Source organism: Streptomyces sp. SAS_281 (genome assembly GCF_052542855.1).
On record NZ_JBMNDO010000024.1, the window covers coordinates 1 to 56,343 of the forward strand.

At 72.2% G+C, this 56,343-nt stretch carries 51 protein-coding genes, 1 tRNA gene and 1 riboswitch (1 of these 53 only partly in view); of the genes, 20 read left to right on the forward strand and 32 right to left on the reverse strand.

What is annotated here, in order from left to right; translation table 11 throughout:
* Window positions 1-245: DoxX family membrane protein (locus ACN6LM_RS11700; protein ID WP_445065259.1), on the reverse strand; the 245-nt coding region annotated here is incomplete at its 3' end.
* Window positions 246-479: 234 nt separating this feature from the next.
* Here ACN6LM_RS11700 and ACN6LM_RS11705 point away from each other — a divergent pair.
* Window positions 480-2,495 (forward strand): FAD-dependent oxidoreductase, encoded by a 2,016-nt coding sequence (locus ACN6LM_RS11705; protein ID WP_445065260.1) that lies wholly within the window; start codon window positions 480-482, stop codon window positions 2,493-2,495.
* Between the two features lie 43 nt (window positions 2,496-2,538).
* The gene (locus ACN6LM_RS11710) at window positions 2,539-3,069 is read left to right on the forward strand and encodes a PadR family transcriptional regulator (RefSeq protein ID WP_445065261.1); all 531 of its coding nucleotides are present in this window, start codon (window positions 2,539-2,541) and stop codon (window positions 3,067-3,069) included.
* A 10-nt stretch (window positions 3,070-3,079) separates the two neighbouring features.
* On the opposite strand, the gene ACN6LM_RS11715 is transcribed toward ACN6LM_RS11710, so the two are convergent.
* Complete coding sequence (locus ACN6LM_RS11715) at window positions 3,080-4,015, reverse strand: hypothetical protein (protein WP_445065262.1); 936 nt, start codon at window positions 4,013-4,015, stop codon at window positions 3,080-3,082.
* Entirely contained in the window at window positions 4,012-4,827 is an 816-nt protein-coding gene (locus tag ACN6LM_RS11720) for a phosphatase PAP2 family protein (RefSeq protein ID WP_445065263.1), read from the reverse strand. Before ACN6LM_RS11720 ends, ACN6LM_RS11715 begins: the two co-directional genes overlap by 4 nt.
* A gap of 148 nt (window positions 4,828-4,975) precedes the next feature.
* On the opposite strand from ACN6LM_RS11720, the gene ACN6LM_RS11725 reads away from it, so the two are divergent.
* The 6 genes from ACN6LM_RS11725 to ACN6LM_RS11750 all read left to right on the forward strand — a co-directional run bounded on the left by ACN6LM_RS11725 (window position 4,976) and on the right by ACN6LM_RS11750 (window position 10,364).
* Window positions 4,976-5,605, forward strand: coding sequence for a TetR/AcrR family transcriptional regulator (locus tag ACN6LM_RS11725; protein WP_445065264.1), 630 nt, complete (start codon window positions 4,976-4,978; stop codon window positions 5,603-5,605).
* Window positions 5,606-5,813: 208 nt separating this feature from the next.
* Window positions 5,814-6,821: an SPFH domain-containing protein gene (locus tag ACN6LM_RS11730; RefSeq protein WP_445065265.1), complete on the forward strand. Its 1,008-nt coding sequence runs from the start codon at window positions 5,814-5,816 to the stop codon at window positions 6,819-6,821.
* On the forward strand, window positions 6,818-7,717 hold the full coding sequence (locus ACN6LM_RS11735) for a hypothetical protein (protein ID WP_445065266.1): 900 nt from the start codon (window positions 6,818-6,820) through the stop codon (window positions 7,715-7,717). The genes ACN6LM_RS11730 and ACN6LM_RS11735 overlap by 4 nt, the downstream gene beginning before the upstream one ends.
* Window positions 7,718-7,781: 64 nt before the next feature.
* Complete coding sequence (locus tag ACN6LM_RS11740) at window positions 7,782-8,288, forward strand: nucleotide triphosphate diphosphatase NUDT15 (protein ID WP_445065267.1); 507 nt, start codon at window positions 7,782-7,784, stop codon at window positions 8,286-8,288.
* A 50-nt stretch (window positions 8,289-8,338) separates the two neighbouring features.
* The gene (locus tag ACN6LM_RS11745; RefSeq protein WP_445065268.1) at window positions 8,339-8,833 is read left to right on the forward strand and encodes an FBP domain-containing protein; all 495 of its coding nucleotides are present in this window, start codon (window positions 8,339-8,341) and stop codon (window positions 8,831-8,833) included.
* Between the two features lie 63 nt (window positions 8,834-8,896).
* A riboswitch (TPP riboswitch) is annotated at window positions 8,897-8,991 on the forward strand.
* Window positions 8,982-10,364 (forward strand): purine-cytosine permease family protein, encoded by a 1,383-nt coding sequence (locus ACN6LM_RS11750; RefSeq protein ID WP_445065269.1) that lies wholly within the window; start codon window positions 8,982-8,984, stop codon window positions 10,362-10,364. It overlaps the preceding riboswitch by 10 nt.
* Window positions 10,365-10,511: 147 nt before the next feature.
* Here the strand turns inward: ACN6LM_RS11750 and ACN6LM_RS11755 are convergent, their stop codons facing one another.
* From ACN6LM_RS11755 to ACN6LM_RS11795, 9 genes are all read right to left on the reverse strand, one after another.
* Window positions 10,512-11,444, reverse strand: coding sequence for a helix-turn-helix domain-containing protein (locus ACN6LM_RS11755; protein ID WP_445065270.1), 933 nt, complete (start codon window positions 11,442-11,444; stop codon window positions 10,512-10,514).
* Window positions 11,445-11,830: 386 nt separating this feature from the next.
* The gene (locus ACN6LM_RS11760; protein WP_275408390.1) at window positions 11,831-11,959 is read right to left on the reverse strand and encodes an LPFR motif small protein; all 129 of its coding nucleotides are present in this window, start codon (window positions 11,957-11,959) and stop codon (window positions 11,831-11,833) included.
* Window positions 11,960-12,420: 461 nt separating this feature from the next.
* Complete coding sequence (locus ACN6LM_RS11765) at window positions 12,421-13,794, reverse strand: tryptophanase (protein ID WP_445065271.1); 1,374 nt, start codon at window positions 13,792-13,794, stop codon at window positions 12,421-12,423.
* The gene (locus ACN6LM_RS11770) at window positions 13,767-15,023 is read right to left on the reverse strand and encodes a tryptophan dimethylallyltransferase family protein (RefSeq protein WP_445065272.1); all 1,257 of its coding nucleotides are present in this window, start codon (window positions 15,021-15,023) and stop codon (window positions 13,767-13,769) included. Before ACN6LM_RS11770 ends, ACN6LM_RS11765 begins: the two co-directional genes overlap by 28 nt.
* A 352-nt stretch (window positions 15,024-15,375) precedes the next feature.
* Entirely contained in the window at window positions 15,376-16,722 is a 1,347-nt protein-coding gene (locus tag ACN6LM_RS11775; RefSeq protein ID WP_445065273.1) for a cytochrome P450, read from the reverse strand.
* Window positions 16,719-17,324, reverse strand: a complete 606-nt coding sequence (locus tag ACN6LM_RS11780; RefSeq protein ID WP_445065274.1) for a GTP-binding protein — start codon at window positions 17,322-17,324, stop codon at window positions 16,719-16,721. Before ACN6LM_RS11780 ends, ACN6LM_RS11775 begins: the two co-directional genes overlap by 4 nt.
* Complete coding sequence (locus tag ACN6LM_RS11785; protein WP_445065275.1) at window positions 17,299-17,688, reverse strand: DUF742 domain-containing protein; 390 nt, start codon at window positions 17,686-17,688, stop codon at window positions 17,299-17,301. Before ACN6LM_RS11785 ends, ACN6LM_RS11780 begins: the two co-directional genes overlap by 26 nt.
* Entirely contained in the window at window positions 17,685-18,083 is a 399-nt protein-coding gene (locus tag ACN6LM_RS11790; protein ID WP_445065276.1) for a roadblock/LC7 domain-containing protein, read from the reverse strand. The genes ACN6LM_RS11785 and ACN6LM_RS11790 overlap by 4 nt, the downstream gene beginning before the upstream one ends.
* Entirely contained in the window at window positions 18,080-19,279 is a 1,200-nt protein-coding gene (locus ACN6LM_RS11795; protein ID WP_445065277.1) for an ATP-binding protein, read from the reverse strand. Before ACN6LM_RS11795 ends, ACN6LM_RS11790 begins: the two co-directional genes overlap by 4 nt.
* Window positions 19,280-19,948: 669 nt before the next feature.
* On the opposite strand from ACN6LM_RS11795, the gene ACN6LM_RS11800 reads away from it, so the two are divergent.
* Complete coding sequence (locus ACN6LM_RS11800) at window positions 19,949-20,581, forward strand: hypothetical protein (RefSeq protein ID WP_445065278.1); 633 nt, start codon at window positions 19,949-19,951, stop codon at window positions 20,579-20,581.
* 56 nt (window positions 20,582-20,637) lie between these two features.
* Here the strand turns inward: ACN6LM_RS11800 and ACN6LM_RS11805 are convergent.
* Together ACN6LM_RS11805 and ACN6LM_RS11810 are read right to left on the reverse strand one after the other, a co-directional pair.
* A tRNA-Pro gene (locus tag ACN6LM_RS11805) sits at window positions 20,638-20,711 on the reverse strand.
* Between the two features lie 50 nt (window positions 20,712-20,761).
* Window positions 20,762-23,395, reverse strand: coding sequence for an ATP-binding protein (locus ACN6LM_RS11810; protein ID WP_445065279.1), 2,634 nt, complete (start codon window positions 23,393-23,395; stop codon window positions 20,762-20,764).
* A gap of 109 nt (window positions 23,396-23,504) precedes the next feature.
* Here ACN6LM_RS11810 and ACN6LM_RS11815 point away from each other — a divergent pair, with 109 nt between their 5' ends.
* Window positions 23,505-23,999: a DUF309 domain-containing protein gene (locus ACN6LM_RS11815; RefSeq protein WP_445065280.1), complete on the forward strand. Its 495-nt coding sequence runs from the start codon at window positions 23,505-23,507 to the stop codon at window positions 23,997-23,999.
* A gap of 79 nt (window positions 24,000-24,078) precedes the next feature.
* On the forward strand, window positions 24,079-24,489 hold the full coding sequence (locus tag ACN6LM_RS11820; protein WP_445065281.1) for a hypothetical protein: 411 nt from the start codon (window positions 24,079-24,081) through the stop codon (window positions 24,487-24,489).
* 15 nt (window positions 24,490-24,504) lie between these two features.
* On the opposite strand, the gene ACN6LM_RS11825 is transcribed toward ACN6LM_RS11820, so the two are convergent.
* Genes ACN6LM_RS11825 through ACN6LM_RS11835 form a run of 3 tightly spaced genes read right to left on the reverse strand, consistent with a single transcriptional unit; the run spans window position 24,505 to window position 28,611 of the window.
* Window positions 24,505-25,716, reverse strand: a complete 1,212-nt coding sequence (locus tag ACN6LM_RS11825) for an FAD-dependent oxidoreductase (RefSeq protein ID WP_445065282.1) — start codon at window positions 25,714-25,716, stop codon at window positions 24,505-24,507.
* A complete protein-coding gene (locus ACN6LM_RS11830) occupies window positions 25,713-27,137 on the reverse strand; it encodes an NAD(P)/FAD-dependent oxidoreductase (protein ID WP_445065320.1) in 1,425 nt (474 codons plus the stop codon). Before ACN6LM_RS11830 ends, ACN6LM_RS11825 begins: the two co-directional genes overlap by 4 nt.
* 40 nt (window positions 27,138-27,177) lie before the next feature.
* Entirely contained in the window at window positions 27,178-28,611 is a 1,434-nt protein-coding gene (locus ACN6LM_RS11835; protein WP_445065283.1) for an FGGY family carbohydrate kinase, read from the reverse strand.
* Window positions 28,612-28,942: 331 nt separating this feature from the next.
* Here ACN6LM_RS11835 and ACN6LM_RS11840 point away from each other — a divergent pair, with 331 nt between their 5' ends.
* Window positions 28,943-29,929, forward strand: a complete 987-nt coding sequence (locus ACN6LM_RS11840; RefSeq protein ID WP_445065284.1) for a hypothetical protein — start codon at window positions 28,943-28,945, stop codon at window positions 29,927-29,929.
* A gap of 50 nt (window positions 29,930-29,979) precedes the next feature.
* A complete protein-coding gene (locus ACN6LM_RS11845) occupies window positions 29,980-31,509 on the forward strand; it encodes an amino acid permease (RefSeq protein ID WP_445065285.1) in 1,530 nt (509 codons plus the stop codon).
* Between the two features lie 70 nt (window positions 31,510-31,579).
* Here ACN6LM_RS11845 and ACN6LM_RS11850 read toward each other — a convergent pair whose 3' ends face one another.
* The 4 genes from ACN6LM_RS11850 to ACN6LM_RS11865 are packed head-to-tail and all read right to left on the reverse strand — an operon-like array spanning window position 31,580 to window position 35,316.
* Entirely contained in the window at window positions 31,580-32,347 is a 768-nt protein-coding gene (locus tag ACN6LM_RS11850) for a sulfite exporter TauE/SafE family protein (protein ID WP_445065286.1), read from the reverse strand.
* 37 nt (window positions 32,348-32,384) lie between these two features.
* Complete coding sequence (locus tag ACN6LM_RS11855; protein WP_445065287.1) at window positions 32,385-33,017, reverse strand: LutC/YkgG family protein; 633 nt, start codon at window positions 33,015-33,017, stop codon at window positions 32,385-32,387.
* On the reverse strand, window positions 33,014-34,552 hold the full coding sequence (locus ACN6LM_RS11860) for a LutB/LldF family L-lactate oxidation iron-sulfur protein (protein ID WP_445065288.1): 1,539 nt from the start codon (window positions 34,550-34,552) through the stop codon (window positions 33,014-33,016). Before ACN6LM_RS11860 ends, ACN6LM_RS11855 begins: the two co-directional genes overlap by 4 nt.
* A complete protein-coding gene (locus tag ACN6LM_RS11865) occupies window positions 34,549-35,316 on the reverse strand; it encodes a (Fe-S)-binding protein (protein ID WP_445065289.1) in 768 nt (255 codons plus the stop codon). The genes ACN6LM_RS11860 and ACN6LM_RS11865 overlap by 4 nt, the downstream gene beginning before the upstream one ends.
* A gap of 198 nt (window positions 35,317-35,514) precedes the next feature.
* On the opposite strand from ACN6LM_RS11865, the gene ACN6LM_RS11870 reads away from it, so the two are divergent.
* Entirely contained in the window at window positions 35,515-37,191 is a 1,677-nt protein-coding gene (locus ACN6LM_RS11870) for an L-lactate permease (protein WP_445065290.1), read from the forward strand.
* Between the two features lie 18 nt (window positions 37,192-37,209).
* Here the strand turns inward: ACN6LM_RS11870 and ACN6LM_RS11875 are convergent, their stop codons facing one another.
* From ACN6LM_RS11875 to ACN6LM_RS11890, 4 genes are all read right to left on the reverse strand, one after another.
* Window positions 37,210-37,956, reverse strand: a complete 747-nt coding sequence (locus ACN6LM_RS11875) for a FadR/GntR family transcriptional regulator (protein ID WP_445065291.1) — start codon at window positions 37,954-37,956, stop codon at window positions 37,210-37,212.
* Window positions 37,957-38,047: 91 nt separating this feature from the next.
* Window positions 38,048-39,091 carry a S66 family peptidase gene (locus ACN6LM_RS11880; protein ID WP_445065292.1) on the reverse strand — a complete coding sequence of 348 codons (1,044 nt, stop codon included), beginning with the start codon at window positions 39,089-39,091 and terminating at the stop codon, window positions 38,048-38,050.
* Between the two features lie 9 nt (window positions 39,092-39,100).
* A complete protein-coding gene (locus tag ACN6LM_RS11885; protein ID WP_445065293.1) occupies window positions 39,101-39,520 on the reverse strand; it encodes a nuclear transport factor 2 family protein in 420 nt (139 codons plus the stop codon).
* 34 nt (window positions 39,521-39,554) lie between these two features.
* Window positions 39,555-40,295 carry a class I SAM-dependent methyltransferase gene (locus ACN6LM_RS11890; protein ID WP_445065294.1) on the reverse strand — a complete coding sequence of 247 codons (741 nt, stop codon included), beginning with the start codon at window positions 40,293-40,295 and terminating at the stop codon, window positions 39,555-39,557.
* 175 nt (window positions 40,296-40,470) lie between these two features.
* On the opposite strand from ACN6LM_RS11890, the gene ACN6LM_RS11895 reads away from it, so the two are divergent.
* The 3 genes from ACN6LM_RS11895 to fusA all read left to right on the forward strand — a co-directional run bounded on the left by ACN6LM_RS11895 (window position 40,471) and on the right by fusA (window position 44,180).
* Window positions 40,471-41,388 carry a DUF2510 domain-containing protein gene (locus tag ACN6LM_RS11895; RefSeq protein WP_445065295.1) on the forward strand — a complete coding sequence of 306 codons (918 nt, stop codon included), beginning with the start codon at window positions 40,471-40,473 and terminating at the stop codon, window positions 41,386-41,388.
* A 103-nt stretch (window positions 41,389-41,491) separates the two neighbouring features.
* Window positions 41,492-41,791 (forward strand): hypothetical protein, encoded by a 300-nt coding sequence (locus ACN6LM_RS11900; protein WP_445065296.1) that lies wholly within the window; start codon window positions 41,492-41,494, stop codon window positions 41,789-41,791.
* Between the two features lie 304 nt (window positions 41,792-42,095).
* A complete protein-coding gene (fusA, locus tag ACN6LM_RS11905; protein ID WP_445065297.1) occupies window positions 42,096-44,180 on the forward strand; it encodes an elongation factor G in 2,085 nt (694 codons plus the stop codon).
* 58 nt (window positions 44,181-44,238) lie between these two features.
* Here fusA and ACN6LM_RS11910 read toward each other — a convergent pair whose 3' ends face one another.
* Window positions 44,239-45,684, reverse strand: coding sequence for a glyceraldehyde-3-phosphate dehydrogenase (locus ACN6LM_RS11910; RefSeq protein ID WP_445065298.1), 1,446 nt, complete (start codon window positions 45,682-45,684; stop codon window positions 44,239-44,241).
* 82 nt (window positions 45,685-45,766) lie between these two features.
* On the reverse strand, window positions 45,767-46,756 hold the full coding sequence (locus ACN6LM_RS11915; RefSeq protein WP_445065299.1) for a Gfo/Idh/MocA family protein: 990 nt from the start codon (window positions 46,754-46,756) through the stop codon (window positions 45,767-45,769).
* Window positions 46,757-47,049: 293 nt separating this feature from the next.
* On the opposite strand from ACN6LM_RS11915, the gene ACN6LM_RS11920 reads away from it, so the two are divergent.
* Window positions 47,050-48,756 (forward strand): RICIN domain-containing protein, encoded by a 1,707-nt coding sequence (locus tag ACN6LM_RS11920; protein WP_445065300.1) that lies wholly within the window; start codon window positions 47,050-47,052, stop codon window positions 48,754-48,756.
* Between the two features lie 53 nt (window positions 48,757-48,809).
* On the opposite strand, the gene ACN6LM_RS11925 is transcribed toward ACN6LM_RS11920, so the two are convergent.
* The 4 genes from ACN6LM_RS11925 to ACN6LM_RS11940 form a co-directional block, all read right to left on the reverse strand.
* Window positions 48,810-50,633, reverse strand: coding sequence for a glycoside hydrolase family 2 protein (locus ACN6LM_RS11925; protein WP_445065301.1), 1,824 nt, complete (start codon window positions 50,631-50,633; stop codon window positions 48,810-48,812).
* Between the two features lie 70 nt (window positions 50,634-50,703).
* The gene (locus ACN6LM_RS11930) at window positions 50,704-51,600 is read right to left on the reverse strand and encodes a carbohydrate ABC transporter permease (RefSeq protein WP_445065302.1); all 897 of its coding nucleotides are present in this window, start codon (window positions 51,598-51,600) and stop codon (window positions 50,704-50,706) included.
* A gap of 2 nt (window positions 51,601-51,602) precedes the next feature.
* Window positions 51,603-52,538 (reverse strand): carbohydrate ABC transporter permease, encoded by a 936-nt coding sequence (locus ACN6LM_RS11935; RefSeq protein ID WP_445065303.1) that lies wholly within the window; start codon window positions 52,536-52,538, stop codon window positions 51,603-51,605.
* A gap of 22 nt (window positions 52,539-52,560) precedes the next feature.
* Complete coding sequence (locus ACN6LM_RS11940) at window positions 52,561-53,934, reverse strand: extracellular solute-binding protein (protein ID WP_445065304.1); 1,374 nt, start codon at window positions 53,932-53,934, stop codon at window positions 52,561-52,563.
* Window positions 53,935-54,182: 248 nt separating this feature from the next.
* Between ACN6LM_RS11940 and ACN6LM_RS11945 the strand changes: the two genes are divergently transcribed.
* A complete protein-coding gene (locus ACN6LM_RS11945) occupies window positions 54,183-55,244 on the forward strand; it encodes a LacI family DNA-binding transcriptional regulator (RefSeq protein ID WP_445065305.1) in 1,062 nt (353 codons plus the stop codon).
* Window positions 55,245-55,272: 28 nt separating this feature from the next.
* Here the strand turns inward: ACN6LM_RS11945 and ACN6LM_RS11950 are convergent, their stop codons facing one another.
* Window positions 55,273-55,878 carry an HAD family hydrolase gene (locus tag ACN6LM_RS11950; protein WP_445065306.1) on the reverse strand — a complete coding sequence of 202 codons (606 nt, stop codon included), beginning with the start codon at window positions 55,876-55,878 and terminating at the stop codon, window positions 55,273-55,275.
* Window positions 55,879-55,984: 106 nt separating this feature from the next.
* Between ACN6LM_RS11950 and ACN6LM_RS11955 the strand changes: the two genes are divergently transcribed.
* Window positions 55,985-56,343: the beginning of an AraC-like ligand-binding domain-containing protein gene (locus ACN6LM_RS11955; RefSeq protein ID WP_445065307.1), read on the forward strand. Its footprint extends 652 nt past the window's final position; 359 of the gene's 1,011 nt are visible here — the first part of the coding sequence; it begins with the start codon at window positions 55,985-55,987; its stop codon lies beyond the right edge, outside the window.

The following is a 56,343-nucleotide window of genomic DNA, read 5'->3' on the forward strand; positions in this document are numbered from 1 at the left end:
CCGGCGGCCGGCGTGGCCAGGCCCAGGGCGAGCAGTGCGCCGCCGCCCGCCTCGCCGAGCCCGGCGGCGAGCGCGCTGTGCTTCGGCGGATGGAAGCCCATCGCCTCCATCGCGGCGGTGGTCCCCTCGATTCCCCCGCCGCCGAACCAGCCGAAGAGTTTCTGGGCGCCGTGCGCGACGAGCACCGCGCCGGTGCCGGCGCGCAGGACGAGCAGACCTAGGTCGTGACGGTTGACGCAGCCCATGGGGGTCTCCGGTGGGTTCCGGGGCCCCGCCCTGACGACGCGGGCCCCTCGATTCGGTACGACTCCACTCTCCGCGCCGCGCGGAGCACGCAAACCGCGGTGTTACTCCATCCGGGCGACTCACCCCGGGCCGTGAGCCGTGACACAGTGCGACGAACGCCATTGTGCAACATGTTGCACAATGGCGCGGCGGTGGTCTAGAACTGGGGCGACGCCACACCGAGGAGCCGCCGCATGAGCCCGTACCCGCACCTTCTGAGCCCGCTCGACCTCGGGTTCACCACCCTGCCGAACAGGGTCCTGATGGGGTCGATGCACGTCGGCCTCGAAGAGGTCGAGAACGGTTTCGAGCGCATGGCGGCCTTCTACGCCGAGCGCGCCCGGGGCGGCGTCGGCCTCATGGTCACGGGCGGCATCGCGCCGAACGAACGGGGCTGCTCGTTCCCCGGCGGGGCGAAGATGACCACCGAGGCGGAGGCGGCCGAGCACGCCCGGGTGACCTCGGCGGTGCACGAGGCGGGCGGCCGGATCGCCCTGCAGATCCTGCATTTCGGCCGGTACGCGCACCACCCGGACCTGGTGGCGCCGAGCGCGCTCAAGGCGCCGATCAGCGCGTTCACGCCGCACGCCCTGACCGACGACGAGGTCGAGGCGACGATCGAGGACTTCGCGACGGCGGCGGCGCTGGCCCGGAGCGCGGGGTACGACGGCGTCGAGATCATGGGCTCCGAGGGTTATCTGATCAACGAGTTCATCGCCTCGGCGACCAACCACCGCGAGGACCGCTGGGGCGGCTCGTACGAGAACCGCATCCGCTTCCCCGTCGAGACCGTGCGCCGGGTCCGCGAGCGGGTCGGCGACGACTTCATCATCATCTACCGGCTGTCGATGCTGGACCTGGTGCCAGGCGGCTCGTCCCTGGAGGAGGTCGTGCACCTGGCCCGGGAGATCGAGGCGGCCGGCGCGACGATCATCAACACCGGCATCGGCTGGCACGAGGCCCGTATCCCCACCATCGCGACCTCGGTGCCCCGGGCCGCGTTCACCTGGGTCACCGAGAAGGTGCGCGGGGCCGTCTCCGTACCGCTGGTGACGAGCAACCGGATCAACACCCCCGAGGTGGCCGAGCAGGTCCTCGCGTCGGGCCGTGCGGACATGGTGTCGATGGCCCGCCCGTTCCTCGCCGACCCCGACTTCGTCGCGAAGGCGGCGGCGGGCCGCGCGGACGCGATCAACACCTGCATCGGCTGCAACCAGGCGTGCCTGGACCACATCTTCAGCGGCAAGGTCACCTCCTGCCTGGTCAATCCGCGCGCCTGCCACGAGACCGAACTCGTCCTGTCGCCGACCCGCACCCGCAAACGCGTCGCCGTCGTCGGCGCCGGGCCCGCCGGTCTTGCCTGCGCGGTCACGGCCTCCGAGCGCGGCCACGAGGTGACGCTCTTCGACGCGGCCGAGGAGATCGGCGGTCAGCTGAACGTGGCCCGACGGGTCCCCGGCAAGGAGGAGTTCGACGAGACGCTCCGCTACTTCCGCACCCGGCTCGCGGAGGAGAAGGTCGTACTGCGGCTGGGCGCCCCGGCCGGTGCCGGGGACCTCGACGGCTACGACGAGGTCGTGCTGGCCACCGGGGTCACGCCCCGCACCCCCGCGATCCCCGGCATCGACCACCCGAGCGTCGTCAGCTACCTCGACGTGCTGCGCCACGGCGCGCCGGTCGGCGACCGCGTCGCGCTCGTCGGGGCGGGCGGGATCGGTTTCGACGTGGCGGAGTTCCTGACGGACGGCGGCGAGGAGGCGAGCCTCGACCCGGAGGTGTTCTTCCGGCAGTGGGGCGTCGACACGGAGTACCGCGAGCGCGGCGGCCTCGCGGCCCCGGAGCGCCCGAGGACCACGCGCACCGTCCATCTCCTCCAGCGCAAGGCGAGCAAGGTCGGCGCGGGCCTCGGGAAGACGACCGGCTGGATCCACCGCACCGAGCTGCGCCACCGCGGCGTCACGATGACCGCGGGCGTCACGTACGACCGGATCGACGACGAGGGCCTGCACATCACGGTGGGCGGGGAGCGGCACGTACTGCCGGTCGACACGATCGTGCTCTGCGCCGGCCAGGACCCCCGCCGGGACCTGTACGAGGAGCTGCTCGCCGCCGGCCGCGGCGTCCACCTGATCGGGGGCGCCGACGTCGCGGCCGAGCTGGACGCCAAGCGCGCGATCCGGCAGGGCACGGAGCTCGCCGCCGCCCTCTGAACCGGACGGCCGGGCCCGCCCGGCCGTCCCTAGGATGCACCCCATGTCACTGCCGCACGCGATCCTCACCGCCCTGCTGGAGAAACCCTCGTCGGGGCTCGAACTGACCCGCAGGTTCGACCGGTCGATCGGCTACTTCTGGTCGGCGACGCACCAGCAGATCTACCGCGAGCTGGGCAAGCTGGAGCAGGCCGGGCAGATCAGGGCTCTGGAGCCCGCGCAGCCCGCCCGCGGGCAGAAGAAGGAGTACGAGGTGCTGCCGGCGGGCCGCGAGGCGCTGTCCGCGTGGGTCGCACGGCAGGAGGATCCCAAGCAGGTCCGCGATCCGCTGCTGCTGCGGATGCGGGCGGCGGCGGTCGTCGGGGCTCCCGGCCTCGACGCGGAGCTGCGCCGCCATCTGGAACTGCACCGGCGCCAGCTGGCGGAGTACGAGGCGATCGAGATCCGGGACTTCCCGCCGGAGCGCGACACCCCCGGGGACCGGCTGCGGCACCTGGTGCTGCGGGGCGGGATCGACCTGGAGAACTTCTGGATCGGGTGGATCACCCGGGCGCTCGCGGATTACCCCGCGTAACGGCTGCGCCTCAGTGGCGCCCCGCGCCCACCCGGCGGCGCTGCTCGCGGCGCGCGACGCGGGGGCCGCTGATCACCACCCGCGACGGGGTGGCCGGCGCGGCACCGGCCACCGCGGGGGCGGTCTGCGCCGGGGCGCGGGTGAGCAGGACCACGCCCCGGACCGCCGCCACCGTGCCGAGCAGCGCCGGGACCAGACCGGCCGGTCCGCCCTGGAACCTCTCCCCCAGCAGCGCCAGGCCGATGGCCGCCGCGGCGACCGGGTTGGCCAGGGTGACGACGGCGAGCGGGGCCCCGAGGCCGCCCCGGTAGGCGGTCTGGGAGAGCAGCAGCCCGCCCATCGCGAAGGCGGAGACCAGCACGGCGACGATCACCAGGCGTGCGTCGAGCAGTGGCCCGGTGTGGTCGGTCACCGCGACGGTGAGGGTCTGGGTGAGCGCGGAGGCGACACCCGACGTGATGCCCGAGGCCGCCGCGTGCCGCAGCCCGGGGCGGGCGCCGGGGCGGCTGAGCCCGGCGACGAGCGCCATGGTCCCGGCGCCCACGGCCAGCGCCTCGGTCATGGTCAGGGTCTCGTGCGGGGCGGCGCCGCCCGCCGTCAGGAGCAGGGCGCCGAGGCCGAGCAGGGTGAGGAGGGTGCCGCGCCACTCGGTCATCGTGACCCGGCGGCCCGCGGCCCGGGCGCCGAGCGGGACGGCCGCCACCAGGGTCAGCGCGCCGAGCGGCTGGACCAGGGTGAGCGGGCCGTACTTCAGGGCGGCCACGTGCAGCAGCGCGCCGCCCGCGTTCAGGCCGACCGCGCACCACCAGGCGCCGCGCCCGAGGAGCCGGAGCGTGCCGGTGCCGGGCGCGGTGCGGCCGGCCAGCCGGGCCTGGGCGACCGCGGCGGCGGCGTAGGCGGCGGCGGAGACGAGGGAGAGCGCGACGGCGGCGAGGGTGGCGTTCACCGGTGCGCCCCGGAGGCGGCGTACGCGGCGGCGTGCTCCCGCTGCCGTACGACGGACGGCCACGGCTGCGGCGGGCGGACCGGTTCGGCGCGCGGGAGGCGGAGCGCGGCGAGCGCCACGGAGAGCAGCGCGGCCACCACGATCGAGTCGAGCCAGTAGTGGTTGGCGGTTCCGACGATGACGAACAGGGTGATCGCCGGGTGCAGCAGCCACAGCCAGCGCCACCGGGACCGGGTGGCCACGACCAGGCCGACGCCGACCATGACAGCCCAGCCGAAGTGCAGTGAGGGCATCGCGGCGAACTGGTTGGCCATGGAGTCGGTGGCCGGCTGGGCGCCGTACACCGAAGGCCCGTACACCCGGCCGGTGTCCACGAGGTGGGTGGCTGCGAGCAGGCGCGGCGGGGCGAGCGGGAAGAGCAGGTGCAGGGCGAGCGCGGCGCCGGTGAGCGCGGCGAGGACGCGGCGCGCCCAGACGTAGTGGCGGGGGCTGCGCCAGTACAGCCAGATCAGGAAGAGCAGCGTGGCCGGGAAGTGCACGGTCGCGTAGTAGGTGTTCGCGAGGTGGATCAGCGTCTCGTCGTGCAGCAGCAGACCCTGGACGGCGCCCTCGCCGGGCAGGTGCACGGCGCGCTCGACGTCCCAGACCCGGCCCGCGTTGTGGAACGCCTCGTCCACATGGCCGTTGGCCGCCTGGCGGCCGAGCTTGTAGACCAGGAAGAGCCCGACGACGAGAAGAAGCTCGCGGACCAGGGGCGGGCGGGCGAAGCTGTCCGGCTTCCGATGGGCGGGCGTGGTGCCGGTGTACTTCACCCGGTGCCCCTTTGCTGATGCGCTTCGGCGGACGTCCGCCCTTATCGATACGCCAGTGTACCGATACGGCGGCGTATCGGTACACACGCGTATCGGTACACTGGCGTATCGATGGACCTCGTCGCAGAGTCGCAGAGAGGGAAGGCACATGTCGCCGCAGCAGACCGAGCAGGAGCAGCCCCCCGCGCAGCGCCGGTCGAAGATCACGCCGGAGCGGGCCCAGGAGCTCTACACCGCCGTGCTCGACATGCTGAGGGAGAACGGCTACGAGTCGCTGACCATGGAGGGGGTCGCCGCACGGTCCCGCTGCGGCAAGTCCACGCTCTACCGCCAGTGGGGCTCGAAGCCCGAGCTGGTGGTGGCCGCCCTGCACGGCACCCGGCGGGGCGCCCTGCGGAAGATCGACACCGGTTCACTGGCGGGTGACCTGATGGAGGCGGCCCGGGCGATCGGTGAAGGTGCGGGCCGCGACACGCCGCTGATGCTCGCTCTGAGCCATGCGGCACTCCAGAGCCCGGAGCTGCTGTGCGCCCTGCGCGAGTCGCTCATCCTGCCGGAGCTGGCCGCGATCGACGCGCTCGTACGACGGGGAGTGGAGCGCGGCGAGGTGGCGCCGGACAACCCGGCGGCGGAGTTCGTCGCCGCGCAGCTGCTCGGTGTGATGCGGGCCCGCCCGATGCTCATGGGGGCCCACGCGGACGAGACGTACCTCGTCCGCTTCGTGGCGGGCGCGGTCCTGCCCGCACTCGGCCTGGACGCCCCGGCGTCCGGGTCCTGACAGACGTGGGCCGTCGTCCGAGCGGATGGCGGCGGCCCGCCCGCGCCGCACCGTGGGGACGGGGGCGGCGCGCACCCGGCCGGCCGGTGACTTCTCCGAAGTCACCGGCCGTTCGCGTACCCGGCAACCGCCCTATTCGTCCTCTTGACGATAAGAGGGGACCCGCTTTATCGTCGTCATGACGAGAAAGAGATCAGGGGGGTCCCCAATGGCCGACATCACCCGCCGCTTCGGCTGGCGCCATCTCCGCTCCGCGCCCACCGCGCACATCCGCCACCACAAGCGCGGCGAGCTGGTCCACGACGGGGCAGGACTGAGCTTCTGGTACCGGTCGCTGAGCGCCGCGCTCTCCGAGGTGCCGGTCAACGACCGCGAGCTGGCCATGGCGTTCCACGCGCGCACCTCCGACTTCCAGGACGTCACCGTCCAGGCCACCGTCACCTACCGCATCAGCGATCCGGCCGAGGCAGCCGCCCGCCTCGACTTCTCCGTCGATCCGGACACCGGAGCCTGGCGCGGCGCACCCCTCGAACAGATCGCCACCCTCCTCACCGAGACCGCCCAGCAGCACACCCTGGACGTGCTGGCCCGCACCCCGCTGGCCGGCGCCCTGGTGGACGGCGTCGCCGCCGTCCGCGAGCGGGTGGCGGCCGGTCTCGCCGCCGAGCCGAGGCTCCCCGCCACCGGCATCGACGTGGTGGCCGTGCGCGTCGTCGCCATCCGCCCCGAGGCCGAGGTGGAGCGCGCCCTGCGCACGCCCGCCCGCGAGCTGATCCAGCAGGAGGCCGACCGGGCCACGTACGAACGGCGGGCCGTGGCCGTCGAGCGCGAGCGGACCATCGCGGAGAACGAGCTCGCCAGCCAGATCGAGCTGGCCCGGCGCGAGGAACAGCTCGTCGAGCAGCGCGGCACCAACGCCCGCCGGGAGGCCGAGGAGAGCGCCGCCGCCGACGGGGTGCGCGCCGAGGCGGAGGCCGCCCGCACGGTGCGGCTCGCGGGCGCCGAGGCGGAGGCGGCCCGGCAGGTGGGCGCGGCGCGCGCCGAGGCCCAGGCGGCCTGGCTGCGGGCGCACGGCGAGGTGGAGGCCGCGACGCTGCACGCGCTGGCGGCCACCCGGCTCGCCGAGAACCTGCCGCACATCGACAGCCTCACCCTGTCGCCGGACGTGCTCACGGGCCTGCTCAGCAAGCTGGGCCGGCCGGAGGCCGGGGCGTGAGCCTGGCCCCGCGGGCGGTCCTGGTCCACCGCACCACGGAGTACGAGGAACTGCTCGCCCGCCACGGCACGCGCGGCCAGGCCGCGTTCGTGCTGGGCGCGCGGGGCCGGTCCATCGAGGAGGTGGCCCGCCGTCACGAGCGGACCCGGCAGGCCCTGGCGGACGCGGCGGCGGCCGTTCCGCTCACCTGGCGGCACTGCCGGGTGGAGCGGAGCGACCTGGACCGGTTCCTGTTCGCGCCCGAGGACGTGGTGGTGGTCGTCGGGCAGGACGGCCTGGTCGCCAACGCCGCGAAGTACCTGTCCGGTCAGCCGGTCATCGGCATCGACACCGATCCGGGCCGCAACCCCGGCGTCCTGGTCCGCCACCGCCCGGCCGACGCGGGGGCGCTGATGCGGGCGGCGGTGGCGCCCGGCGGGCGGGCCGACGCGCTGACGATGGTGGAGGCGGTGGCGGACGACACGCAGCGGCTGCTCGCCCTGAACGAGGTCTACCTCGGCCCGCCCGGCCACCAGACGGCCCGCTACCGGCTCGGGCCCGACACGGCGGACTCCCCGGCCGAGCCGCAGGCGTCCTCCGGCGTCCTCGTCGGCACCGGCACCGGGGCGACCGGCTGGCTGCGCTCGCTCTGGCAGGAGCGCCGCAGCACCCTCCCGCTGCCCGGGCCCGCCGACCCCCGGCTGCTCTGGTTCGTCCGGGAGGCGTGGCCCTCGCCGTCGACCGGTACGTCGTTCGTCTCGGGCGAGCTGGGGCCCGGGCAGGGGCTGCGGCTGACCGTGGAGTCGGACCGTGTGGTGGTGTTCGGCGACGGCATGGAGGCGGACGCGCTGGAGCTGACGTGGGGGCAGAGCGTACGGCTCGGCGTCTCGGAGACCTCGCTGCGGCTGGCGGTATGAGGGCGGGGCGGACGGGGCACGCCCCCGTAGGCTCGACGCCCACCGCCCCCTCCGAAGGAGCACCATGGCCACCGGGAACCCCCTCGCCCCGTCCCGCAACACCCAGCCACCCAAGGCTCAGGCGGCGCTGGGCGTCGGCGTCGTCGTGCAGGACGCGCGGGGCCGGATCCTGCTCGGCCGGCACCACAGCGGCACCTGGGAGCTGCCCGGCGGCAAGGTCGACCCGGTGCCGGAGTCGGTCGCGGCGGCGGCCGTGCGGGAACTGCGCGAGGAGACCGGGCTGACCGTCCCCGAGGACGAGGTCACCGTCTTCGCGATGCTGCACGACGCCCTCGGCGGGATCAACCGCGTGACGATGGCCGCCCTGGTGCGCGTGGACACCGGCACGGCGCGCGTGACGGAGCCGCATCTGATCAGCACCTGGGAGTGGACGCCGCTCGACGCGCTCCCGTCGCCGCTCTTCGATCCGTCGGCGCAGATCCTCGCGGCCTGGCGCCCGGACCTCGGCATCCCGCACCCGCCCGTGCACTGCCTTCCCGTCGCACCCGAAGATGCCCAGGTGAAGCCCTAACCGCATTAATCGTTTGCCTAGGGGTCATAGGCAGAGTTAGCTTCGTGTCCATGAAGGCCCTGACCGAGCAGGACATCCGCTCATCGTTCGTGAATTGCTCCAAGGGGGAGGCCAAGCGTCTGCCGCTCCCCCGCGACTTCGAGGAGCTGCCGTGGGACGACCTCGACTTCCTCGGCTGGCGCGACCTGTCCGCGCCGGGGCGCAGCTACATCGTCACCGAGCACGAGGGCGAGCCCGCCGGGATCTCGCTGCGCTTCCCGTCCCAGCAGCGCGGCTTCCTGCACCGGAGCATGTGCTCGCTCTGCCTGACCACCCACCCCGGCGGCGGGGTCTCCCTGATGACCGCCCGCAAGACCGGGCCCGCCGGGCGCGACGGCAATTCGGTCGGCCTGTACATGTGCACCGACCTGGCCTGCTCGCTGTACGTGCGCGGGAAGAAGGCGGTGGCCTCGGGGGCCCGGTTCAAGGAGAGCCTGAGCACGGAGGAGCAGATCGCCCGCACGGCCGACAACCTCCGCGCGTTCGTGACGAAGCTCTTCGGCTGAGCTCGACCGGGACCGGCCGACCCCCGCGACGACGTCGCGCAGGCCGGCGCTATTCTGGCCGCCACACCGGACACGGGGTGCCCCGTACGAGGGCTGAGATCACACCCGTCGAACCTGAACCAGTTAGCACTGGCGGAGGGATGTCTTCATGTCGTTGCCGCATGCCCAGGACGAGCGCGTCGCTTTCGGCGGGCGCATGCCCACCGCCCCCGGCGATCTGCGCATCGAGGCGCACGGGATAGCCCCGGTCCCCGAGGACCGCCGCTACGGCCGGGCGGGCCGGCTGTTCACCGTCTGGTTCGCGCCCAACCTGACCATGACCGGCGTCTTCACCGGCACCGTCGGCATCGCGCTCGGCCTGGACTTCGCGACGGCTCTCGCCGCCGTCGTGCTCGGCACCCTCGCCGGCGCCGCGCCGACCGCGTATCTGGGCACCTGGGGCAGCCGCACCGGATCCGGGCAACTACCGCTCGCCAGGCTGGCGTTCGGGCCGGGCGTGGTACTGCCGGGCGCGCTGCAATGGCTGTCGTCCATCGCCTGGGACGCCCTGATCGGCCTGTTCGGCGGGGACGCGCTGGCACAGCTGTGCGGCTGGCCGTTCTGGCTGGGGGTCCTGGTGATGATGGCCGCGCAGGGCGCGCTCGGGGTGCTGGGTTACGAGGTGATCCACCGGCTCCAGACCGTGATGACCTTCGCCCTGGCCGCGGCCTTCGCGGTGCTCGCCACCAAGCTCCTGCGCGGGGTGGACCCGGTGACCGCCTCGACCGTGCACGGCGCGGACCGGGCCGGGGCGTTCGTCCTGACCTGCACCATCGCCCTGAGCCTGGCACTGTCCTGGGCGCCGTACGCGAGCGACTTCAGCCGCTACCTGCCGCGCGACACGTCCCGGGCGCGCATGTTCTGGTGCACGCTGGGCGGGATCAGCGTCTCCTTCGTGGCGGTCCAGACGATCGGGCTGTGGGGGGCCTCGGTCCTCACGGACCAGACCGCGCGCGGCGTGGACTCGCTGCTCGGCGGGGGCGCGCTCGGGGCGTTCGGGCTGCTCGCGGTGGCGCTGGCCGCGCTGTGCAGCAACGCGATGAACGACTACAGCGGTTCGCTCGCGCTGCAGACCATGGGGGTACGCCTGCCGCGCCCGGTGGCCGCGGCGCTCGCCGCCGTCCTGGGGTTCCCACTGGTGCTGTGGATGCACGCGGCGGACACGACGGCCCGCTTCCAGAACGTGCTGCTCCTCGTCGGCTACTGGATCCCCGGCTTCGTGGCGATCGTCTCCGTGGACTGGCTGGTGCGCGCCCGGGCCCGGCGGGGCGCCTCCGTCGACCTCGCGGCCGAGCACGCCCGGCCGCGCCCGTGGTGGCCGGCGCTCGCCGCGTTCGCCGCGGCCTTCGCGGCGGCGGTGCCGTTCATGAGCACCGGCCTGTACGTGGGCCCGGTGGCCGAGGCGCTGCACGGGGCGGACCTGGCGTACGGGGTGGCGTTCCTCGCGGCGCTCGTGGTCTACACCCCGCTGCGGATACGCGGGGCGCGCTGACCCTCCCGACTGTCCGCACCGGGTCTCAACCGCCTGCTACCGTCACTTTCACCACGCGCGCCCCAGCGACCGGGACAATGGGCGTGAAGGAAGCGGTTTGACGGTGCGTCGCCCGAACCGCTCTACGGTCCGGGCGCGCTTCGGCCGTCAGGGCATCCTGGCCGTTCCCTTCGGCGCGCACTGCATCTGCTTCTCCGAGGGGATCTCGCCGCACACGCTCATGGAGTCGAGCGGCGCATCCTTGGAGACCCCGAGCATCTTGGTGTACGAGTCGTGCTCGAAACGGATGAAGGCGTCCAGCTCCATCCCCCGGACGTCCTTGATGATCACCTTGTCGCCGACGGCCCCGCCCTCGATCCGCCCCCAGACCGCCTGGCAGGCGGCGCTGTAGCGCAGTTCGATCTGCATGCCGCGCAGGTAGGTGCTCTTGACGGTCTTCGCGTCCCACTGGCACTCCATGGCCTGGGGATCGTTGCGCCAGCAGGTGTCCGACGTGCACTTGACCTGGATGTCCCCGGCGCCCGGGACGAGGTCCGCGCCCTGTCCGCCCGCCTTCTTGTCCTCGGCACGGGTCTTCGTGGCGTTCGAGCCCTGGTCCGCTCCCGCGAGGTACGGGGAGAGCAGCCCGGTCGCCACCGAGCCCATCAGGGCGCCCGCCGCGATGTAACCGATCACCGCGCAGCGCCGCCGCCACGACACCGCGGGCCGCTCGCCCGGCGTCCGCGCCTCGGCGGCGGGGTCACCGGCGGCGGTGCGCGTGGCCGGGGGCCGGTCCCGGCCACCCGTGACCGGCGCCGGGTCCTCGACCGGCGCGCCCGCCCTGGCCAGCAGGTCGAGCAGGGGTTCCGGCGGGGTGCCCGCCACGGCGGCCAACTGCTCGACCGCCACGGGGGTCGGCAGCTGCTTGCCGTTGAGAAACCTCTCCCACGAGGAGCGGCTGTAGTGCGTACGGCCGGCCAGCCCGCCGAAGCTGAGCTGGGCGCCCTCCTTGATCCTCCGCATCTCCGCGCCCAGTTGTGCGCGGACCGCTGCCGTGGCATCCAGTGCCGGGTTCTTCGGATCCGACTTCGCGTTCGACATGCAAGAGCCCCCCTCGTCATGTGCGCCCCACGCGTCGTCTCCTCCCCCGGACCGACGCGGCGCGAGGGACAGAATAGATCGGGCGTACGACAGCTCCGCAGCAGTTCAAGCGCGTGGCGCGGCGCGAATACGGGCCTGCCTGTCCTGCCGGCCGTCGAGCCCTTCCGGGCATCCACGAAGGTCTGCGCGGGTTGCCAGGAAACCGTGCACGCGATGCCAACTTCCGGCACGGGGGCGTCGGCGCATCGCTGTCGCCGGCCCCGCACAGCGCACCTGTCCGGCAGGCCGGCCGGGGCGAAGCACGGGCCCCCCGAAACGCCGAAAGGCGGCTCCGGACCTCTCCGGAACCGCCCCTCGAAGACCCGTGGCGACGAGTCGGCGCGCGCTCAGTGGTGACCGTGGGCGGTGCTCGACGCACCGCTGAACAGCCGGGCGACGGCCCGGAACGGCAGCGTGACCACCGTGGCGATGGCGCCCCCGATGGAACGGAACACATCCGCGATCGCCTTCAGCATGGCTACTCCTCTGTTCGGTCGCACCCCTCCGCCGGAGTGCCGCGGTCCTCTGTCCGCGACCGCGTACCCGGGCTCCCGGCGGAAAAACTTCAGGGTCCGGCGCCGGACGAGCCGGAACGTGCCACACAAGGCCGCCGTACGTACGGATGATGGGCTGTGGCCCGGCTCCGGGACGTCGAGCTCGAGTCGAAGACCTGCTGCGGAACCACAGCGCGGGCCGGCACCCATCAGCCGTCGGGGTGCAGCATCGACGTCGCGCGGCTGGGGCGTCGCCCCCGGCGCCGCGGGGCGGGTGGTCGGGGGTCCTGCGAGTGCGCAGGAACGGAGGACGGCCCCACCCCTCACCGGGGTGGGGCCGTCCCTTGGCTGCCACGCTGTCGCTGGACCGGTACGGCCGGTCGATCCGCACCGCTTCAGGATCTGATGGCCGGGCTCGCGTCGTAAGGAGCGAAGAGTGCTGATCAGTCGCCGGACTTCACGGGCTCCAGCTTGATGCTGAAGTGTCGGAGGATCGGGGACTGGCCCGTGACCCGGTATCCACGGACCGATTCAGGATTCTTTGCGACATCTGCCAGAGTGGCGGCAACGTGGTCGTAGTGGCTGCGGGTGTAGACCCGTCGGGGGAGAGCCAGCCGTACAAGTTCGTATGGCGCCGTCCTGACAGGGTTGCCCTGCTCGTCCTCCTCGCCGAGATACAGCGACCCCAGCTCCGCCGAGCGGATGCCTCCGCGCAGGTAGAGCTCGCAGACGAGTGCGGTGCCGGGGTACTGGTGCGGAGGGATGTGGGGCAGGAGGCGCCCGGCGTTGACGTAGAGGGCGTGCAGACCGGAGGGTTCCACGATGTCGACGCCGGCCTCGCGGATGCGGGCGGCGAGATAGGCGGCTATGTCGGCACGCTCGGCGAGGTAGGCCGGCTCGGTCACTTCGAGGAGGCCGCGGGCCATCATGTCGAGGTCACGTCCGGACAGACCGCCGTAGGTGGTGAAACCTTCGGTGGCGATGAGCAGACCCCCGCACCGCTCGGCGAGTTCGGCGTCCTTCAGGCCGATGAAGCCGCCGATGTGGACGATCCCGTCCTTCTTCGCGCTCATGACGCAGGCGTCTGCGAGGCGGAAGGCTTCCTCGGCGACCTGGCGCGGGGTGCGGTCGGCGTAGCCGGGTTCGCGCTGGGTCACCAGCCAGGCATTCTCCGCGAACCGGGCCGCGTCGAGGACCATCGGCACGTTGTGGCGGCGGCACAGTTCGGCGGTGCGGCGCAGGTTGTCCATGCTGACCGGCTGGCCGCCGCCGCCGTTGTTGGTGATGGTCATCAGCACGGCCGCGACGGGCGTCCGGTCCGCATTCTCCAGGGCCTGTTCGAGGGCGATCAGGTCGATGTTGCCCTTGAACGGAAAGTCGCTGTCGAGGTCCTTCGCCTCGGCGCAGGGCAGGTCGTACGCCGTGCAGCCGGTCAGTTCGACGTTGGCGCGGGTGGTGTCGAAGTGCGTGTTGGACAGCACGCTCGTGCCGGGCCGCAGCAGAGAGGAGAAGAGGATGCGCTCGGCCGCGCGGCCTTGGTGGGCCGGCAGGATGTGGGGGTAGCCGGTGAGTTCGGAGACGACCTCGTGCCACCGGTAGAAGGAGCGGCTGCCGGCGTAGGACTCGTCGCCCTGCATCCCTGCGGCCAGCTGGTCTGCGGAGATGGCACCTGTCCCGGAGTCGCTCAACAGGTCGATGGTGACTTCGTCGGCCCGCAGGTCGAAGGGGTTGTAGGCGACCCGCTTCAGCGCGGCCTCGCGCTCCTCCCGGGTGGTGAAGGCAAGAGGTTCTACGACCTTGATGCGGTAGGGCTCCACGTGACTTCCTTCTGTGTGCTGTGCGGGCTGACGTGGCCGACGGCCCGGTGCCCGAGGTTCATGACGCTCTGAGTGCGTTGCGCAGGCATCCAGGGGTGCCGCTGGTACTGCTCCTGCGGCGGCCGGACACGGTAGGCCTCGGCACTCAGGTAGGAGGTGAGCCGGGGCGGGCGGTTGCGCTCGTACACCAGGGCCAGGTAGGCGATCAGTCCCACGCCGTCCGCGAGGGTTCGCTGTGTGAGCGCTCCCAGACTTCGGTTCAGGACGCTGGGGTCCGTACCGGCCCGGGTCAGCAGGGCTGTGGCGCGGGCGAGGGCCTCTTCGTCATCGCGCACGTAGTCGCGAACGGGGATGTGGAGCGTGAAGCCGCTCGGGTTGCTGTCGCCCGCGGTGAAGGAGTGGCACGTGAGCGCCGGCCGCCGCACCAGTCGCAGGGTCTCGTTCTCGCCACGTCCGGACGGCGCGAGGGAGCCCGCGGCCGCGTGGAAGAAGTAGCGGATGTCCGCCGCTGTGGCGCCGGAGGTACGGCTGAGCGCGCAGGCGTCGTCGGCTGACATGCGCGGGTGTCTCACGTAGACCTTGACGCGGGGGGACGCCCAGGCGCCCAGGTCCAGAGCGAGAAACGGGTAGCCCGCCGCCGGGGGCAGGTGCTCGAAGGCCCGGTCGTAGCCGAGCCGCAGCAGTGCCTCGCGCACGGTGCGGGCCGCGTTGTCCGGGCCGGAGGCGGAGGGGTTCAGGTAGACCTTGACCCCTGGGACCCCTCCGGCGCGCAGGTCGAGCGCATACCACAGGGCCAGGGGGCCCTGCGCTGCAGCGGGGAAGAAAAGGTCGGCCAGGGCGTCGAGCCGGTCGGTGGAGAAGCCCCAGCGGGCGCCCATGGCGCGGATGGCCGCAAGCCCGGCGCGGCCGCTGTCGACCATGTCGCTGTGGGCCCATCCGGGCTCCACGAGCACGCGCAGGGCCGGGGCGGCATCCGGAGCGGCGGCGAGCGAGAACTCGACGGGCGTGTGGTCATCGGAGAGGAAGGTGGGCGAGGCCGGCGGCAGGGAGAGCGGCCGGTCAGCGGCGCCGGTGAGGGAGTCGATCAGGACCTGTCCGTACAGCTCGGTGTCCGCCTTGCTCAGGCCCACCGTGGTGCCCAGGCGGCGAAGTTGGCCGAGTACGTGCTCGCCGAGCGTCGTCTCACCGGGACCGGTTGCCGGCATGCCGGGGCCGGGTCGGGAGGTCATCGTGTGCCTCGCACGTCGTGGCGCGTGTCGCTTCCGGACGGTGCGGGAGTACGGGGGCGTGCTTGGCCGACGAGGGAGGAGACAGGGGCCGGCGCACTGCCGGGGGCAGTGGGTATTCGGTCCTGCGGCTGGTCGGGGTCGCCGCCCCCGCACGGGTTCCGTCTGCGAGGGGTGGTGCGCCGTGGGGCCGGTAGGGCGCTCGCGGATGGGGGCGCGGAGATGCTTGCGAGGTCCAATGTCTCTCCTTCATCTTGTGTCACTCCAGACACTCCGCGCCGTACTACCCAGGAAGTTGATCTCTTATGCGGTCCGCGTCAACTGCCTGTGTCACATGCATCACAGGGGGTGTGGGCTACTGGTTCGTCAGCCACTTCATGAAGCTGCTCCAGCGCCCCGTTTTGCCGCTGGACTGCGGCACCGCGGGCGCGGGTGAGGCCGCGGCAGGGGGTGCCTGGTGGCGGGGCACGGATGTCGGCTCCGGTGCGGCCGCGGCGCGGGGGGTGACCGCGTCGAACCGCACGGGCAGAGAGGCCAGGGCCCGGTTGAAGGGACCGGGCCGCCAGGCCAGGCTCTCCGCGGGGACGGCCAGTTCCACGTCGGGCAGGGCGTTGAACAGCGTCTCCAGGCCCGTCAGGGCGATCAGCCTGGCCGGATCCTTCGACGGGCAGGCGTGCGGGCCCGCGCTCCAGGCGAGGTGGCCGCGGGTGTCGGCACCGCGGTCCGCGAGTGCCGTGTTGGCGGCGCCGAAGGACACCAGCACCAGGTCACCGGCGCGCACCTTGTCCCCGGCCACGTCGGTGTCGACCACCGGGTAATGGGGCGCGTAGTTGGACATCGGCGCATTGCGCCACAGAGTGTCGTCCAATGCCTTGTCGAACTGCCCCAGGCGCGCGAACTCCTCGTTGGTCAGCATCGTGTAGAAGGCGTTGCCGATGAGGTTGCCCTCCGGCTCGCCGCCCGCGCCGAGGAGCAACACCAGCGTGTGGGCCAGTTCCTCGTCGTTCAGCTGCGCCGGATGCTGCATCAGGTAGGACGTGATGTCCTCCCCGGGCCGGGAGCGCTTGAGCGCCACCAGTTCGCCGACCGCTCCGAGCAGGACCTGGCTGGCCGCCTCGGCGTTGACTCCGTCGAACATGCCCGAGATGCCGAACAGCACCCGGTCACCGATCTCTGCCGGGCAGCCGAACAGCTCGTTGAACACGTACAGCGGGAGCTGCTGGGCGTAGTCGCGGAGCAGGTCGGCGCTGCCGCGGGCGCTGAACTGGTTGATGAGGAACTGGGCTGCCTGGGTGACGATCCGGCTCAGCCGCTTGTCGCTGACGCGGGAGAAGGAGTCGGTGATGGCCTGCCGCAGCCGCACGTGCTCGGCGCCGTCGGTGAACATCGCGTTCGGCCGGTAGCCCAGCAGCGGCAGGACCGGGCTGTCGGGGCGGATGCAGCCCTCAGCCAGTGCTCGCCAGCGGCGTGAGTCCTTGCGAAAGGTCGTCGAATCCTGCAGCAGTTCCAGAGCCGCGTTGTAGTCGGTCACCAGCGTGGCCTCGACACCGGGGGCGATGGTGACCGGAGCTGTGGGGCCGAGCTCCCGCATGTAACGGTAGTACGCGTGCGGATTGGCGGCGAACTCCGCGCTGTCCAGGGGTATGCGCTGCCCGCTGCCGTGTGCGGGGCAGCCGGGCGGAGGTACAGAGGGGGTTGTCATGCGTGCTCCAGGTCGGCGCGCTCGTACAGATAGCGGACCAAGGTGATCAGGGCGTCGACGGACGACTTCTCGTCGCGTGCGTCGATGGTGACGACGGGGGTGTCGGGCAGCAGGTCGAGTGCCTCCCGGACTTCCTCCGGGGAGTGGACCGTACTGCCGTCGAAATGATTGATGGCCACGGCGAAATTGAGGCCGTAGCTCTCGACCAGATCCATGACGTCGAAGGAGTCGGCCAGGCGCTCGGGGTCCACCAGGACCAAGGCGCCCAGCGCTCCGCGGGCCGTGTCGTCCCACAGACTCACGAACCGCTGCTGTCCGGGGGAGCCGAACAGGTACAGAACGATGCGTTCGCTCAGCGTCAGCCGGCCGAAGTCCAGGGCGACGGTGGTGGTGGTCTTCCCCTGAACCCCTTTGAGGTCGTCGACGCGCTCCGAAAGCGTCGTCATCTGCTCCTCGGTGGACAACGGCGTGATCTCGGAGAGCGAACCGATCAGGGTGGTCTTGCCGACGGCGAAGTGCCCGACGACCAGGATTTTCACTGCAGTCTGTTGTGCGCCGCTGGGCACGTAGGCGTCCTCAGACAGTGAGAGCCTTGAGGCCATCGAGCACCTCCTTGAGCAAGGCCTTGTTGGTGGGACGGGCCGCGGGAACCGGCGCCCGGGTCACGAGATAGCCGCCCTCGGCGAGGGAACTGAGCAGCACCCGGACCACCCCGAGCGGCAGCTGGGAGTGCGCGGATACCTCAGCGACCGAGAGGTAGCCGCTGGAGCACATCTCGAGGAGCTGCTGCTCCTCGGGCGAGAGCCGCTGGGGGCGCTGTTGCTCGTCGTTGGCCTTCGTGACGAGTGTGATGAGGGCGAACTCACCCTCATCGGGGAGGTCACGGCCCCGGGTGATGACGTAGGGACGTACTAATTCCTGGGCCTCGGTCACGAACTCGGTCTCGGGACCGACCGGTTCCGTCATGAGGTGACCGTGTCGCCGCGGAGGCCGGTCGACATCGCCTTGCCCAGCCGGCTGACCAGCTGCTGCATCCGGTAGGTGATGTCCTGCATGTCGACCTCGGCCGATGCCGCCACGGCAAGGTAGCTGCCGCCGCCCGCAGCGTTCAGGAACACCCAGCCACCGTCGAACTCGATGAGCGTCTGGCGCCAGTTCGCTCCGTGTTCACCGCAGAAGAAGCTGACGGCCCGACTGAGCGACTGCAGGCCGGAGACGGCGGCAGCGACCTTGTCGGCATCGCCCCTGTCGATCTCCGCGGTACGGGACATCTGGAGGCCGTCGGCGGAGATCAGGACCGCGTGGAGAGCATGCGGGATCTGCAGAGCGTCCTCAAGCATCCAGGACAGTTGGTCGCTCACGGGGCATCGAATCCTTCGTGTGAATCGGCAGTGCTGTCACCTTCGGCGGCCGGTACCCCCGCACCTCGACCGCTGAGAGTGCCGCGCTGAAACGCGCCCATGGCCGCCACCCGTGCCTCTGCTGACAGGGCCGGCCGCGCTTCATCAGGCGTGCGGCCGGCGTCAGGCACGACCGCCATGCCGCGCTTGTTCCGTCGCCGCGGCAACCCGCCCTCTGTCACCGCAGGAGCGGAAGCCCGGCCGGTCGCAGCGGCTTTGACTTCTTGTGTGGTACTGGGCGTCCTGGGCTCGGGCATCTCGGTCAACAGCTCCTTCGGCACCATCACCACTGCGCGTACGCCGCCGTAGGGAGAGGTGCTGTCGATGGCGACCGTGAACCCGAACCGCGCACACAGGGCACCGATCACCGCGAAACCGAACGCGGGAGGGTTGCCCAGCTCCGAAACGCTCACCGCCGACCCGCTGGACAGCAGAGCGGTGGCGTTGGTCCGTTCTTCCTCACTCATACCGACACCAGCGTCGTCGATCACGATGCAGATGCCCCGGGGCACCGTCCGCACCTCGACCTCGACCATGGTGGACGGCTCGGAATAGCTGGTCGCGTTGTCGAGCAGCTCGGCCACCGTCAGCGCGATCGGTTCGACGGCACGACTTGTCACCGCGAAATCGACCCGTGAGGCGATCTCGATGCGCTGGTAATGCCGAATACGGCCCTGCGCTCCGCGGATCACGTCATAGACCGACGCAGCCTCCCGCTGCCGGCCGAGCCACCCGCCGCACAGCACGGCAATGGACTGCGCACGCCGGTTGAATTGCGAGTTCATGTGGTCGATGTCCAACATATCCCGCAACATGGCCGAGTCGCCGTACTTCTGCTGCAGCCCGGAGATGACCCGCTGCTGCTCCGCGGCGAGGCCTTGAAGGGTCCGCATGGCCGACTTCAGTACGGTGTTCGTGGCCTCCTCCGCCTCTTCCTTGGCCTGGCGGACCACCTCGTCGTAGCCGCTGCGCAGCTCGGTGACGGTGGACTCGAGGGCGGCGGCACTCCCCTGCCATGCGGTCAGCTCATTCTGCAAGCCGAGCTGTCGCCGACGCAGCGCCTTGATCGTTTTTCGCTGGCGAGTAATTACCGTGGCGGCGACAGCGACGCCGACGGCAAGCGCCCAGACTGTCGGATCCTGCCAAAAATTCGTCATCTGACTCTCTATTGAGGGGCTGTGGTCCAGCTCTCGGAATCTGTCCAGGCGGACCCTCCGTTGTGGGCAGACGTCACCGCCCGGAGAGCCCCCCTGGCTGTAGCCAAGCCAAGGCGAAAACGCACGTGGCATGTGCACGCGAGCGTATCACCGGACGATCATGAGACTCTGTCAAGCCCGCCACGCCGTCGCCCCGTTGGCGAGAAACGCATGCTCATGTCAGCGAGAAGCAGCCCGCAACGCGCAAAGGAATTCACCCGGACTGCTACCACCGGGTCACCGAGCGTTGTCGGAGCGGCCACCGGTCGGATGACGAGGACGAGGCCCCAACGCACAAGCCTTCCAGTCCGATTGCGTCAAGTGACGCGCTGAGCCACACTCCAGCAGTTGCGGGTGCGCTTGCCGTGCAGCGGATTCGCCGGCCATGCCGGCCGGACTGCCGACCACAACTGCGGCAACGTCGCCCCACAGGGCTCGTGATTTTCCGTCAGCAAGGTGCGGCGCACCCGCGATCCCATCGCGGCCGCACCGGCCGGTTGAGCGTCACCGCCGTGGACTGCGGGTTCACAGAAACCGTGCACGGTATGCGTAGACTGTCGCGCCCATCCGGCCCCGCCGGGCCCTGCCGGAGGACCACGGGCAGAGCCCGCACCCACCCGAAGGGCCCGCGTGAGTCGCGCCGTCATCTCCGTCGCGTGCATGGGAACCGGCTTCTTCCCCGTCGCCAAGTCGGTCAACACGTGCATGCTGCCGGTACTCGGCCAACCCGTCCTCGTCCACGCGGTCGCCGACTGCCCGGCTGCGGGCGTGCGCGAGATCGCGATCGTCACCTCGCAGGGCGAGGGTGGACGGCAGGTCCGCCACTACTTCACCGAAGACCACGGCATGCGGTACTTCGCCGCCCGCGGCCGGCAGACGAAGGACGAACCGATCGCGCACCTCCACGACCGGGCGGACTTCCACTTCATCGAGCAGCCCCGCGACGGCGAGCGGTACGGAACGGCCCTGCCCGCCGCCCGCGACGCCCACCGGTACGGAACCCTGAAGCCCCGAAACACGAAGGGCGCCCAGCAGCCAACGGACGACGGCGAGTACCAGGCCCCCGACGCCCTGCCCGACCGACCCCGCTTGCGCTGGGCGCAGGACCAGATCACGACACGCCCCGGCAGAACCGGCACGTTCCGCCGGCTCCACCTCATCCATCTTCTGGCCTCCCGCTCGCACAGCGCGCCGACCTGGTTCACCGAGGCCGGGGTCCCGGACCACGTCCTCCGCAGGCCCCCAACTGGTCCCCGAAAATGATCAAGGGCCGGTTTCGGATCTCTCCGAAACCGGCCCTGACCTGCGACTGTCTCCAGTCGGGACGACAGGATTTGAACCTGCGACCCCTTGACCCCCAGTCAAGTGCGCTACCAAGCTGCGCCACGTCCCGCTGCCCCTCACCCGGTCCGGCCGGGTGGCGGCTGCAGGGAAAACATTACCTCACTCGGTGGACCGGATCGACGCGCGTGCCTGCTGGGCGCGGGCGGCCAGTCCTTCCGCACCGCAGGCGGTGGCCAGTTTGTGGCCGCGGGCCAGTTCGCGGGGCGAGCGGATGGCGATGCCGTAGTCGACGAGCGCCTGGGCGAACTCGTAGCCGGAGGGCGACGCCTCCAGGTGGCGGACCGCCTCGCCGAGGAGGTGTACGGACTCCTCCGGGCGTGCGAAGAGGGCCACGCAGCGCAGGGCCTCGCCGATGGCGGTCTCCGTGCCGAACCGCTCCGCGTGGACCCGGGCGGAATTGGCCAGCTGGGCGGCGCGGCCCGGGTCCTCGTCGGCGAGGGCGCGGGCCAGGTCGCCGGCCCAGGGGCCCCAGATGCCGTTGAACCTGCCGCGCGGCTCCAGTGAGCGCCCGGCCGCCTCCAGCTCGGTCACCGCTTCCTTCGTACGGCCTTCGGCCAGCAGCAGGCGGCCCCGGACGCAGGGGGCGTCCGGCAGCACCATGGCGCTCGGGTACGGCAGGCCGAAGTCGTACTGGTCGGCGATCTTGCGGGCCTCGGGGACCTTGCCCCGGGCGAGCAGGGTGTCGATGAGCAGGCAGGCCGCGTCCCAGTGGACGGGGAGCCCGCTGCCGACGCGGTCCGCGAGGCGCAGTCCCTCGCGCAGGAAGCCCTCCGCCTCGGCAAGGCGGCCCCGGCGGCGGTGGACCAGGCCGAGCAGCGTGTGCGCGAAGGCCAGGTGGGCACCGCTCCAGCCGGAGATCTCGAAGGCCCGGACCGCCTCGCCGAACAGCTCCTCGGCGCGGTCGAGCCGGTCCGTGAAGGCGTAGGTGATCCCGACCATGGCGGGGAGCTCGAAGCCCCACTCGGAATCGGTCCAGCCGAGTCCGCGTGCGGGGTGGCCGTCCACCAGGGCGCGCTCGCAGAAGTCGACGATGATCTCGGCGTTCTCGCCACGCAGCATGGCGTCGAAGGCGCGGAGGGTGAGCAGGGCGCGTTCGGCGTTGTCCCGGCCGGTGAGGTGGTCGGCGTTGGCGGCGAGCCGGCGCGAGCGGCCGGGGCCGTCCTCCTCGGTGGCCTGCATGCCCTCCCAGAGGAAGTGGGCGGCCTGGAGCCGCATCAGGCCGGGCCCGGGTGCCGTGCGCTCGGCCTCGGCGGCCAGGGCCAGGGCCGCCTCCTTGAGCTGGTTGTTGTGGGACAGCGCGGCGGCGAGCCGGAACGTGGCGTCCACCCGCAGCTCGTCCACGAGGCCGGGCATGTCCAGGGCGGCCCGCAGGTGCTGCACGGTGGTGGCCGGGGAGCTGAGCAGCGTCGCGCAGCCCAGCTCGTACAGCAGGGTGGCGCGTACATCGTGGCGCGGCGGCTCTTCGAGCGCGCGCTCCAGGCAGCGCCGGGCGGCCTCGGGGGCGCCGACGGCGAGGTGCTGCTTGGCGGCGGCCCGCAGTTGCGCGACGAGTTCCTGGTCGTCGTCCGGGTGGACCTCCAGCAGGTGGCGGGAGGCCGCGGCGGGGCCGAGACCGGCGTCGGTGATCGCCCAGGCGGCCCGTCCGTGCATGGCGGTGCGGGTGGCCGGCGGGATCGAGCGGTAGATGGCGGAGGCGATCAGCGGGTGCACGAACTCCAGCGGGTCGAAGCCGCTGACGATACGGGCCTCGCGCAGCCGGGCGGTGCAGTCCGCGGCCTCGGCGGAGCTCATCCCCGCCAGGGTCGCGGCGAGGTCCTGGGAGATGTCGGTGCCGAGGACGGCGGCCGCCCAGGCGAACCGGTTCGCGTTGGTGCCGAGCCGTTCGAGGCGGGCGACGAGGCCGCTGCCCCGGGCGGATGCCCCGAGCTCACGCAGGAGCCCGGCGGACTCCTCCAGCGGGGCCAGCTCCTTGTCCTGGACCTTGGCGACGAGCTCGACCGCCTCGTACGGGTTGCCGCCGGTGACCGCCCAGACCTCGCGGCAGAACGGGTCGTCGGCGTGCTCGCCCAGGGTGGCGCGGACCAGTTCCGCGGTGGCGTCCGGGGTGAGGGCGCGCAGGGCGACCCGGATCTGCGCGGGGTGGCCGTCGGCCGCGTTGCGCGCGGCCTCGCGGGCGGCCAGTTCCTCGGGCCGGTGGGCCTGGACGACCAGCACGCGCAGGTCGCCGAGTCGGGCGGTGAACGAGGAGAGCCAGGCGAGGGATTCGCCGTCCGCCCAGTGGGCGTCGTCGATGACGAGGAGCAGCGGGCGGTGGCTGAGCCGGGACGCGAGCCGCTTCACGACGTAGTCGAGGCCGTCGCGCACACCCTGCGGATCGGGCTGCGGGCCGGAGGGCTCGGCCAGGCCCAGGGCCGGGGCGGCGCTGTCGAACCAGGGGCCGAACAGGGCCCGTACGTCGTCGGGCGGGAACTGGCCCAGGGCCGGCTGGAGCAACTGGCGTACGACGTGGAACGGTACCGAGGTGACCGTCTCACCGCCGCGTGCCGACCAGATGGTGCACCGGTCCGCCGCCATGGCCTGGATCTCCTCCAGGAGCGCGGTCTTGCCGATGCCTGCCTCGCCGCTGTAGATCAGCAGCCCGCCGGTGGCCTGTGCCCCGCACAGCGCGTCGATGGCTTGTGCGGCAGTGGCGAGTTCCGGTTCGCGCTCATAAAGCGGCCGGGACGGCTTCATGCCTACCCTCCCCCAAAGTGATGACCATGGTGGTCGAGCCTAGTCGCGCGCAGGGTTCCACGGACAGTGGTTCGGACAGTTAGCCGCAGGTGCGGGGCACAATCGGGGCGTGAACAAGACACGCAGGGACCGGGACTCCGAGGGACGGGCGCAGAACGCGCGCCCCCGTGACGGGCTGGGACGCCCGCTGCCGTACGGGACACCGGGGGTGGAACGCCAGCCGGAGGGCGTCGAACGCACCGCCGGTGAGACCGTCCGAGAGGCGCAGCGGCTGCTGGACGCGGGGATGCCGTTCCACGCGCACGAGGTCTTCGAGGACGCGTGGAAGGCGGGTCCGGACGCGGAACGGGAGTTGTGGCGCGGGCTCGCCCAGCTGGCCGTGGGCCTGACCCATGCCGCCCGGGGCAACGCGACGGGCGGCGCGCGGCTGCTGCGGCGCGGGGCGGCGGCGCTGGAGGCGTACGGGGCCGGTGAGGCGCACGGGATGGGGCTCGGGGAGCTCACCGGCTGGGCGCGCGAGCTGGCGGTGCGGGTGGAACGCACGGGCACGGGGCCGGTGGACGCGGCGGAGGAGGCACCGAGGCTGCGGGCGGACCAACCGTGAGGCACAAGTCGGCCTGGTTTCGACGGTGTTGGTTGACAACGGCGAACGGGCCGGGGTGGAACCATTACGATCCCGCGTCATGAGCACTTCTGACCAGGACCGAGCCGCGGACGCCCCGATATCCGAGGACACCGCCGAGACCGCCGCCGAGGACGAGCCGGCCGAGGACGTCACGGACGACCTCGCGGACGGTCGCGCGGAGGGTCTCGCGGAGGGCGGGGGCACCGACGGGCGCCGGCTGACCCCGCGGCAGGCGAGACGGCTGCGCGTCGTGCTCTCCTCGCTCGGGATGGCGGCGATGGCGGTGGTGCTCGGGCTGCGCCTCGCGAGCCGCGCCTCCGTCCTGGTGGTCGGGGTGTACGGGCTGGCGCTGATCCTCTGCGGGATCGTGATCGAGCTGAGCCGGAACGGGCGTACGCGGCTGGGCAGTTGGCTGCTTGCCGTCGGGCTGGTCGCCGCGATCGGCGCGGACTGGCTGCTGATTCCCTGAGCGGCCGGCTCCCGCTCAGCCGAGCCGGAGGCGCACCGTGCCGCCCTGCGGGTCGACGCGTCCGAGCCAGTCGGCGGCGAGGGAGAAGGAGCGGCCCGGCGCGACGGATCGCACCAGTCGTTCGCGGTGCAGCAGTGCCCCGTCCTGGCTGACGACGAGCAGCGGCACGGTCAGCCGCCCGCCGGTCCGCGCCAGGAGCCGGCGCCCGCCGGGTCCGGCGAGGTTGGGGGCGATCCATTCCAGCGGTGCGGCGACGGCGAGGGGCGGCCCGCTCGCCGGCCAGGTCCCGGTGGCGAGGTGGGCCAGCACGGGCCCGGTGACGGCCCGGCCCTCGCGGGCGGCGGTGGCCGCGCTCTCCCCGCCGTGCAGGAGGTTCCCGACGGCGAAGACCCCCGGCTGTCCGGTGCGGTGGGCGGGGTCGTGCGCGGGTCCGCGCGTACCGGGGTCCATCGGGAGGCCGCCGCGCCGGGCGAGTTCGTGGTCCGGGATCCAGTCGGCCGTGAAGACCACGGTGTCGCAGGCCAGGGTGGCGGTCCGGCCGTCCGCGTGGCGCACGCGCACGCCGGTGAGGCGGGGCCGGCCGGTCAGGGCGGTCACGGTGGTGCGGGTGAGCAGGGGCGCGCCGCCCGTCGCCCGGACGCCCGCGAGGGGGCGGGGCGGGTGCTCCGTGACGCGGGCGACGAGGTGGACTCCGGCGGTGCGCAGGGTGTCGGCCGCCGCGAGGCTCACCGGCTCGTCGCCGACGACCACGGCGCGGGTGCCGACGGGCTGGTGGTGGAGGTGGACGGCCTGCTGGAGTTCGCCCGTGGTGTAGACGCCGGCAGGGCGGGTGCCGGGGACGAGCCGGGCGGCGCGGGGGCGTTCCCGGGCGCCGGTGGCGAGGACGACGGCCCGGGCGGTGACACGCTCCAGGCCGCCGGGGCCGGTGGCGTCGAGCGTGCGGGGCCCGGCCCAGCCGGTGACCGTGATGCCGGTGCGGAGCGTGGCGCCGGACGCGCGCGCCTCGGCCGCGCGGCGCAGGGCGTACGCGGGGCCGGTGAGATCGCCGCTCGCGCGCGTACCGAATCCGCCGTGGGCGCAGTGCCTGGGGATGCCGCCCAGCGCCTGGTCGCGTTCCAGGACCTCCACGCGCCGCACCCCGGCGGCGGCGAGACCGGCAGCCGCGGCGAGGCCGGCCGGTCCGGCGCCGACGACCAGGACGTCGACGTGGCGTTCGCGGCGGGTCATGAGCGGGTCCCCTCGACGCGGGCGCGGAGCGCGGCGCCGCAGTGGAAGCCCTGGCAGCGTCCGTTGCCGGCCCGGGTCCTGCGGGCGAGGCCGTCGGCCGAGCGCGGCGGCAGCACCGAGGCGAGGGCGTCGCGGATCTCACCCTCGGTGACGCGTTCGCAGTGGCAGACGATCGTGCCGTACGCGGGGTCGCGCGCGATGGACTCGGCGTCCAGGTAGGGGCGGAGGGCCCCTTCACCGAGAGCGGGCATGGTGAGGGGCGCCGGTTCGGCGGGCTCTCCCGGGTCGAGTCCGGCTTCGGGGAGGAGGGAGACCACGTGTCCGGCGATGGCCAGGGAGGCGGTGAGTCCGGTGGAGCGGATGCCGCCGACGGTGACCAGGGCGCGGTCCGGGTGGGCCGTGATGCGGTAGTCCTCCTGGCCGGTGGCGGCCCGCAGTCCCGCGTAGACGGCGGTGACCTCTTCGTCGAGCAGCCGGGGCAGGACGCGGCGTCCCTTCTCGCGCAGCAGGGCGAGCCCTTCGGCGGTGGACCCGGTGGCCCGCTTGTCGTCCAGGTCCTCGGCGGTGGGGCCGAGCAGGACGTTGCCGAAGACGGTCGGCGCGACCAGGACGCCCTTGCCGACGGCGGTGGGGACGGGCAGCAGGATGTGGCGGACCAGGTCGCGGGCGAGCTTGTCGAAGACGATGAGCTGGCCCCGGCGCGGGCGCACGGTGAAGGTGCCGAGGCCCAGCAGCCGGTCGATCGCGTCGGCGTGCAGTCCGGCGGCGTTGATCAGCAGGCGGGTGCGTAGGGTGCCCCGGCCGGTGGTGAGGGTGTGGAGCCCGCCGGCGTACGCGATGTCCTGGACGGGGCAGTCCAGGTGGAGGTGGACCCCGGCCCGGACCGCTTCGGTGGCGTAGGCGAGCGGGGTGGTCCAGGGGCAGATGACGGCTTCGTCGGGGACCTCCAGGGCGCCGAGCGCGCCGGGTCCGAGGTGCGGTTCGCGGGCGGCGGTCTCCCGGGCGTCCAGCAGCCGGGCCGCGCGGTACCCGTTGCGCCCGGCCTTGGCCAGCAGGCCGGGCAGGGCGTCGAGTTGTTCCCGGTCCCAGGCGACGAGGAGGGCGCCGACGCGTTCGACGGGGATGCCCGTGCGGCCGGCGTACGCGGAGAGCAGGTGGTGCCCCTCGCGGACGAGGCGGGCTTCCAGGGTGCCGGGGACCGCGTCGAAACCGGTGTGCAGGATCGCGGTGTTGGCCTTGGAGGTGCCGTTGGCGATGTCGTCGGTGGCCTCGACGAGGGCGGTGCGCAGGGGGCGGTGGGACAGTTCGCGGGCGATGGCGGTGCCGACGACTCCGGCGCCGATGACCGTGACGTCGTAGGGCGGGCCGTCGGGGAGTGGGTGCCCGGCGCGGGTGACGGTGGGCGTGGCCGGAGCTACCACGGGGTGCTCACGCACGGCGAAGCAGCGGGCGCAGGGTCTCTCACGGTCTCTCCAGCAGCCGGTGTACGGCGGTCCGGAACGCGTCGAGGCGTTCGGCCGCCTCGTCCGGGCCGATGCGCGGTGCGTAGACGGCGGCCGGTTTCCAGTCGGGGACGGCCCGGGCGAGCGGGAGCGCGGGGTCGGCGCCCATGCGGGCCACGGCCCCGATGCCGAGCGCGGTGACGTCGGGGAGTGCGGACACCTCGACCGGGCGTTGCAGCAGGTCGGCCTGGGTCTGCATGAGGAGGGCGGAGCGGGTGAGGCCGCCGTCGACGCGCAGGACGGACAGCGGGGTGCCCCGGTCGGCGGTGACCGCGGCGGCCAGCTCGGCCACCTGGGCGGCGATCCCTTCGCACAGGGCGCGCACCAGGTGCCCGGCCGAGGTGTCCAGGCCGAGCCCGGTGACCGAGCCGCGCAGGTCGCTCCGCCACCAGGGGGCGGCGAGCCCGGCGAGCGCGGGGACGAAGGTGACGCCGCCGGTGTCGGGGACGGTGGCGCCGACGGGGTCGAGGTCTGCGGCGCCGGCGATCACCCCGAGGTCCGTGAGCCAGCGCACCGCGGAGGCCGCCGTGTACACCTGGCCGTCCAGGCAGTAGCTGGTGTGCCCGCCGAGCCGCCAGGCCACGCAGCTGACCAGCCCGCCGGTGCTGCGGCGCGGGGCGGGGCCGGTCCCGGCGAGGAGGAACGCGCCGGTCCCGTAGGTGCACTTGGCGACCGACGGGTCCAGGGCGCTCTGGGCCAGCAGCGCAGCCTGCTGGTCGACCAGGAGGCCGGTGAGCGGGATGTCGCCGCCGAACGCCCCCGTCGTACCGAAGGTTCCCGCGGCGTCGGTCACGGCCGGCAGCCGCTCGTCGCCGAGGCCGTAGGCGTCGAGCGCCCGCGGTGACCAGGCGACGCGGTCCAGGTCGAGGAGCTGGGTGCGTCCGGCGGTGGCGGCGTCCGTGACGAAGGCGCCGGTGAGCCGGTGGACGAGCCAGGCGTCGCTGGTGGTGACGACGCCCTCGCGGGTCCGTTCGCGGCGGAGCCAGGCCATCTTCGGGGCGGCGAAGTAGGGGTCGAGAGGGAGTCCGGTGAGGTGGTGCAGCTCTTCGCCGCGGGGCGCGAGTTCCGCGCAGACGTCCGCGGCGCGGCGGTCCTGCCAGACGATCGCCTCGGTGAGCGGACGCCCGGTGTCCGGGTCCCACGCCAGGACCGTCTCGCCCTGGTTGGCGAGCCCGACGGCATCGACGGATCCGCCCGATTCGGCCAGGGCCCGCCGGCCGGCCGTGACGACCGATGCGAGTAATTCGGCCGGGTCCGTCTCGACGGCTCCGCCGGGACCGTACCGGGGCCGCACGGGGGCGGAACCGGAACCGATGACGCCGCGCTCGGGACAGATCACCAGCGCTTTCGTTCCCGATGTGCCCTGGTCGATTGCCAGCACCGGGCCTGCCATCGGTTCTCCAGCGGTACGCGAGCCCGGGGGCTCGAACGGAATGGTGATCTTCGGTCGCGGCCACCCACAGTGGTGCAGCCCAGCGGTGACGTCAAGCACGCGCCGGCCATATGTCCGGAACCTTTCGGGGACTGCGGGAAGGCGCCAACACGAGTAACCAGCAAGCGACTTGGACGGAATCATCGATTCGTTCGAGAGTTCCGCGCGAACGGCTCTACACTCACCGCCGAACAGGAACCGGAAGCCCGAAAGCAGTTCGCACTTCAACTGTTTCTATGCCGCAATCATCCCTGAGGATCGATGAATTCAGCATCCCGTCCCGAGCGCGTCCATGGCCAACGGTGAATTCCGGCCGGTTTACCATCCGGCCGGCCACGACAATGAACTCCGCGCGGCGTTACAGGACTTACGCACCGGACGCTGGATCGCCATGCGCGACCTGCTGGCGCGCACCCCGGACTGGGCGCTGTGGACCCAGCGCACCCAGGTCCTCGGCGCGGTCGCGGCGGGGACGGACGCGATACGCACCTGGCTGACCGAGGAGCCGGAGAGCGCCGCCGCGGCCGTGATGCGCGCCCGGGTCGCCGTGGAGCGGGCCGTGCGGGCCAACCGCTCCGGCCACCCCAGCGGCCGGGACCTCTGGCAGGAGGCGTGGGAGGCGTGCCGTTCGGCGGCCCACGCCGCTCCGGCCGACCCGGTGCCCTGGGTCTGCCTCCTCACCCTGTCCCAGCTGGACGACGACCAGCGCCTCGCCGAGCACCGGCTCCCGCCGCCCGGGCCCATGCTGTTCCCCGGCCCGTGGGGGCTGCTGGCCGAGACCGACCGGCGCGACCCGCACAACCGCGAGGCGTACCACCGGATGCTCCAGTTCGTGTACGCGCGCAGGGCCGGCGGCACGCTCTCCGAGGCGGTGAACTTCGTGCAGTGGGCGTCGTCCACGGCGCCCGAGGGCTCGGCCCTCCATGTGCTCCCGCTGTACGTCCGGGTGGAGCGCTACCGCCGGGAGCACGACCACGACAAGGCCCTCGACCTGCACTGGGTCACCGAGGACGCCGAGCGCGAGGCCCTGCGCGCGCTGGAGGTCTGGTACCGGCACGCTCCCGCCGCCACCCGCGCCCTGCCAGACCTCAACCACCTCGCGCACGCGCTGTGGGGGGCGCTCCGGTTCGCCGACGCGGCCGAGGTGTTCCGGGAGCTGGGCCCGTACTTCACGTCGCTGCCCTGGGCCTGCCGTTCCCGTACGCCCGACGGCCCCGGCGGTGCCGAGGAGGTCTTCGTGCGGGCCCGCGCCCGTGCGCTGGCCGCGGACCCCGGCTGAGCGCCCCCGCCCCGTTTCGTACTGTCCGTCCACCCCCCAGGAGGTCCCCCATGTCCGTGTCCACCTCGCCCCGCAAGGGCGCCGGGACCAGTGCGCCGAAGGACGAGGAGCAGCGGCTCCGTGAGCTCGGCTACCAACCGGTCCTGGCCCGCCGGATGGGCGGGTTCGGCAACTTCGCCATCAGCTTCTCCGTCATCTCGATCCTGTCGGGGTGCATGACCCTGTACGGCTTCGGCATGTCGACGGGCGGGCCGGCGGTGATGCTGTGGGGCTGGGCAGGGGTCGGCCTCTTCGTGCTGTGCGTCGGGATGGCGCTCGCCGAGGTGACGAGCGCGTATCCGACGTCGGGGGCGCTGTACTACATGGCCGACCGGCTGGGCGGCCGTAAGTGGGGCTGGTACACCGGCTGGCTGAATCTGCTCGGGCTGCTCGGTGCCATCGCGGGCATCGACTACGGCGCCGCGCTGTTCACGGGCGCGCTGATGAAGCTCCAGTGGGGCTTCACGCCCACTCCGGGCAAGACGATGATCATCTTCGTCTGCATCCTGCTGCTGCACGCCGTCATCAACCTGTTCGGGGTGCGGGTGGTGAGCATCCTCAACTCGATCAGCGTGTGGTGGCATCTGGCGGGCGTGGCGGTGATCGTCTCCGTACTGGCGATCGTGCCCGCGCACCACCAGTCGCCCTCGTTCGTCTTCACCGAGTTCGTCAACGACACCGGCTGGCACAACCCGTTGTACGTGGCGGCGATCGGGCTGCTGCTCGCGCAGTACACGTTCTGCGGCTACGACGCCTCGGCCCATCTGTCGGAGGAGACCTCCAACGCCTCGGTCTCGGCGGCGCGCGGCATCGTCCGGGCGATCTGGGTCTCGTGGGTAGCCGGTTTCGTCCTGCTGGCCGGGCTCACCTTCGCCATCCAGGATTACGCGGGTACGCAGAACAGCGAGACCGGGGTTCCGCCCGCGCAGATCCTGATCGACGCGCTCGGCACCTCGGGCGCCACGGCGATGCTGCTGATCGTGATCGCGGCGCAGCTGTTCTGCGGCAACGCGGAGGTCGCCGCCGCCAGCCGGATGGTGTTCGCCTTCAGCCGGGACAACGCGCTGCCCGGCTCCTCGCTCTGGCGGAAGGTGAGCGCGCGGACGCAGACGCCGGTGCCCGCGGTGTGGCTGTCGGTGATCGTCGCCGGGGTGCTGGCCCTGCCGTCGCTGTACTCGGCGACCGCGTACGGGGCAGTGACCGCGATCAACGTCATCGGCATCACGCCCGCCTACGCGATCCCGATCTTCCTGAAGCTGCGCGCCGGGGGCCGCTTCCAGCGCGGGCCGTGGCACCTGGGCCGCTGGTCGAAGCCGGTCGGCTGGATCGCCGTGGTGTGGGTGGCGATCGTGACCGTGCTGTTCCTGTTGCCGCAGTCCTCCCCGGTGACGATCGGCTCGATGAACTACGCGTCGATCGCGCTGGTCGCCGTGCTGGTCCTGGCCACGGTGTGGTGGTTCGTCGCGCGGCGCTCGTACGGCACGCCGTCGGCGTACGGGAACGCGCGTGAGCAGGCGGAGATCGAGGAGGGCATCATCTGACCGGCCCCGCCGGGATACGGAGGCCGGCCCCCGGGGACGCGGGTCCGCGGGGGCCGGCGGCGTAACGCCTTCAGGTGAGGAGGAGCTGGAGTCCGCCGACGACGGTGGCGGCCAGGACGATGCGTTCGAAGAGCCGTTGGTCGATGCGGTCCACGCACATGCGGCCGATCCAGGCGCCCGGGAGGACGAACACCAGCAGGCAGGCGTCCAGCAGCAGGGAGTGGCCGTCGATCAGCCCGAGGCCCACGCTGAACGGCACCTTCACGGTGTTCACGATCAGGAAGAACCACGCGGAGGTGCCCAGGAAGCCGAGTTTCCGGAATCCGGCCGAGAGGAGGTAGAGCGACATCACCGGGCCGCCCGCGTTGGCGACCATGGTGGTGAAACCGCCGAGCACCCCGTACGAACGTGCCTTGAGCCGTTCACCGGCGGTCGGCGGCCCGTCGTCCGCGCCGGGCTCCGCGACGGCCTCGGCGGTACGGCGGCGCCAGACGGTGACACCGGCCATGAAGACCAGGATCGCGCCGATCGAGGTCCGCACGGTGGCGTCGTCGGCCCACATCATGAACAGGGTGCCCGCCACCACGCCGGCCGCGACGGCCGGGAAGAGCCGCAGCAGGGTCGGCCAGTGCGCGTGGCGCCGGTAGACGAGGACGGCGAGCACATCGCCGGCGATCAGGATCGGGAGCAGTACCCCGGTGGACTCGCGGGCGGGGAGGACCGCCGCGAAGACCGCGAGGCTGATCGTGTTGGCGCCGCTGACGGCCGTCTTGGAGAAGCCGACGAGTGCGGACGCCGCGGCCAGTGCCGCCAGTTGCCAGAGGGTAAGTATGTCCATGCCAGGCAGAGAGCGTAATCCCGTCGGGCATGATGCCCTAAACGTCTGTGCGAATCACCACCGCGAGGGTGCGCGGGCCGTGGACGCCCTCGACCCGCTCCAGTTCGATGTCAGAGGTGGCCGAGGGCCCGCTGATCAGCGTCGTCGGGCGCTCCGGAACCAGTCGGGCCACCGCCTCCGGTACACCGACCTCCACGGCCGACAGGTCGACCACGCACACATGCAGATCGGGCACGAGGGACAGCGCCCGCCGCCCCTGGCCGGGTGAACCGTCCAGGAAGATGGTGCCGGTCTCCGCGCAGCTGACGGCGGACGCGGTGACGACACCGTCGAGGGCGTCCAGGCGCGGCGCCGGAATGTCCGCGGAGTCCTGCTGCACCTCGCCGTCGTAGGCGGCCAGCCACCCGGTGTCGAGCCCCGGGGGGACACCGATGCGCGCGGCTCCCCGGTCCCGCAGCACCTCGGCGATCACCTCGGCGGTCCGGTCGGCGGTGCAGGGGTGCACCTGCGCCTTGTAGTCGACCAGCCGGTCGGTGAAGAGGGCGAGGCGTTCCTCGTCGGGGAGGGTGCGCCCGGTGCGGTAGGCGCGCGGGATGGCGGTCTCCCCGGCGGGCGCGAGGGCGAGCGCGTCCCGGACGCGGCCGAGCACGGTGTCGCGGGCGGTCGTCATGAGCCGTCCTCCTGCTGCTGGTTGCGGGTGTGTTCGGCCGACGCCTCGCGCATGGCCGCCGTGCCTTCGGACGAGGCGAGCCAGGCGCGGAAGGTCTGCTTCGGCGGGGCGGGGGTGTCGCGGGTGTCGCTCCAGCCGCTGAGCGGGGGCGGCAGCGCCGGGAGCTTCCCGTCCCGGGCCAGGACCCGGCCGAGCCGGGATGCCTTCTGCGCGGCGGTGTACACCTTGGGCCTGCTCATCACCGCACCGGCCGCCTTCATGGCCAGCTTCTCGGCGGTGGTGCCGGACCGCTCGGTGTGCTGGTGGCGCAGTTCGACCAGCAGCGAGGGGATGTCGATCTTGACGGGGCAGGCGTCGAAGCAGGCCCCGCAGAGGCTGGAGGCGTACGGCAGCGAGCTGTTCGGGTCGTCCTTGGCCTCGTCCATGCCGGCGAGCTGCGGGGTCAGGACCGCGCCGATCGGCCCGGGGTAGGTCGAGCCGTAGGCGTGCCCGCCGGCGCGCTCGTACACCGGGCAGACGTTGAGGCAGGCCGAGCAGCGGATGCAGTTGAGCGCCTCGCGGCCGATCCGGTCCGCGAGGGCGGCGGTGCGGCCGTTGTCGAGGAGGACCAGGTGGAAGGTCTGCGGTCCGTCGCCGGGGGTGACGCCCGTCCACATCGAGGTGTACGGGTTCATCCGCTCGCCGGTGGAGGAGCGCGGCAGGAGCTGGAGGAAGACTTCCAGGTCCTGGTAGCGCGGGAGGACCTTCTCGATGCCCATGACGGTGATCAGAGTGTCGGGGAGGGTCAGGCACATGCGGCCGTTGCCCTCGGACTCGACGACGGAGAGGGTGCCGGTCTCGGCGATGCCGAAGTTGGCCCCGGAGACGGCCACCTTGGTGGTCATGAACTTCTCGCGCAGATAGGCGCGGGCGGCGGCCGCCAGGTGGGCGGGGACGTTGTCCAGGGCCGGGTCGACGCCGGGGATCTCCTTGAGGAAGATCTGCCGGATCTCGTCCCGGTTGCGGTGGATGGCGGGGACGAGGATGTGCGAGGGCTTGTCGTGGGCGAGCTGGACGATGAGTTCGGCGAGGTCGGTCTCGTGCGCGGTGATGCCGAGGGATTCGAGGTGCTCGTTGAGGCCGATCTCCTGGGTGGCCATCGACTTGACCTTGATGACCTCGTCGCTGCCCGTCTCCTGGATCAGCCGGGCGACGATCCGGTTGGCCTCGACGCCGTCGCGCGCCCAGTGGACGGTGCCGCCGCGTGCGGTGACGTTGCGTTCCAGCTCCTCCAGGAGTTCGGGAAGCCGGTTCATGGTGTCGGTCTTGATGGCGGACCCGGCGTCGCGCAGCTCCTCCCAGTCGGGCAGTTCGCCGGTGACGTGGAGGCGTTTGGCGCGGATGGTGTGGGTGGCGCGGCCCAGGTTGCGGCGCAGCTGCTCGTTGCCCAGCTCGTCGTGGGCGGCGGCGGGGAACTTCCGGTCGCCGCGCAGATTGCCCGTGCCGTACGGGGAGCGGGGCGGGGTCGCGGGCATGCCGAGAAACGTCGCGCTCATCGGGCGGCCTCCGTAAGGGCGTGCGGCGAGGTGCGGGTGGAGGACAGGATCTGGGCGAGGTGCAGGGTGCGCGTTCCGGCCTTGATGCGGGAGAGCCCGCCGCCGATGTGCATCAGGCAGGAGGAGTCGCCGGCGGTGCACACGTCGGCTCCGGTGGCGGTGACGTTGCGCATCTTGTCCTGGAGCATCGCCGCCGAGGTGTCGGCGTTCTTCACGGCGAAGGTGCCACCGAACCCGCAGCAGGTGTCGGCCTCCTCCAGCTCGACCAGATCGATCGCGTCGACGGCCCGCAGCAGCCGCAACGGTTTGTCGCCGACCCTGAGCATGCGCAGCGAGTGGCAGGTGGGGTGGTACGTCACCCGGTGCGGGAAGTACGCGCCGACATCGGTCACCCCCAGCACGTCCACCAGGAGTTCGGACAGTTCGTACGTCTTCGCCTTGACCGCGGCGACGCCCGCGCGCAGCGCCGCGTCCCCGTACCGCTCGGCGACGATCTCGTGCTGATGGCGGACCGATCCGGCGCAGGAGCCCGAGGGCATGACGACGGCGTCGATGGAGGCGTCGCCGAACTGCTCGGCGAAGTTGCGCACCAGCGGAACCGGCTCGCGCTGGTAGCCGGTGTTGACGTGCATCTGCCCGCAGCAGGTCTGGCCCGGCGGGAACACCACGTCGTGGCCCAGGCGGGCCAGCAGCACCGCGGTGGATTTCACCGCCTCGGGGAAGAGCGTGTCTCCCAGACAGGTGGCGAAGAGTCCGATACGCATGGAGGCTCCCCGATCGCAAGGTGTGGTCCGACCATACTACCCTCCGGCCGATCGCGGCAGTATGCACACGCGCCATCCACGCCTGCTCGGACGGGAAGTGACCTGGCCGTCTTTTGGTCTGACCTTATTGACATACGACATCTGCAGTGTCCTACTGATCGCTGAAATCAGCTGCGTCACTCAGCGAGGAGTAATTCCGTGGCTTCCGCACCACCGGCCAGAGTGCTGGCTTCCTACACGCCTGATGTTCACGCCATCGGGGGCAGCCTCCTGGCGACCGCGCTGGTGAGCCTGATCCCGCTCGCCGTGTTCTTCGTGCTCCTGATGGCGGCGAAGCGCTCCGCGCTGGAGTCCGCTCTGGGCTCGGTCGTCACGGCTCTGCTCGTGGCGGTCATCGGGTTCGGCATGCCGGTCGGGCTGGGGCTGCTCTCGGCGTCCCAGGGGCTCGTCTTCGGCCTCTTCCCGGTGATGCTGATCGTCGTCGCGGCCATCTGGTTCTACGAACTCACGGTCGTCAGCGGCCGGTTCGAGGATCTCCGGCGTTCGTTCAGCGCCGTCGGCCGGGGCGACCTGCGCGTGCAGGCGATGCTCATCGCGTTCTGCTTCGGCGGCTTGCTGGAGGCACTGGCCGGATTCGGAGCGCCCGTCGCCATCACTGCCGTGATGCTGCTGGCCCTCGGTCTGCCCCCGGTCAAGGCGGCGGTGACCGTGCTCCTCGCCAACACGGCCCCGGTCGCGTTCGGCGCCATGGCCATCCCGGTCACCACGGCCGGCAACCTCACCGGCATCCCCCCGGAGGACATCGCCTCGGTCATCGGGCGCCAGTCGCCCCTGCTCGCGATCTTCGTTCCGCTTTTGCTGCTGCTCGTCGTGGACGGCACCCGCGGTGTCCGTCAGCTGTGGCCGATCGCCCTGGTGACCGGTGGCGTCTTCGCCCTGACCCAGTTCTGGTGTGCCAACCACTTCGCGTACGAGCTGACCGATGTGGTCGCCTCGCTCGTGGGCTTCGGAGTGGCGGTGCTCATGCTGCGCTTCTGGAAGCCGCGCACCCCCGACGACCAGCGTTCCCAGGTGGAGAGCGAGCCGCTCACCCGGCGCCGGGTCACCTACGCCGTCCTTCCGTACGTCCTGGTGATCGCGATCTTCGGCATCGCCAAGCTGAACATGGGCGGGCTGGACGTGCCCGAGATGCTGAGCCACGCCAACGTCAGGATCGAGTGGCCGGGCCTCTACGGCGAGCTGATGACCACCGGCGGTACGCCGTCGTCCAGCGCGGTCTACACGCTGGAGGTCCTGGGCAACCCGGGGACCCTGCTGATCCTCTCGGGCATCCTGGTCACGTTGGTCTACCGCTTCGCCAAGGACCGCGACACCTACCCGATGAGCGGCGGCGCGGCGCTCTCGGCCGCGGGCCGGACGCTGAAGAACATGCGGACCGCCATCGCGACGGTCGCCACCGTGCTGGCGCTGAGCTACGTGATGAACCAGTCCGGTCAGACCGTCGCCATCGGCACCTGGCTGGCGACGGCGGGCGGTCTCTTCGCCCTGCTCTCGCCGGTGCTCGGCTGGCTGGGTACGGCCGTGACCGGCTCCGACACCTCGGCCAACGCACTGTTCGCCAACCTCCAGCAGACGGCCGGGCAGACCGCGGGGATCGACCCGACGCTGCTCGTCGCGGCGAACACCTCCGGCGGCGTGGTGGCCAAGCTGGTGAGCCCGCAGAACCTGACGATCGCCGCCACCGCGGTCGCCATGCAGGGCTCGGAACGCATCCTGCTGCGCAAGGTCGCCGGATACAGCGTGGCCATGCTGGCCGTCCTCTGCGTCCTGGTCTACCTCCAGTCGACGGCCGTACTGTCCTGGATGCTGCCGTAGGGCCGGGCGGTGGGGGCGCTACTCGGCGCCTTCGCCGCCGGACCGGTCCTCGTCGACCAGCGTGCCGTGGAAACCGCGGATGTGGAGCTCGGCGAGATCGGCCGCGCCCTCGCCGTGACCGGTGCGCACCAGCCGCAGCATCTCGGTGTGCTGTGCGTTGAGCCGGGCCTGCGTCGCGGGCCAGTCGTCCACCTCTTCGAGGGCCCGCAGGATGAGGGGGCGTACGGACTCCCGCACCGCGGCGGTCAACGTCGAGGTGAGCGCGTTGCCCGAGCTGCTCGCCACCTTGACGTGGAACTGGGTGTCGAGCTCGTTGAACTCCTCCGGCCCGATCCCCTCCCGCGACATCCGGTGGACCACCCTGCCCGCCGCGTCCAGGTCCTCATCGGACGCGTGCTCCGCGGCGGCCGCGAAGCTGGAGCGCTCCAGGGCGACCCGGGCCTCCATCACGTCGTGGAGGCTGTAGCTGCCGAGAGCGAAGTGCAGGCGCAGCAGCCGCCCCAGCGCGTCGTCCGGGTTGCGCACGATCCGGGCCCCGGAGTCGTGCCCCCGGCCGGGCTGGGCGACCAGCACGCCAATGGTCTCCAGCACCCGGAGCGCTTCCCGGAGCGCCGACCGGCTCACTCCGAAGACGGGGGCGAGCTCGCGCTCGGGCGGCAGCCGGTCCCCAGCCCTCAGCTTCCCGGCGAAGACCTGCTCCTCGATGCTCTGGAGCACGAGTTCATGGGTCCGGGCCTGCCGCACGGGCTGCCACTCGACAGGCATCCGCTTCTCCACTCCCCGTTCGGGCGTATGCGTACATCCCGACTATGTCACACACGCCGTGTGGTCCGACCGCAAACGGGGAGCCCGGAGATCAGTAGGTGACGGTGATACGGCGGGTCGTACCGTCCACCCTGATGTGGCCGCCGTACGGGATGATCACCTGCGGGTCCGTGTGGCCGCAGTCGACGTCGAGGACGGCCATGGTGTCGGGGGCGTACTCCGCGAGTGCCCGCAGCACCGCCTCCCGCTGTTCCCGGCGGTAGACCGCACCGGCTTCCGCGTCGAGCGGCTGGTCGAAGGACCAGTTCTTGGCGCGCCCCATCAACAGGGCGGGGAAGCGCCGCAGCAGCCCCCGCTCCCCCATGTTGCGCAGGATGCGGTACACCTCGTCGGCGCCGGGCAGCTCCTCGGACGTTTCGAGGAACAGCACCCGGCCCTCGTACGCCTCGGGCGGCTGGATCTCCCGGTCGGCCATCAGCATCCAGGCCAGGATCTCCAGATTGCCGCCCCAGCTCGCCCCCTCGACCACCCGGTCCGCGTTGTGCCACGTCCAGCCGTCGGCGGGGAGCAGGACGGGCTCCTGCTCGAAGGTGCGCGGGTCCCTCCAGTCCCGGTTGACGCTGCCGCTCTCCTTCGCCGGCGTCAGCTCGTACGCGCCGTGGGTGAAGAGCGCGGCTCGCAGGGACTCGGCCGTCTGCGGGTGCAGCGCGCCGGGGCGGCCGAACTCGACCATGACCGAGCCGCCGTGGTACCCGACGACGCCGAGGTTGTCGAGGAACACCAGCAGATTGGTGTTGTCGCTGTAGCCGAAGAACGGCTTGGGGTTGGCGCGCAGCAGTGCGCGGTCCAGGTACGGCAGCACGGTGATCTGGTCGTCGCCGCCGATGCTGGACATGACGGCCTTGATGTCCGGGTCGGCGAACGCGGCGTGCAGGTCGGCGGCGCGCTCCCGCGGGGTGGAGCCCATCTTCCGGGTGCAGGGGTACTCCACCGGCTCCAGGCCGAAGTCCTCGCGGAGCCTGCGCAAGCCGAGTTCGTACGGCAGCGGGAGGATGCCGGGCAGTCCGGACGAGGGCGAGAGCACGGCGACGCGGTCGCCCGGCCGGGGCTTGGGCGGATAACGGGAAGGTGTCATCGGGTGAGCCTACGCAGCGCCGCCGGGGGTGTCCGCCGGATATTCGGGGGCGCCCCGCGCCGGGCCGGCCGGGGTGCCCTGGTGGAAGTACAGCCGCCACTGCTCACCGGTCCTGCGCCACAGCGAACTGCGCCTGAACAGCGTACCGTTGCGCTCGGTGACGTACGTCAGGTGGACGAGGTCGGGGGCGAGCAGGCTGCCGGACAGGTCGGAGACGTCCGGACCGGGGTCGTCGTCCTCGACGGCGGAGGTGACGGCGAGAACGGAGACGCGGTCGTAACGGCGTCCGGACGCACCGAACTCGGTGAACTCCGGGTCGAGCAGTTCCGTCACCGCTTCGGGCGACGCCCGCACCGCCGGTTCGAGCAGCCGGAGTTCGCCCGCCATGGCGGCTCGTACGGCCCGCCCCTCCTCGTCGCTGAGTCTCATGCGGCCCGACTCTACGTCGGCGGCGCGCGGGCTGTCAGACCAGGACCAGCAGGTCCATCCAGCTCACGGCGGGCCGGTCCGGCTCCTGTTCCGCCGCCGTACGCAGCCGGCGCATCCCGCGCTCGAACTGGTCGTCGCCGAGGCCGGCGAGCTTCGCGTCGGTGTCCCGCCTGATCCGGTCGGCGAAGGCGGCGAGGCTCGGCGCGCTCTCCTGCGGCACCGCGTGCAGGGCGACGCGGCTGAAACCGGACCCGGCGAAGGCGGTGCACGTCTGCTCCACCGTCGGGTAGGCGTCCACGATGCGCTCGGCGCCGGGAAAGAAGCGCACCCGGAGGTCCCGTGCGCACCGGCCCGGGAAGGAATTGCGGATGAGCACCGGGGCGCCGGGCTTGAGGGCCCTGCGCAACTCCTTCGCGGCGGCGGGCAGATCGCCGATGTGATGGACGACCGAGCCCAGCCAGGCCGCGTCCGCGCAGCCGTCCGGCACCGGCAGCGCCTCGGCCCGCCCGTCCAGCGGCTCGATCAGCCCGTTCCGGGGAATGAGTGCCCGCATGGCGGCGGCCGGTTCCACGGCCAGGACCCGGACGCCGAACCAGTCGGCGAAGGCGGAGGCGAAGGAACCGGTGCCCGCGCCCACGTCCAGGACGGTGGCACCCGGCGCGAGTTCCGCCTCGGCGGCGATGGCGGCGCGCCACGCGGTCAGCCCGTCGCGCGGTATCTCCCGGGCCAGGCGGTAGTCCTCGGCGAAACGACGGTCGGGGGCGGTCGCTTCCATGGGGCCCTCACTTCTGGGCGCGGTCAGGCGGGTCCGCCCCGCCTCGTCGGCGGATGCTAGCGACACCCCCTTCACTTGTCTAGACCAAGGAAGCCGGCAGGTGCGGGCCGCCGGCCGGCGGAGACCACCCACCCGGTTCATAGGATTCTCAGGCAGTCCGGTTACCGTGTCGGGCGTGACCCAGACGACCCCGCCCGGCTGGCATCCAGACCCCGGGTACTCAGGATTCGGCCCCCGCCACGAGCGCTGGTGGGACGGCACCCAGTGGACCGACCATCTGCGCGTACCGCCGGCGGCCGTCCGCAGCCGGCGCATACGTATCGGGGCCGGCATCACCGCCGCCGTGGTGGTGCTCGCCGCCATCGGGGGCGGTGTCTATCTGCTGACGGACGAGTCGGACGGCAAGAGCGACACCGCCGCCACCGCCCCGTCCGGCTCCCCGTCCCCCGGACCCGACCGGCAGCGCGGCGGCGGTTCGGGCGGCGGGAACGGTGACGAGCGCGGCGACGGGGGCAACGACGGCGGCGGCGAGTCGCCGGAGCCGAGCCGGCCGCAGATCGAGGACGGTTACGCGACGGACCTGGCCAGCGGCATCAGCATCCCGGTGCCCGACGGCTGGAAGGGCGAGTCGGGCATGGGCGCCGGGGTGACCACCGGATCCTACGCCTGCCCCGGTGACACCGAACAGACGTGCGTGCGCGGCGGGGTGTTCTCCGCCCCTGCCGAGGCGCTGAAGCTGACCACCAAGACCGCGAAGGCCACCGCCGAGAAGGACATCGAGGCCAACGCCGACGAGTCCTACGGCGAGAAGATCTACGGCGGCATCACCTCGCACGAGGAGCTGAAGTCCGAGGCGGTCACGGTGGCCGGCCAGCAGGGGTACCGGGTGCGCTGGAAGGTGGTGACGAAGAACGGCGACGACGGCTACGTCGAGTCGCTGGCCTTCCCGTCCCCGCTGGCCAAGGACATGCTGGTGGTGATCCGCTCCGGCTTCGACGTCAACAGCAAGGCGCCCTCGTTGTCCGTCCTGGACACGATCACGAAGGGCATCAAGGCGGCGTCCCGCGGCGCGGGTTCCGGCACCAACGCCTGAACGTCCCGCAGGCGCACCGCACGGCCCGGTTGAGTATCCGGGCCGTGCGGTCTGAGTACGTCCGCCGATCCCGGCCCGGGGGCGCAGCCGCTGAAATGGGGTCATGGCTCCCGACCCGAAGCGCCTCCGCGCGCGGCACGTCACCAGTGCCGGCACCTCGCTGGCCCTCTCGCTCGCCCCGCTCGTGATCGGTGTGCTGTTCGCGCGCACGATGGCCCTGGACCCGCACACACCGGTGAACGCCCTGATCACGCGGGGTGGCCGGGGTGTGGGTCCGTCGCCCGCCGAGTGGCGCGGCTGCGGCCGGAGCGCCCTGCGCCGGTGCCGGACCGCCTGCCGGCCCCTGAGGCCGGGAGCCACCCGGCCGGAAAACCGGTTCCCCCGCGCTCCCCGCCTTCCCTAGACTCGCCGCACACCGCGCGCCGGCCCATCGCCGGCGCGTCCGCCGTGACCGTTGAGGGGAGACCGCCGTGCGTTACAGCACCGCCGCCGTCGTCCCCCCGTCGCGGTTCGAGGTGATCCTGGTGTCTCGCGCCGCCCGGCGCCGGCTGCGCGGCCGGCCCCGGACCCCGTGACGAACGCCCGGGCCCTGCACTTGTTCTGACATGCAGTCATGTCGAGTGGGCCCCGCAGGCCCGCATCCGGGCCGCTTCGTCCGGGGGTATCGCGCCGTCTTTCTTCCGGATCGTCCCGAAAGGCCACCGGCCGTGCGTACCCACCAGCACCGTTCTCCCGTCACCGCTCTCACCACCGTCCGCAACCTGGGCATCCTCGCCCATGTCGACGCCGGCAAGACCACCGTGACGGAGCGCATCCTCTACACCACCGGCACCACCCACAAGCGCGGTGAGGTCCACGACGGCACGACCATCACGGACTTCGACTCCCAGGAACGCGACCGGGGCATCACCATCTTCGCCGCGGCCGTCAGCTGCGCCTGGGACGGTCACCGGATCAACCTCATCGACACTCCTGGGCACGTCGACTTCGCCGACGAGGTCGAGCGTGCGCTGCGGGTGCTCGACGGCGCGATCGCGGTGTTCGACGCGGTCGCCGGGGTGGAGCCGCAGAGCGAGTCGGTGTGGCACCAGGCGGACCGGCACTCTGTCCCGCGTATCGCCTTCGTCAACAAGCTGGACCGGGCCGGCGCGGACCTGGACACCGCGGTCGCCTCCATCCGGGACCGGCTGCACACGGTCCCGCTCGTGGTGCAGCTGCCCATCGGGGCTGAGGACGCCTTCCGCGGGGTGGTCGACCTGGTGCGCATGCGTGCCCTGGTGTGGGAGGACGGCGCCGACGCGTACGAGGAGGGCGAGGTGCCCGCCGGGCTGCGCGAGGAGGCCGCCCGGCGCCGGCGGCTCCTGGAGGAGGCGGTGGCGGAGCTGCATCCGGCGGCCCTGGAGGAGTTCTGCGTACGCTCCGGGCTCTCGGCCGAGACGCTGTCCGGGGCGCTGCGGGATCTGACGCGGACCGGTGAGGGGGTCGTGGTGCTGTGCGGTTCGGCGTACCGCAACCGGGGCGTCGAGCCGCTGCTGGAGGCGGTCGTCGCCTATCTGCCCTCCCCGCTCGATGTGCCGCCGGTACGGGGCGTGCTCGACGGGGCGGAGCGGGAGCGGGCTGCCGATCCCCAAGGTCCCTTCGCTGCGCTGGTGTTCAAGGTGAACGCGACCGCGACGGGCCGGCTGACGTATCTGCGCGTGTACTCGGGAACGATCCGGAAGGGGGAGACGGTGCTGGACGCGACCACCCGGCGCACCGAGCGCGTCGGGCGCATCCTGTGGGTCCAGGCGGACCGGCATGTGGACGTGGACGCGGCGGTGGCCGGGGACATCGTCGCGGTCATCGGCCCGAAGGCCGTCCGCCCCGGCGCCACGCTGTGCGCACCCGGCGCCCCGCTGGTCCTCGAACCGCCCACGGTGGCCGACCCGGTCGTGTCCGTGGCGGTGGAGGCGCGGCGGAGCACGGACACCGAGCGGCTGATGGCAGCCTTGGTCCGGCTGGCCGAGGAGGACCCGTCGCTCGTCGTGCGTACGGACGCGGAGACGGGCCAGACGGTGCTGTCGGGCATGGGCGAGCTGCATCTGGAGGTGGCCGCGGAGAAGATCCGCCGCGACCACGGTCTGGACGTCCGGGTCGGCCGCCCGCAGGTCGCGCACCGCGAGACGTTGGTGCGCGGGGTGTCCGGCCTGGTCTACCGGCACGTCAAACAGGACGGCGGGGCCGGGCAGTTCGCGCACGTGGTCATCGACGTCGAACCGCTGGCGGCCGAGGCCGGCGAGGAGGCGGCGGAGTTCGCGTTCGGTTCGGCGGTCGTGGGCGGCCGGGTGCCGCAGGAGTATGTGCGGGCGGTCGAGGCGGGCTGCCGCGACGCGCTGGCCGAGGGGCCGCTCGGCGGGCATCCGGTGACCGGGGTGCGCGTGACCCTGACCGATGGCGCGACGCATCCCAAGGACTCCTCGGAGATGGCGTTCCGCACGGCGGGGCGGTTCGCGCTGCGGGAGGCCTTGCGGGCGAGCGCGATGGTGCTGCTGGAACCGGTGGTCGAGGTGACGGTCACCGTGCCCGGTGACGCGGTCGGCGGAGTGCTCGGCGACCTGGCCGCCCGGCGCGGCAGGGTCTCCGGCTCCACCACGCGGGGCGGTGCGGCGGTGGTCACGGCGACCGTGCCGCTGGCCGAGCTGTTCGGTTACGCGACGCGGCTGCGCAGCCGTACGCAGGGCCGGGGCACGTTCACCACCCGGGCGACGGGGTACGCGCCCGCGCCCGCCGCCACGGTCTCCGGGACCGGCTGACGGCAAGGTCCCGCCCGCCATGAGTCGGCGGGCGGGACCTGTCGTCGTACGAGCGGGGTCAGGCGACCGGGACCGGGAAGGTCGGGTACTCGACGCCGGAGACGTGCTGCACGACCCGGATGACCTGGCACGAGTAGCCGAACTCGTTGTCGTACCAGAGGTAGAGGATCGCGTTGTCGCCGTCGACCTGGGTGGGGCCGGCGTCGACGATGGACGCGTGGCGCGAGCCGATGAAGTCGCTCGACACCGCGTCGGGGGCGGTCGTGAAGTCGATCTGCCGCTTGAGCGGGGAGGTGAGCGAGACCTCGCGGAGGTGGTCGAGGACCTCCGTGCGGGTGGTCTCGCGGCCCAGCTTCAGGCTGAGGATGGCGATCGAGACGTCCGGGACGGGGACGCGGATCGAGCTGCCCGTGATCGTGGCCTCCAGGTCGGGCAGCGCCTTCGCGACGGCGGAGGCGGCGCCCGTCTCGGTGATGACCATGTTGAGCGGCGCGGAACGGCCACGTCGGTCGGAGCCGTGGTAGTTGTCCAGCAGGTTCTGGTCGTTGGTGAACGAGTGGATGGTCTCCACGTGCCCGCGCAGGACGCCGTACTCGTCGGCCATCGCCTTCAGCGGCGGCACGATCGCGTTGGTGGTGCAGGAGGCGCAGGAGATGATCTGCTCGTCCGGCTTGATCATGTCGTGGTTGACGCCGTGCACGACGTTGAGGACGTCGCCCTTGCCGGGGGCGGTCAGCACGACCTTGGCGACGCCGGGCCGCAGGTGCTTGGACAGGCCCTCGCGGTCGCGCCACTTGCCGGTGTTGTCGATGAGGATGGCGTCATCGATGCCGTAGGCGGTGTAGTCGACGGAGGTCGGGTCGTCCGAGTAGATGACCTGGATCTCGTTGCCGTTGGCGACGATCCGGTTGTTGGCCTCGTCCACGGTGATCGTGCCCTGGAACTGGCCGTGGATGGAGTCGCGGCGCAGCAGCGAGGCGCGCTTGACGATGTCCTGGCCCGCTCCCTTGCGGACCACGATGGCGCGCAGCCGCAGGCCGTTGCCGGAGCCCGCCTTCTCGATGAGCAGCCGGGCGAGCAGGCGGCCGATGCGGCCGAAGCCGTAGAGGACGACGTCGCGCGCCTCGCGGCGCTCGATCTTGTTGTCCCCGGTGGCGCCGGCGACGGCCTCCGCGGTGAACTCCGCCGCGCTGAGGCCGCGGTCGTCGGCCTTGTGGGTGGCGGCCAGCATGCCGATGTCGATCTGGGAGGGGCCCAGGTCGAGGGTGGTGAGGGCCTGGAGGAAGGGCAGGGTCTCGGTGACTGAGAGCTCCGCGCCGTCGATCTGCCGGGCGAATCGGTGGGTCTTGAGGATGCTCACCACCGATTTGTTCACCAGCGAGCGGCTGTGCAGGAGGACGGTGATATCCCGCTCGCGGTGCAGCTTGCCGATGATCGGAATCATCGATTCCGCGATTTCCTCGCGGTTCTTCCAGTTGGTGAACGCGTCGTCATTGACAGTCACAGGTTTATCTTTCGAGCTAGGCGGCGCTCATATGGTAACCAGACGTTCATTCGATGCCTCACCCCGGCCCGGCACCCCGCCGTCACTCCCCCACGCGCGCCGGGCGCCCCGTGCGGAGCGAGCGGTCGGCGGCCTCCGCGATCAGCAGCGCGGCCAGGGCGTCGACACCGGTGCAGGGGCTGGGCCGGAGACCGGCCGCGACCTCGGTGAAGGCCGCCATCTCGGCGACGTACGCGTCGTGGAAGCGGCTCAGGAACCCGTCGTACGGAGCGGTGCCGGACGGCGGCCCGTCGGTGGTGGTCCGCAGGGGCGCGCGGTCGCCGTACCCGGTGGCCAGCGTGGACCGCGAGCCGGCGAGCTCCATGCGCGCGTCGTATCCGGCGCCGTTGTAGCGGGTGGCCGTACAGCTGACGAGGGTGCCGTCGTCGAGCGTGAGGACGGTGACCGCGGTGTCGACGTCACCGGCCGCCGCGAAGGAGCCGTCGCCCCGGTTGGCCCCGGTGGCGCTGACCTCCACGACCTCGCGACCGGTGACCCAGCGGACGCTGTCGAAGTCGTGCACGGCGCAGTCCCGGAAGATGCCGCCGGACAGCGGCAGGTATCCGGCCGGCGGGGGCGCCGGATCGGCGGTGCACGCCCGTACGGTGTGCAGCCAGCCCAGCTCCCCTGCCGCGACCGCGTCCCGCAGGGCGGCGTACCCGGCGTCGAAGCGGCGCTGGAAGCCGACCTGGAGCGGCACCCCGGAGCCGGCGGTGCCGGCCAGCAGGGCGCGGGTGGCGGCGAGGGTGGCGGCGACCGGCTTCTCGCAGAAGACGGGCACCCCGGCGGCGGCCGCCGCGCGGATGAGCGTGTCGTGGACGGCGGTGGGGGCGGCGATCACGACACCGTCCAGGCCGGAGCCGAGCAGCGCGTCCGGATCGCCCGCCCAGTCGGCGCCCAGCTTCCCGGCCAGCTCACGGGCCTGCTGCTCGACGGCGTCGTGCAGGACGAGGCGGTCGACGGCGGGCAGGGCGGCGAGGGTCGCGGCGTGGAACGCGCCGATGCGGCCCGTTCCGATGAGTCCGATGCGCATGCGCGGGTGCCTCCGGGGGCGGATGGGGGCCGGTTGGCCGACGCTCCTGATCTTCGCCCTTGTATCGTCGCCGATCGCGCCCGTCCAGGCATTCGGCCCCGTCGAGTAGGGCACATCGGCGTCCGGTGCCCCGCCGGAGAACGAGACCGCCCTGGCGGACCGCTTCGATCCGTCCCCCGGCGATCCGTGGCCGCACGCCCTGTTTACATCGATGTACATCCGGCCCTACTGTTTCGCCGTCAGAGCCCCACTCGGCCATCCCCCACGCCTCCGTGCCCCGAGGAAGGACACCTGTGCTCTCCTTGCGCCGACTCCCCAGACCCGCGCCCCTCCCCTCCCCCGCACCGACCGGCCGCCTCGCCCGCTGGGCGGCCCGCGCTGTCGCCCCCGTCCTGGCCGCCGCCATCGGCCTGTCCTTCGCCCCGGCGTCGGCCGCGCCCGTCGCCTCGCCCTCCGCGCCCGCCGTCGCCGCCGCCAACGGCACCCCGCTCGGCGGCGGGACCGGCCTCTATCCGCGGGCGATCCGGCTGGAGCACAACGGCGCCGCCAATGGCCGGGTGCTGGCGAGCGTCGTCACCTTCAACGGCAACAACGGCATCGGTGCCATACACGAGAGCACCGACGGCGGGGCCACCTTCCGGCAGGTGGGCAGCGTGGCCGACCCGGAGTCGTCGGGCGGACAGGGACTGTGCTGCTCCACTCGGTTCGAACTGCCGCGCCAGGTCGGCTCGTTGGCGCCCGGCACCCTCCTGTGGGCCGCCTCATCCGGCGCGGACGAGCAGAACCGGCGCATGGCGCTGCGCGTCTGGCGGAGCAACGACGTGGGCCGGAGCTGGTCGTACCTCTCCACCTGCGCCACCGCGAACGGTACGGGCGGGCTGTGGGAACCGGAGTTCTCCGTCGCCGCCGACGGGGCGCTCGTCTGCCACTACGCCGACGAGACGGACCCCGCGCACAACCAGAAGCTCGCCGCCGCCCGCAGTTACGACGGGGTCACCTGGCAGGACCGCCGCAACACGGTCACCAGTTCGTGGGAGCCGGACCGGCCGGGGATGCCCATGGTGCGCCGGCTGCCGAACGGCACGTACTTCATGAGCTACGAGATCTGCAATCCGGGCGGCCAGTACCAGTGCGTCGTGCACTACCGGACCTCCCCGGACGGCTGGAACTGGGGCGACCCCGCCTCGCTCGGCTACCGCCCGGAGACCGTGGACGGCAAGTACTTCCGCGCCGCGCCCACCATCGCCTGGGCGCCCGCGCCGGGCGGTGGGGCGAACGGCCGGCTCCTCCTGATCGGCCAGCAGCTCCTGAACCGGGACGGCACCCCCGCCGCCGACAGCGGGCGCACCATCCTCGCCAACACGGAGAACGGCACCGGCCCGTGGTACGAGATCGAGGCCCCGGTGAAGGTCGCGGCACCGACCGCCACCTACTGCCCGAACTACAGCTCGCCGCTGCTGCCCTCGGCGGACGGCCGCAGCGTGCTGGAGATCGCGACGGACTGGGACGGCGACGTCTGCCGCCCGTACGTGGCCACCGGCCCGCTCACCGGCAGCGGCGACGCGGCCGGGATCGCGAACGGGGCTCGCTACCGGCTGGTCAACGCCAACAGCGGCCAGTGCCTGGACGTCGCCGCGGACTCACGGGCCGCCGGCGGCAACGTCCAGCAGTGGACGTGCAACGGCCTCGGCCCGCAGGCGTGGACGCTGCGCGCACACGGCGACGCCTTCACGCTCACCGGTGTCAACAGCGGCTACTGCCTGGACGTCGAGAACGGCTCCGCCACCCCCGGGGCCAACGTCCGGCAGTGGTACTGCAACGCGGCGGCGGCCCAGGACTGGCGGCCGCAGAACGCCGGGCGGGGCTACTACCGCCTGGTGGTGAAGTCCTCCGGGCAGTGCCTGGACGTCTCGCAGGGCTCCCGTACGGCGGGGGCCAACGTCCAGCAGTGGACGTGCAACGGCCGGCAGCCGCAGCTCTGGCGGCTCGAACGGATCTGAGACCTGGGGATGCCCGCCCCGGTGAGGGCGGGCATCCGCAGGTCCGTCGCCGGTCAGCCGGCGTCCGTCTCCTCGATGGCGGCGGGCCGCAGCTGGGCGTCCCGGATGCGGGCGATGTCCAGCTTGGTACCCCGGTCGAACCGGTAGACGCCGTTCTGCTCCTGGAAGACGTCGGTCAGCTGGGTGTAGCAGTAGCCGAACATGTCCGGGTCCTCCAGCAGCGCACCGGTCAGACCGGCGAACCGCTCGTGGAACTCGTCCTCGGTGCGCACCCGGTCGCCGTAACCCCAGGAGACCGTACGGTCGTTGCCCGACTGCTCGGCGGCGGCCTCCGGGTCCCACCAGATCCCGCCGAACTCGCTGACGAAGTACGGCTGCCCCCGGTACGGCTGCGAGTACGCGGCGCCGTTCTCGTACGCGTTGACGAACGGCTCCCCCTTGGCGAGCCCGGAGACCAGCTGCCGGAAGGCGGCCGGGTCCTGCTCGTAGGTGTGGGAGTCGTAGATGTCGGTCTCCAGGACCCGGTGGGAGTAGCCGGAGGCGTCGATCACCGGGCGGGAGGTGTCCAGCGCCTTGGTGGCGAGGAACATCGCCCGGGTCACGTCGTCGAGCTGGGTGATCCGGTCATGGAGCTTCTGGTACGTCTCGTTGAGCGGGCACCAGCCGACGATCGAGGGGTGGGAGTAGTCGCGCTCCACGGCTTCGAGCCACTGGGCGACGAAGGACGCGTCGGGGCGCTGGTTGTCGCCGGAGGAGCCGCCGATCTCGCAACCCCAGTCGCCGAACTCGCCCCAGACCAGGTAGCCGAGGCGGTCGGCGTGGTGGAGGAACCGCTCCTCGAACACCTTCTGGTGCAGCCGGGCCCCGTTGAACCCGGCCTCCATGGCCAGTTCGATGTCACGGATCAGGGCCTCGTCGGTGGGGGCGGTCATCAGCCCGTCCGGGTACCAGCCCTGGTCGAGCACAAGGCGCTGGAAGCGGGGGCGGCCGTTGAGGAGGACGGTCCTGCCCCGGATCGAGACGGAGCGCAGGCCCGCGTAGCTCTCGACGGTGTCGGCGGACTCGCCGTCGGGTCCGAGGAGTTCGAGGCGCAGCCCGTACAGGTGGGGGTCCTCGGGGCTCCACTCGCGGCGCCGGTCCTCCGGGACGGCCAGGTACAGGCGGGGGGCCAGGTCGAGGTCGGCGCGGGCCTCGGCGCGGCACACCTCACCGGTGCCGTCGCTGAGGACGGCGCGGACGCGGTGGCCGGGAAGGTTGGCGGACAGGGGCAGTTCGAGGTGGAAGGCGCCGGCGGCCAGATCGGGGGTGATGCGGGGGCGGCGGAGATGGGCGTCGGGGACCGGCTCGGCCCAGACGGTCTGCCAGATCCCGGTCGTACGCGTGTAGTTGCAGTCGTGGTTGGCGTACTGGACGGCCTGCTTGCCGCGGGCCTGCGGACCGGACTTCGGGTCGCGGGCGCGGACAGTGATCTCCACCTCGCGCCCGGCCGGGGCGAGGTCGCCGAGGTCGGCGGTGAAGGGGGTGAACCCGCCCCGGTGGCGTACGACTTCGGTGCCGTCGACCCAGACGGTGGTGTCGTGGTCGACGGCGCCGAAGTGCAGCAGCACCCGGCGGCCGGTCCAATCGGCGGGCGGGGTGAAGCGCCGCCGGTACCAGACGGCTTCCAGGAAGTCGGTGTCGCCGACGCCGGAGAGCTCGGACTCGGGGGCGAACGGTACGAGGATCTCACCGGAAAGGTCGCGTTCCAGGAGCCCGCGTTCGAGACCGCTGTCCCCCTGGTCGGTCTCGAACTGCCAGGTCCCGTTGAGGTTGAGCCAGTCCCGCCGTACGAACTGCGGGCGCGGGTACTCCGGACGGGGGACGGAGGGGGTGTGCACAGGTACTCCAGGTGGATCGTGGTGGCGGCCGGCCGGGAGGCAGGCGCCGGGGCAGGGAGAGTCGACGGGGTCAGCCGCCGCCGAGGCCGGTGGTGGCGACGGAGTTGACGATGCGCCGCTGGAAGAGCAGGAACATCACGATCAGCGGCAGCGCGGCCAGCAGGGCCGACGCCATGGACTGGGCGTACTGGATGCCGTAGGCGTCCTTGACGGTGGCGAGGCCGACCGGGAGTGTCATGAGGTCGGGGTCGTTGGTGACGATGAACGGCCACATGAAGTTGTTCCACGCGCCGATGAACACGAAGATCGCGACGGCTGCGACGATCGGGCGGGACAGCGGGAGCACGATGGACGTGAAGACCCGCAGTTCGGAGGCGCCGTCGATGCGGGCGGCGTCCTCCAGTTCGCGGGGTATCGCGTCGAAGAAGCGCTTCAGGATGAAGACCATCATGGGCGCCACCACCTGCGGCAGGATCACCGCCGCGTAGGTGTCGACCAGGTGGAACATCGTCATCTGCTCGAAGAGCGGGACGATCAGCAGCTGCGGCGGGACCATGATCGCGGCGACGGTGACCGCGAGCAGGGTGCGGCGGCCGCGGAAGGTGCCGCGCGAGAAGCCGTACGCGGCGAGTGTGGAGAAGGCCGTGGTGAGCAGGGTGACCACGGCGGAGATGAGCAGGCTGTTGAACGCCCAGGTCGGTACGTTGCCCCGCTCCAGGATCTGCCGGTACGCGGAGAGCGTGAAGGCCCCCTTGAACGGCGAGAGGCCCGACTTCATCACGTCCTGCTCGCTCTGGAGCGAGGTGGCGACCGCCCACACGAAGGGCAGCAGCCAGGCGACGGCGAGCACGGTCAGCGCGGTCCCGGCGAGCACCCGGGGCAGCCGTCCGTGGCCGAGCAGCAAGGGTGAGCCGGACTCCTCGCGCGGCCGGCGCGGCCGGCGCACGGGGGTGGAGATGGCGGACACGGTCAGCCCTCCTGACGGAAGAAGCGGAGTTGCAGGACGGAGACGACGATGACGATCGCGAAGAAGATGTAGCTGATCGCGGAGGCGTAGCCCAGCCGGTACCCGGTGAAGCCGACGTCGTAGACGTACTCCAGGATCGGACGGGTCGAGCCGTTGGGGCCGCCCTTGGTGAGGATGTAGATCTGGTCGAACACCTTCAGCGAGGCGAGGACTTGGAGCATCGCGACCAGCACGGTGGTGTGGCGCAGCTGGGGCAGGGTGACCGACCAGAGCCGCCGCCAGGCGCCCGCGCCGTCGAGCGCGGCGGCCTCGTCGTACGTGGTGGGCAGGGACTGGAGGGCGGCCAGGTAGAGCAGGAAGTTGAAGCCGACGGTCCACCAGACGGTGAGGGCGGCGACCGACCACATCGCCACCGACTCGTCGGAGAGCCAGCCGACGGGCTCCATGCCCAGCGAGGTCAGCAACTGGTTGCCGAGGCCGATGTCGGGCTGGTAGAGCCACGTCCAGATGAGGGTGACCACGGTGACCGGCAGCAGGTACGGGGCGAAGTAGGCGAGCCGCCACACCCATTGGCCGGCCAGTCCGCTGTGCACGAGCAGCGCCATGCCGAGTGCGACCAGGACGAGCGGTACGCACGAGATGACGGTGAAGAAGACGGTGTTGCCGAGGCTGCTCCAGACGTCCGGGTCCCCGAACGCCTCGGTGTAGTTGGCGAATCCGACGAACTCGGTGCCGCGCAGGCTGAGCGAGGCGTCGGTGAGGCTCATCCAGAGGCCCTGGACGACGGGCCAGACCAGGAAGAGCGCGAACACGACCAGGAACGGCAGGACGAACAGCCCGCCGCCCCGGGTCAGCGAGCGGCGGCGCCGGGGCGCGGCCGGTGTCGCGGAGGGTGGTTGCGGGGGCGCCGACGCTCCGGCGGGCGCGGTGGTGGTCACGATGCGGCTCCTTCGGCTGTCGTCAGGCGACCGGGTTGGGTTGGCGCAGCAGCGTGTCCGCCTCGCGGACCATCTGCCGTACCGCGCTCTCGGCGGAGGTGTTGCCCAGCAGCGCCGACTGGAGCGGCTGGCACATGCGGTTCTGGAAGTTGCCGCCGGCTCCGGCGAACCAGTTCGGCGGGTCGAGCACCGCGATCTCGCCGGCGGCCGCGTAGGACGACTGGGGGTCGAGCTTCGTGTACTCGGGGCGGTCCTGTACCGGCAGATACGCGGGGATGTGGCCGGCACTCGCCCAGGTCAGGCTCTGTTTCACGATCTCGGCGATGTACCGGTGGGCCTCGCGGCGGCGGGCGGGGTCCGGGTCGTCCTGGTGCGGCAGGACGAAGCTGTGCGAGTCGGCGTAGACGGCCGGGCGCGCGAAGACCTGCGGGAAGGGAGCCGCGCCCAGGTGCTTGATGCCGGACTTGCGGAACGTGGGCAGCTCCCACTCCCCCGCCATGATCATGCCGCCGCGGCCGTCCATGAACGCGGCCATCGCGCCGTTGTAGTCGAGGTTGTTGGGGTTGGTGCGCCCGTCGAAGAGCTGCTTCATGAAGGCGACGACCTTCACCGCGGCATCGATGTCGATCTTCGGCGGCCCGCCGTCGGGCAGCGTGAAGGAGGCCCCGGTCTGGGCGTACAGCGCGGCGAACTGGCGCCAGCTCTGGGCGGTGTCGGTGACGTGGCCGAAGAGCACGCCGGACTTGCCGGTGACCTCGGCCAGCTTCTTGCCGGCGTCCAGGAACGCCTCGGGCGAGCCCATCGGCGCCAGGTGGCCGGAGGGGTCGAGCAGTCCGGCCTTGTCGGCCACGTCCTTGTCGTAGAAGACGATGAAGGGGTGGACGTCCAGCGGGACCGCGTAGACGGTGCCCTGGTGCTGGGCGCGCTTCCATACGGCGGGCGCGAAGTCCTTCTCGCTGACGCCGAATCCGGCGAGGAGGTCCAGGTCGAGCGGGTCGAGCAGACCGCCGGGGGCGTATCCGGCCAGTCGTGACAGGTGCAGCACGGCGACGTCGGAGGCCCGGCCGCCCGCAGCCGACATGGCGAGTTTCGTGTAGTACGACGGGCCCCAGTCCAGAATCGTCCGGTCCACGTCGAAACCGTCGGAGCCCTTCGAGACGGCGGCGATCATCTCGTCCATGAGCATGCCGTCGCCGCCCTGGAAGAGGTCCCAGACCTTCAGCGCGGACGCCTCGCCCGCGCGGGCCGGTGAGGCGCAGCCGGTGAGCGAACCCGCCGCCAGCAGCGCGGCCGCCCCGGCCGTGCCGTAACGCAGCAGTGCGCGGCGGTCGATGGCGGGCTGGCGGCCGGGGTCCCGGGGTCCGGGCAGCCCTCGGGCGGGAGGTGCAGAGTTCATCACTGACCTTTCGACGGCCGGACGACGTGCCCGGCCGATGGCATGCGCCATCGGCACGGCAGCCGTCGGCCGCCCGTGCACATCGGGGTGATCCGCACCGGTCTCCCGGAGCGGTGACCTGTTTTTACATCGATGTACATTGGCTGTAAAGAGCTGGGCCACCACCAGTGCCGGATACGCCGCCCATCGGTCCGGACCGCCGGGGGCACGGCATAGACTCGGCGCGAACCGAGGGTGGGGAGTCACGGGTGGCACGACCGAGGATCAAGGACGTCGCACGGCACGCGGGGGTGTCGGAGAAAACGGTGTCCAACGTGCTCAACGACTACGTGCACGTGTCCGACCGGACGCGGCGCGTGGTGCAGGAGGCCATCGACCACCTCGGCTACCGCATCAACCTCGCCGGCCGTCATCTGCGCAGCGGACGCACCGGCATCATCGCCCTGGTGGTGCCCGAACTCGATGTCCCGTACTTCGCGGAGCTCGCCCGGCACGTCGTCCGGGAGGCCGAAAAGCGCTCCCTGACCGTGCTGATCCACCAGTCGGGCGGCGACCGCGAGCGCGAGAAGGCCGCCCTGGCCGGTTTCGGGTCGGACTTCGTGGACGGCGTCATCCTCAGCCCGCTCGCCCTCGCGCCGGAGGACCTGCGCGCCCACACCGGACCGCCGCCGACCGTCCTGCTCGGCGAACTGCTCAACGAGGGCGCGGACCATGTGGCGATCGACAACGAACGCGCGGCCCGCGAGGCCACCGAGCACCTGCTCGCCCTGGGCCGCCGCCGCATCCTCACCGTCGGCGGCCGGGAGGACGGCTGCGTCGGTACGGCCCAGGCCCGCACCCGCGGCTTCCGCCTCGCACTCTCCGGGGCGGGCCTTCCGTACGACCCGGCGTCGCTGCTGCCGGTGGAGGCGTTCCACATGAGCGACGGCGCCGACGCGGTCCGCCGGGTGCTGGCCTCCGGCGTCCGGCCGGACGCGCTGCTCTGCCTGAACGACCAGCTGGCGCTGGGGGCGCTGCGCGCCCTGCACGGTTACGGGGCACGGGTGCCCGAGGACGTCGCGGTGATCGGCTTCGACGATGTGGAGGGCGGCCGCTTCGGCGTGCCGTCCCTGAGCACCGTCGCCCCGGACAAGGAGGCGGTGGCCCGGGTCGCGGTGGACCTGCTGCTGCGCCGGATCGAGGAGGCCACGCGCCGCCCGGACGAGGCGGACGGCCCGGTCGCGGAGCGCCCGCAGGACCGGGTGGTGGCGCACCGCCTGGTGCTGCGCGAGTCCACGGAGGGGGCGGCCGGGCGCGACGGGGTGTGGTGAGCGGCGAGCCCTTCCCGGCCCTCCCCGCTCATCGGGCGAGCAGCTGTTCCAGCGTCCGCCGGAGCGCCGCGCCGCCCTCGAAGACCACGGCGGTCAGCCCGAGTTCGCGGGCCGCCCGGACGTTGGCCTCCCGGTCGTCCACGAAGAACGCCTCGCCGGGGGCGGCCCCGAGCAGCCCGAGCGCGCCCGCGAAGGCTTCCTCGGCGGGCTTGGTCGCGCCGAGCGCGCACGAGAAGGCGAGCACGTCGAAGCGGTCGTTCACCTCGGGCAGCCACGCGGACAGCCCGGCGCGCAGCAACGCGTCGTTGTCCGTGAACAGGGCCGTCGGCCGGTCCCGTACGAGGTCGACCGCGGCGAGAACCTCGGGGTCGGGCTCGAACGCCCGGCACCAGATGCGGCGCAGTTCCTCCGCCGTACCCGCGAAGCCGAGGCGCCGCCGGATCTCCCGCTCGACGTCGCCGGCGCTCCCCTGTCCCCGGTCCCAGGCCGGGACGAGCCCGGAGGCGTAGAGCTCCGACTCGACGCGCCGCGCGGAGAGCCCGCACGCCTCGCCGAGGAGTTCCAGCCGCCGCTCGCGGTGGAAGCGGCACACGACACCGCCGAGATCGAAGAGAAACGCCTGTGGCTTCTTCATGGGCGGCAGCCTAGCCCCGGGGCGAGCGCGCTCCCGCCCGCAGGGCGCCACGATATGGCTGGGCACCGCCTACCCGCTCAACTTCCTTGGCGGGCACCATCGTTGCATGCCAAGCCTGAGGGGAGCGCCCGGAGAGTCCGTGGCGACGACGGGGCCGTTCGTGACCGTGCACACCGACGACATCGCGGTGCCGGACCGGTTCGCCTGGTGGAGCGACATGGTCGCCCGGGAGGTCATGCCCGTGTCGATCCGCAGTCCGCACGCGGGCGATTTCCGGGGCCGGGCGGAGTCCGTGGAGCTCCCCCGCAGCCGGCTCGCGACCTTCGGCTTCTCCCCCCTGACGGCCCGGCGCTCCCCCGCGCAGATCCGCCGGGAGGACCCCGAGGACGGCTTCCTGGTGCTGGTACGGCAGGGCGGGGTCCGCCTGGAGCAGGGCCGCAACGACATCGGCCTCGGGCCGGGCGA

Excerpts from the sequence above, each read along its gene's own strand:
- ACN6LM_RS11705 (WP_445065260.1), top strand. The coding sequence starts at position 480 with ATGAGCCCGTACCCGCACCTTCTGAGCCCGCTCGACCTCGGGTTCACC.
- ACN6LM_RS11710 (WP_445065261.1), top strand. The coding sequence starts at position 2,539 with ATGTCACTGCCGCACGCGATCCTCACCGCCCTGCTGGAGAAACCCTCG.
- ACN6LM_RS11725 (WP_445065264.1), top strand. The coding sequence starts at position 4,976 with ATGTCGCCGCAGCAGACCGAGCAGGAGCAGCCCCCCGCGCAGCGCCGG.
- ACN6LM_RS11730 (WP_445065265.1), top strand. The coding sequence starts at position 5,814 with ATGGCCGACATCACCCGCCGCTTCGGCTGGCGCCATCTCCGCTCCGCG.
- ACN6LM_RS11740 (WP_445065267.1), top strand. The coding sequence starts at position 7,782 with ATGGCCACCGGGAACCCCCTCGCCCCGTCCCGCAACACCCAGCCACCC.
- ACN6LM_RS11745 (WP_445065268.1), top strand. The coding sequence starts at position 8,339 with ATGAAGGCCCTGACCGAGCAGGACATCCGCTCATCGTTCGTGAATTGC.
- ACN6LM_RS11750 (WP_445065269.1), top strand. The coding sequence starts at position 8,982 with ATGTCGTTGCCGCATGCCCAGGACGAGCGCGTCGCTTTCGGCGGGCGC.
- ACN6LM_RS11755 (WP_445065270.1), bottom strand. The coding sequence starts at position 11,444 with ATGTCGAACGCGAAGTCGGATCCGAAGAACCCGGCACTGGATGCCACG.
- ACN6LM_RS11760 (WP_275408390.1), bottom strand. The coding sequence starts at position 11,959 with ATGCTGAAGGCGATCGCGGATGTGTTCCGTTCCATCGGGGGCGCCATC.
- ACN6LM_RS11770 (WP_445065272.1), bottom strand. The coding sequence starts at position 15,023 with ATGACCTCCCGACCCGGCCCCGGCATGCCGGCAACCGGTCCCGGTGAG.
- ACN6LM_RS11775 (WP_445065273.1), bottom strand. The coding sequence starts at position 16,722 with ATGACAACCCCCTCTGTACCTCCGCCCGGCTGCCCCGCACACGGCAGC.
- ACN6LM_RS11780 (WP_445065274.1), bottom strand. The coding sequence starts at position 17,324 with ATGGCCTCAAGGCTCTCACTGTCTGAGGACGCCTACGTGCCCAGCGGC.
- ACN6LM_RS11785 (WP_445065275.1), bottom strand. The coding sequence starts at position 17,688 with ATGACGGAACCGGTCGGTCCCGAGACCGAGTTCGTGACCGAGGCCCAG.
- ACN6LM_RS11795 (WP_445065277.1), bottom strand. The coding sequence starts at position 19,279 with ATGACGAATTTTTGGCAGGATCCGACAGTCTGGGCGCTTGCCGTCGGC.
- ACN6LM_RS11810 (WP_445065279.1), bottom strand. The coding sequence starts at position 23,395 with ATGAAGCCGTCCCGGCCGCTTTATGAGCGCGAACCGGAACTCGCCACT.
- ACN6LM_RS11820 (WP_445065281.1), top strand. The coding sequence starts at position 24,079 with ATGAGCACTTCTGACCAGGACCGAGCCGCGGACGCCCCGATATCCGAG.
- ACN6LM_RS11825 (WP_445065282.1), bottom strand. The coding sequence starts at position 25,716 with ATGACCCGCCGCGAACGCCACGTCGACGTCCTGGTCGTCGGCGCCGGA.
- ACN6LM_RS11835 (WP_445065283.1), bottom strand. The coding sequence starts at position 28,611 with ATGGCAGGCCCGGTGCTGGCAATCGACCAGGGCACATCGGGAACGAAA.
- ACN6LM_RS11840 (WP_445065284.1), top strand. The coding sequence starts at position 28,943 with ATGGCCAACGGTGAATTCCGGCCGGTTTACCATCCGGCCGGCCACGAC.
- ACN6LM_RS11845 (WP_445065285.1), top strand. The coding sequence starts at position 29,980 with ATGTCCGTGTCCACCTCGCCCCGCAAGGGCGCCGGGACCAGTGCGCCG.
- ACN6LM_RS11850 (WP_445065286.1), bottom strand. The coding sequence starts at position 32,347 with ATGGACATACTTACCCTCTGGCAACTGGCGGCACTGGCCGCGGCGTCC.
- ACN6LM_RS11855 (WP_445065287.1), bottom strand. The coding sequence starts at position 33,017 with ATGACGACCGCCCGCGACACCGTGCTCGGCCGCGTCCGGGACGCGCTC.
- ACN6LM_RS11860 (WP_445065288.1), bottom strand. The coding sequence starts at position 34,552 with ATGAGCGCGACGTTTCTCGGCATGCCCGCGACCCCGCCCCGCTCCCCG.
- ACN6LM_RS11865 (WP_445065289.1), bottom strand. The coding sequence starts at position 35,316 with ATGCGTATCGGACTCTTCGCCACCTGTCTGGGAGACACGCTCTTCCCC.
- ACN6LM_RS11875 (WP_445065291.1), bottom strand. The coding sequence starts at position 37,956 with ATGCCTGTCGAGTGGCAGCCCGTGCGGCAGGCCCGGACCCATGAACTC.
- ACN6LM_RS11880 (WP_445065292.1), bottom strand. The coding sequence starts at position 39,091 with ATGACACCTTCCCGTTATCCGCCCAAGCCCCGGCCGGGCGACCGCGTC.
- ACN6LM_RS11885 (WP_445065293.1), bottom strand. The coding sequence starts at position 39,520 with ATGAGACTCAGCGACGAGGAGGGGCGGGCCGTACGAGCCGCCATGGCG.
- ACN6LM_RS11890 (WP_445065294.1), bottom strand. The coding sequence starts at position 40,295 with ATGGAAGCGACCGCCCCCGACCGTCGTTTCGCCGAGGACTACCGCCTG.
- ACN6LM_RS11900 (WP_445065296.1), top strand. The coding sequence starts at position 41,492 with ATGGCTCCCGACCCGAAGCGCCTCCGCGCGCGGCACGTCACCAGTGCC.
- ACN6LM_RS11915 (WP_445065299.1), bottom strand. The coding sequence starts at position 46,756 with ATGCGCATCGGACTCATCGGAACGGGCCGCATCGGCGCGTTCCACGCC.
- ACN6LM_RS11940 (WP_445065304.1), bottom strand. The coding sequence starts at position 53,934 with ATGAACTCTGCACCTCCCGCCCGAGGGCTGCCCGGACCCCGGGACCCC.
- ACN6LM_RS11950 (WP_445065306.1), bottom strand. The coding sequence starts at position 55,878 with ATGAAGAAGCCACAGGCGTTTCTCTTCGATCTCGGCGGTGTCGTGTGC.